The sequence below is a fragment of the Rhodococcus cercidiphylli genome, assembly GCF_033042225.1.
Lineage (GTDB): Bacteria > Actinomycetota > Actinomycetes > Mycobacteriales > Mycobacteriaceae > Rhodococcoides.
In genome coordinates this window covers 749,730-792,985 of record NZ_JAWLKE010000001.1, presented here as the reverse complement: position 1 = coordinate 792,985, position 43,256 = coordinate 749,730, and the positions used below count along the sequence as shown (strand labels likewise).

37 protein-coding genes (1 of these 37 only partly in view) are annotated in these 43,256 nt (G+C 65.7%); 10 read left to right on the top strand and 27 right to left on the bottom strand.

The features are described from left to right. From R3P95_RS03740 to R3P95_RS03715, 6 genes are all read right to left on the bottom strand, one after another. On the bottom strand, positions 1-2,139 hold a 2,139-nt coding region (locus R3P95_RS03740), incomplete at its 3' end, for a condensation domain-containing protein (protein ID WP_317547306.1). 658 nt (positions 2,140-2,797) lie between these two features. Beyond that, the gene (gene lnt / locus R3P95_RS03735; RefSeq protein ID WP_317547305.1) at positions 2,798-4,321 is read right to left on the bottom strand and encodes an apolipoprotein N-acyltransferase; all 1,524 of its coding nucleotides are present in this window, start codon (positions 4,319-4,321) and stop codon (positions 2,798-2,800) included. A gap of 58 nt (positions 4,322-4,379) precedes the next feature. Beyond that, positions 4,380-5,933 (bottom strand): amidohydrolase, encoded by a 1,554-nt coding sequence (locus R3P95_RS03730; RefSeq protein WP_394855384.1) that lies wholly within the window; start codon positions 5,931-5,933, stop codon positions 4,380-4,382. Between the two features lie 59 nt (positions 5,934-5,992). Further along, complete coding sequence (locus R3P95_RS03725) at positions 5,993-6,529, bottom strand: FxsA family protein (protein WP_149405762.1); 537 nt, start codon at positions 6,527-6,529, stop codon at positions 5,993-5,995. Between the two features lie 81 nt (positions 6,530-6,610). Further along, a complete protein-coding gene (locus R3P95_RS03720) occupies positions 6,611-7,267 on the bottom strand; it encodes a response regulator (RefSeq protein WP_094641786.1) in 657 nt (218 codons plus the stop codon). A gap of 16 nt (positions 7,268-7,283) precedes the next feature. Further along, a complete protein-coding gene (locus tag R3P95_RS03715; protein ID WP_094641788.1) occupies positions 7,284-8,441 on the bottom strand; it encodes a sensor histidine kinase in 1,158 nt (385 codons plus the stop codon). A gap of 17 nt (positions 8,442-8,458) precedes the next feature. On the opposite strand from R3P95_RS03715, the gene R3P95_RS03710 reads away from it, so the two are divergent. From R3P95_RS03710 to R3P95_RS03700, 3 genes are read left to right on the top strand one after another with little or no spacing between them, the layout of a single operon-like run. Next, entirely contained in the window at positions 8,459-9,226 is a 768-nt protein-coding gene (locus R3P95_RS03710) for a TSUP family transporter (RefSeq protein WP_094641790.1), read from the top strand. Between the two features lie 11 nt (positions 9,227-9,237). Further along, on the top strand, positions 9,238-10,764 hold the full coding sequence (locus R3P95_RS03705) for a TldD/PmbA family protein (RefSeq protein ID WP_317547302.1): 1,527 nt from the start codon (positions 9,238-9,240) through the stop codon (positions 10,762-10,764). Continuing rightward, on the top strand, positions 10,761-12,128 hold the full coding sequence (locus R3P95_RS03700) for a metallopeptidase TldD-related protein (protein WP_317547301.1): 1,368 nt from the start codon (positions 10,761-10,763) through the stop codon (positions 12,126-12,128). The genes R3P95_RS03705 and R3P95_RS03700 overlap by 4 nt, the downstream gene beginning before the upstream one ends. 43 nt (positions 12,129-12,171) lie before the next feature. Here the strand turns inward: R3P95_RS03700 and R3P95_RS03695 are convergent, their stop codons facing one another. From R3P95_RS03695 to cobN, 3 genes are all read right to left on the bottom strand, one after another. Next, positions 12,172-12,597 (bottom strand): VOC family protein, encoded by a 426-nt coding sequence (locus tag R3P95_RS03695; protein WP_149405767.1) that lies wholly within the window; start codon positions 12,595-12,597, stop codon positions 12,172-12,174. A gap of 82 nt (positions 12,598-12,679) precedes the next feature. Next, positions 12,680-13,063 carry a PPOX class F420-dependent oxidoreductase gene (locus R3P95_RS03690; RefSeq protein WP_317547300.1) on the bottom strand — a complete coding sequence of 128 codons (384 nt, stop codon included), beginning with the start codon at positions 13,061-13,063 and terminating at the stop codon, positions 12,680-12,682. Positions 13,064-13,081: 18 nt separating this feature from the next. Beyond that, positions 13,082-16,687 (bottom strand): cobaltochelatase subunit CobN, encoded by a 3,606-nt coding sequence (gene cobN / locus R3P95_RS03685; protein WP_317547299.1) that lies wholly within the window; start codon positions 16,685-16,687, stop codon positions 13,082-13,084. A 247-nt stretch (positions 16,688-16,934) separates the two neighbouring features. On the opposite strand from cobN, the gene cobG reads away from it, so the two are divergent. Genes cobG through cobJ form a run of 3 tightly spaced genes read left to right on the top strand, consistent with a single transcriptional unit; the run spans position 16,935 to position 20,236 of the window. After that, on the top strand, positions 16,935-18,065 hold the full coding sequence (cobG, locus tag R3P95_RS03680; protein ID WP_317547298.1) for a precorrin-3B synthase: 1,131 nt from the start codon (positions 16,935-16,937) through the stop codon (positions 18,063-18,065). 54 nt (positions 18,066-18,119) lie between these two features. Beyond that, positions 18,120-18,746: a precorrin-8X methylmutase gene (locus R3P95_RS03675; RefSeq protein ID WP_317547297.1), complete on the top strand. Its 627-nt coding sequence runs from the start codon at positions 18,120-18,122 to the stop codon at positions 18,744-18,746. After that, entirely contained in the window at positions 18,743-20,236 is a 1,494-nt protein-coding gene (cobJ, locus tag R3P95_RS03670; RefSeq protein ID WP_317547296.1) for a precorrin-3B C(17)-methyltransferase, read from the top strand. Before R3P95_RS03675 ends, cobJ begins: the two co-directional genes overlap by 4 nt. On the opposite strand, the gene R3P95_RS03665 is transcribed toward cobJ, so the two are convergent. Genes R3P95_RS03665 through R3P95_RS03655 form a run of 3 tightly spaced genes read right to left on the bottom strand, consistent with a single transcriptional unit; the run spans position 20,233 to position 22,942 of the window. Further along, entirely contained in the window at positions 20,233-20,982 is a 750-nt protein-coding gene (locus R3P95_RS03665; RefSeq protein ID WP_149405772.1) for a cobalt-precorrin-6A reductase, read from the bottom strand. The two genes, cobJ and R3P95_RS03665, sit on opposite strands and share 4 nt — an antisense overlap. Next, positions 20,961-22,184, bottom strand: coding sequence for a precorrin-6y C5,15-methyltransferase (decarboxylating) subunit CbiE (gene cbiE, locus R3P95_RS03660; RefSeq protein ID WP_317547335.1), 1,224 nt, complete (start codon positions 22,182-22,184; stop codon positions 20,961-20,963). The genes R3P95_RS03665 and cbiE overlap by 22 nt, the downstream gene beginning before the upstream one ends. Beyond that, positions 22,184-22,942 (bottom strand): SDR family NAD(P)-dependent oxidoreductase, encoded by a 759-nt coding sequence (locus R3P95_RS03655; RefSeq protein ID WP_149405773.1) that lies wholly within the window; start codon positions 22,940-22,942, stop codon positions 22,184-22,186. The genes cbiE and R3P95_RS03655 overlap by 1 nt, the downstream gene beginning before the upstream one ends. Positions 22,943-22,987: 45 nt before the next feature. Between R3P95_RS03655 and R3P95_RS03650 the strand changes: the two genes are divergently transcribed. Continuing rightward, the gene (locus tag R3P95_RS03650) at positions 22,988-23,401 is read left to right on the top strand and encodes a TIGR03618 family F420-dependent PPOX class oxidoreductase (RefSeq protein WP_317533137.1); all 414 of its coding nucleotides are present in this window, start codon (positions 22,988-22,990) and stop codon (positions 23,399-23,401) included. Here R3P95_RS03650 and R3P95_RS03645 read toward each other — a convergent pair. Further along, positions 23,398-23,994 carry a nucleotidyltransferase family protein gene (locus tag R3P95_RS03645; RefSeq protein WP_317547295.1) on the bottom strand — a complete coding sequence of 199 codons (597 nt, stop codon included), beginning with the start codon at positions 23,992-23,994 and terminating at the stop codon, positions 23,398-23,400. The genes R3P95_RS03650 and R3P95_RS03645 overlap by 4 nt on opposite strands. After that, a complete protein-coding gene (locus tag R3P95_RS03640) occupies positions 23,991-25,133 on the bottom strand; it encodes a M24 family metallopeptidase (protein WP_317547294.1) in 1,143 nt (380 codons plus the stop codon). Before R3P95_RS03640 ends, R3P95_RS03645 begins: the two co-directional genes overlap by 4 nt. 27 nt (positions 25,134-25,160) lie before the next feature. Between R3P95_RS03640 and R3P95_RS03635 the strand changes: the two genes are divergently transcribed. Continuing rightward, positions 25,161-26,138, top strand: coding sequence for a 5'-3' exonuclease (locus tag R3P95_RS03635; RefSeq protein WP_317547293.1), 978 nt, complete (start codon positions 25,161-25,163; stop codon positions 26,136-26,138). 19 nt (positions 26,139-26,157) lie between these two features. Here R3P95_RS03635 and R3P95_RS03630 read toward each other — a convergent pair whose 3' ends face one another. The 7 genes from R3P95_RS03630 to pafA form a co-directional block, all read right to left on the bottom strand. Continuing rightward, positions 26,158-27,099 carry a DUF4333 domain-containing protein gene (locus R3P95_RS03630; protein ID WP_317547292.1) on the bottom strand — a complete coding sequence of 314 codons (942 nt, stop codon included), beginning with the start codon at positions 27,097-27,099 and terminating at the stop codon, positions 26,158-26,160. Positions 27,100-27,193: 94 nt separating this feature from the next. Next, a complete protein-coding gene (locus R3P95_RS03625) occupies positions 27,194-29,968 on the bottom strand; it encodes a DEAD/DEAH box helicase (RefSeq protein WP_317547291.1) in 2,775 nt (924 codons plus the stop codon). A gap of 27 nt (positions 29,969-29,995) precedes the next feature. Continuing rightward, positions 29,996-30,967, bottom strand: a complete 972-nt coding sequence (tatC, locus tag R3P95_RS03620; RefSeq protein WP_068050772.1) for a twin-arginine translocase subunit TatC — start codon at positions 30,965-30,967, stop codon at positions 29,996-29,998. A gap of 111 nt (positions 30,968-31,078) precedes the next feature. Beyond that, positions 31,079-31,345: a Sec-independent protein translocase subunit TatA gene (gene tatA, locus R3P95_RS03615; RefSeq protein ID WP_068050773.1), complete on the bottom strand. Its 267-nt coding sequence runs from the start codon at positions 31,343-31,345 to the stop codon at positions 31,079-31,081. Positions 31,346-31,431: 86 nt separating this feature from the next. After that, entirely contained in the window at positions 31,432-32,427 is a 996-nt protein-coding gene (locus tag R3P95_RS03610) for a helix-turn-helix transcriptional regulator (protein WP_269594109.1), read from the bottom strand. After that, positions 32,424-33,416 carry a helix-turn-helix transcriptional regulator gene (locus R3P95_RS03605; RefSeq protein WP_149405780.1) on the bottom strand — a complete coding sequence of 331 codons (993 nt, stop codon included), beginning with the start codon at positions 33,414-33,416 and terminating at the stop codon, positions 32,424-32,426. Before R3P95_RS03605 ends, R3P95_RS03610 begins: the two co-directional genes overlap by 4 nt. A 69-nt stretch (positions 33,417-33,485) precedes the next feature. Next, positions 33,486-34,844 carry a Pup--protein ligase gene (pafA, locus tag R3P95_RS03600; RefSeq protein WP_170944814.1) on the bottom strand — a complete coding sequence of 453 codons (1,359 nt, stop codon included), beginning with the start codon at positions 34,842-34,844 and terminating at the stop codon, positions 33,486-33,488. Positions 34,845-34,942: 98 nt separating this feature from the next. Between pafA and R3P95_RS03595 the strand changes: the two genes are divergently transcribed. After that, positions 34,943-36,355 carry a bifunctional phosphatase PAP2/diacylglycerol kinase family protein gene (locus R3P95_RS03595; protein WP_317547289.1) on the top strand — a complete coding sequence of 471 codons (1,413 nt, stop codon included), beginning with the start codon at positions 34,943-34,945 and terminating at the stop codon, positions 36,353-36,355. Positions 36,356-36,445: 90 nt separating this feature from the next. Here the strand turns inward: R3P95_RS03595 and prcA are convergent, their stop codons facing one another. The 5 genes from prcA to arc form a co-directional block, all read right to left on the bottom strand. After that, positions 36,446-37,219, bottom strand: coding sequence for a proteasome subunit alpha (prcA, locus tag R3P95_RS03590; RefSeq protein ID WP_068050778.1), 774 nt, complete (start codon positions 37,217-37,219; stop codon positions 36,446-36,448). Beyond that, positions 37,216-38,157, bottom strand: coding sequence for a proteasome subunit beta (prcB, locus tag R3P95_RS03585; RefSeq protein WP_317547287.1), 942 nt, complete (start codon positions 38,155-38,157; stop codon positions 37,216-37,218). Before prcB ends, prcA begins: the two co-directional genes overlap by 4 nt. Further along, on the bottom strand, positions 38,154-38,348 hold the full coding sequence (locus R3P95_RS03580) for a ubiquitin-like protein Pup (RefSeq protein ID WP_008716348.1): 195 nt from the start codon (positions 38,346-38,348) through the stop codon (positions 38,154-38,156). The genes prcB and R3P95_RS03580 overlap by 4 nt, the downstream gene beginning before the upstream one ends. 194 nt (positions 38,349-38,542) lie before the next feature. Beyond that, on the bottom strand, positions 38,543-40,042 hold the full coding sequence (gene dop / locus R3P95_RS03575; protein WP_317547285.1) for a depupylase/deamidase Dop: 1,500 nt from the start codon (positions 40,040-40,042) through the stop codon (positions 38,543-38,545). 82 nt (positions 40,043-40,124) lie between these two features. Continuing rightward, positions 40,125-41,888 (bottom strand): proteasome ATPase, encoded by a 1,764-nt coding sequence (gene arc, locus R3P95_RS03570; protein WP_068050781.1) that lies wholly within the window; start codon positions 41,886-41,888, stop codon positions 40,125-40,127. 185 nt (positions 41,889-42,073) lie between these two features. Between arc and R3P95_RS03565 the strand changes: the two genes are divergently transcribed. Continuing rightward, positions 42,074-42,559: a hypothetical protein gene (locus R3P95_RS03565; RefSeq protein ID WP_317547284.1), complete on the top strand. Its 486-nt coding sequence runs from the start codon at positions 42,074-42,076 to the stop codon at positions 42,557-42,559. Positions 42,560-42,593: 34 nt separating this feature from the next. On the opposite strand, the gene R3P95_RS03560 is transcribed toward R3P95_RS03565, so the two are convergent. Then, positions 42,594-43,256: the 3' portion of a tRNA (adenine-N1)-methyltransferase gene (locus R3P95_RS03560; protein WP_149406013.1), read on the bottom strand. 204 nt of this gene lie beyond the right edge of the window; 663 of the gene's 867 nt are visible here — the last part of the coding sequence; its start codon lies off the right edge, out of view; it ends in the stop codon at positions 42,594-42,596.

The window sequence follows — 43,256 nt, the reverse complement described above, 5'->3', positions numbered from 1 at the left end:
AGCAACACCCACCGCACCAGCCAACAACTCCGGCAACACCACACCCACCACAGACCGCGGACCACGAACCGGAGCCAGGCGCGCGCGCTCGGCGGTGGACAGCAGATCCACGTCGCCTATCGGCAGATCGGGCTCGTTGGTCGATGTGTCGAGAACGCGGACGAGGCGACGGGCGAGTTGAGCCGTGCTCGCGGCATCGAACAGTTCTGTGGCGTAATCGAAAACGACGGTGACAGAATCGGACTCGTCGACGGTCACGACCAGATCCATGCCGACTCCGTCACGCGGCAGTGCGGACGGACCGAACCGGAGCGCAACCTGAGCGAGGGGGCTGTGCGATTCCGTTCGAGGCAGATTCAAGGCCTGAACGACGTCGTCGAACGACGTGTCACCGTGTGCCATCGCCGCATCGAAGTCGGCTGCGGACGCATCGACGAATTCGGTGAACGACTGCCGAACGTCGGGTCGGCTTCGTAGCGCGACGGTGTTTCCGTGACCCGCGGGTACGGCTATCACCAGGTCGTCGGTGTTCGCCAGTCGCGAAAGCAACACGGCGAGAGCAGATTCGAGGACCACGAACGGCGTCGTGGAACGTTCTGCCGCCAATCGAGTCACTCCGGACCACGTTTCGGATCCGATCGTCACCTCGTGGGATGCGCGAACGTGACCGATGTGCGAGGCGCGCGAGCGGTCGGTCGGAAGATCGAGGAGATCGGGGGCATCGGCGAGCCGGTCGGTCCAGTAGGCGAGCTGGGTTGCAGCGCGCCGCCGGCGCTGGCCCTCGCGTGCGCTGACCGGATGGACGTCCAGAACAGCAGTCTCGGGCCCGGCCGCGATGAAGGCTTCCACCATGTCGACGAAGCTCGAGTGGTGCGCGGTGAGGTCGTCGTCGTCGTACCGGTTGGGGTTGGCCCTGAAATCGACGAACGTCCGGGCCGGAGATCCGCTTTGATAAACGTTGACCAGGAGGTCCTCGACCGGACCCGAGGTCACGATGTTGAACTCGCCGACGATCGACCCGAGTTCGATCTGCTGATGGAACAGCATCATGTTGACCATCGGGCCGGACAGCTGCTTGTCACTACCCGAGGCCGCCAGCTCGCGCCGAATGTCCTCGATGCTGAAGCGCTGGTGCCGCAGCGCTCCCATCAGTTCGAGCTGCACCTGCTGAACCAGCTCGCCGACGGTCGCGTCCTGGGGCACGTGGATCGAAATGGGGGCGACGTTGACGAGCATTCCACCGGATCGGCGAAGCAACGCGGTGGTGCGCGCGGACACCGGGATGTTGACCGAGACGTCTTCTCGCCCGGTCATTCGCGAGAGGTAGCAGCCGAAAGCGGCGATGAACACCGCAGCCGCGGTTCCACCCTTGGTCGCGTCGGACGCCTCGAGCTCGGCGACGACGTCCTCCGGGAGAGCGACGCTGCGCAACTTGCTGGCAGCAATCGTGCGACCGGCCGTGTTGGACAGAGAAGCTCCGTCCTGGATATCCGCGGCGCGAGCAGTCCAGTACGCCTTGTCGGACTCGAAGCGCGACGACGTCCGGTATTCCTGATCGAGCTCGTAGAGTCGGCGAAGCTCGGCCGCCTTGTTGGGAGCAGGCTCGACGTGTTCGACGGCCGCTGTGTACAGCGCGGCGGTCCGGTTGACGAGAGTCATGGCACCGTAGCCGTCGAGTGCGACGTGGTGAATCTTGCTGTACCAGAGGTTGCGATCGTCCTCGACCTGAATGATCCAACTGTCGACGAGGGGATCGTGTTCCATGTCGACGGGCTTGACGTAGTTCTCGTCGATCCACCTCAGCGCCGACGCCATCGGGTCCTCGGCATCACGCAGATCGAGGTAGTGCACCGACTGGTCGATGGAGTGATCGACCAGCTGTACGGGTTCGCCGTCCACCTCGGCCAGTCGGAGATATGCGGACTGGAACTCGTGTCCGGCCTGAGCCGAGGCCTCTTGCAGAACGCCGATGTCGAGGTTGCCGCGAAGGTCGACATATTGTGCGATACAGACCGGGACGTCAGGGGCAAGCTGCTGAGCGAACCACATGCCGCGCTGAGCGGACGACAGCGGGAAACCGTTCTCGAAGCCGGGGCCGGACGGGGGCGTCTGAGACCCACCGGAAATTGCTGCGCGCATTCACTTGCCCTTCGACGGCACGGTCACGATGGCCGACATCGGGTCGGTGGACCCGGAGACCTCGGTTCGGTTCGGACTGTCGAGCCGCGGCGGCCTGTGCGCGCGATTGAGCAATTCTGGCTTCCGTTCTGGTCTGCGTTCGTGTCGATTCACACACGTTCGGTGGTGATATGCCGTCGTATCGATTCGTCGCGCACGGCCCACTGGATTGAAACAGGGAAATGGTTCGGTTCTACCGAGGAGAACCAACCTCGAGTTCGCGAACCGAGTGTGTGGTGACTCTCGAATTCGACGTCCTGTCCGACATGAACTCCCCTCCCCACCAGGCGTACGACACGTTCGACCACGTCGGCGTTCGTGCTGCACTCACATGCACACGCGAGACCGTTGGCCAACCGCCGAAAGCCGACCCGAAATTCCGCGTCGAGCATCCCAGCGGCTTACAAAGATACAACATCGGCAGGATTCTTTTGTGCGGTAATCATAAGAACCATCGATCGCCGACTTCAGCCTGTTACAGAAGTGACCCCGAGTGCTACCCGAACAGGCGCTATTCGGTCGAACGAATGACTGCCCACGCCGCGTCGCACAGCATTGTCCGACCCGTATCGGACCTGTTGTTCTGATCGACCCGCCGTTTACCGACTCGACGATTGTTTCAGGAGGCGGAGCGGCGGCGCCCGACCACGAGCGTCGCGCCGAGGGCTGCGACTGCTGCCAGACACAACACCAGTTCCGATCCGAAGCCGATTCGTGTCGCGACGGTGAGGGATTGTCGCAGTACAACACTGGAAACCAGCACGTCGGGAGTGAAGAGTGGCGAATCCTGCAGAACCTCTCCGTCCGGTGCCACGATCGCGCTCACACCACTCGTGGCGGCCACCACGACAGTTCTTCCGTGCTCGACGGCGCGCACCCTGGACATCGCGAGTTGTTGGTAGGTCATTTCGGTGTCGCCGAAGGTCGCGTTGTTGGTTGGAATTGCGATGAACTCCGCGCCCGATCGGACCGATTCCTCGAGGGCACGGTCGAATGCGACTTCGTAGCAGGTCGCTATTCCGGCTGCTATTCCCCCGGTGCGGACGACTCCGTTTCCGTTACCGGGAACGAAATAACCCGCTCGGTCGGCATATTCCGAGAACAATCGAAAAAAACTTCGGAATGGCAAGTATTCGCCGAACGGTTGAATTATCTTCTTGTCGTGCCGCTCACCGGGCCCGTCCGTACCGTTCCACGCAATCACCGAATTCGTGTTCGTGCCATCGGCATTGACGAGTACGGTCCCGACGAGAATCGGAGCCCCCACAGCCACGGACGCCTGTGTGATGAGAGTTGCGGCATCGGCATTTCTCAATGGATCTATGTCGGACGCATTCTCGGGCCACACGACGAGATCCGGGGCAGGTTGCCTGCCTGCCTCGACGTCGGCGGCCAAACTCATCGTTTCACGGACGTGATTGTCCAGCACCGCTCGCCGCTGTGCGTTGAAGTCCAGACCCAGACGCGGAACGCTTCCTTGGACGGCTGCGATCGTCACGGTCCGTTCGTCGCCTTCCGGTGCGTCGTTGCTGTGCAGCGTGGGTAGCAGCGCCACGGCCGCTATGGACGCGACCGTCGTGGCGGCGACCGGTCCGAGGAACGAACGCACTCCGTCGCGCCGACTGCTCGCGACCAGCAGCGCGGCCGTTCCGGTTCCGGTCAGTGCCACACCGAAACCGAGCAACGGTGCACCCCCGATGCTCGCCAAGGGAAGCAGCCAGCCCTCGGGTTGTCCGAACGCCAACCGGCCCCACGGGAAACCGCCGAAGGGAACACTGGACCGAAGCCACTCGGTCAGGCTCCAGGCCAATGCCATCGACACGGGCCACCAGGCACTCCGTGCTGCGACCACACCGAGCACTCCGAACAAGCCGACGAAGACGGACTCGGCGGCGGCGAGCGCCAGCCAGGGCATCGGTCCCACGTAGACACCGATCCACGGGAGCAGTGGAACGAAGAATCCGAGTCCGGCGGCACAGCCGTAGCCGAATCCCGCTTTCAGCGACAACGGACGTCGGCCGCCGAAGCCGGTCAGGACGAGGGCCAGCAGCGCGATCCCGAGCGGTGCCAGAAACCACAGGGTTCGAGGAGGAAAGCTCGCGAATATCAGGGCACCACCGGCAACGGAGAGTGCAGTGGACATCGAGGCTCGTCGTAGTCGCCCCGCCGACGAGGCCCCGGCCCCGACACCCGAGGCGGACTCACTTCTCATGGATGACCTGCCCACGATGGACGGTCATCGAGCACTGTGGGCTCGTGGACGACGGGTCGAGACCCGGCAACGGAGATACCCCCGCACGGGGGTCCGTCGACCAGCGTTGCACGCTGTCCTTGGGCGCTCGGACGACGAGTTCGTCGACCTCCCACACCGCGAAGGACGCGGGCGCTCCCGGCACCAACGTTCCCGCCAATCCGTCTCGGACTCCGCCCGCACGCCACGCTCCGCGGGTACTGGCAGAGAAAGCGGCCCGAGGCGAGATGGCACTGCCCGGCGTGCGGTGGTTGACCGCGGCTCTGATCGTCGCCCACGGATCGAGTCGGGTGACCGGCGCATCCGAACCGAATGCGAGCGCCACCCCCGCCGACGCCAGGCGCGCGAACGGATGGAGCGCCGACGCACGATCTGCGCCGAGTCGCGCCGAGTACAGCCCGTCCGAACCACCCCACAGGGCATCGAACATCGGTTGCATGCTGGCTATGACGCCCCACGAGGCCAATTTGTCGGCCTGTTCGGGTGCGACCATCGCCAGATGTTCGAGCCGATGCCCGCACGCGGCGACGGCAGGAGTTCCGAGCTCGGCCACCACCCGCTCGAACGCTGTGACGGCAGCCGACACAGCCGCGTCGCCGATGACGTGGAAACCCGCCTGTGTCCCGGCGGTCGTGCACGCCGAGATGTGTGCGGCAATCGCATCGACGTCCTCGTACTGGACGCCCGATCCGGAGCCGTCGGCATAGGGCGACGACACCCACGCGGTCCGCGACCCCAGCGAGCCGTCGACGAAGATGTCGCCGGCCAGTCCGTGGGCACCGGTGTCGCCGAGCAGCTGCCGCGCCTGCTCGGCCGTCTCGACCAGCTCGCCCCAGTATCCGCGAACCTCCACCCCGTGTTCGGTGGCCATCAGTTCACGGAAGTCGTCGATACCCGACACGATCGGACCGGCACATTCGTGGACTGCGACGATTCCCTGCGCCGCAGCACTGTCGAGCGCAGCCGTTCGTGCCCGATTTCGGGTGTCGGGCGTGATCATCGACCGCGCTGTCTGCCGCGCGAGGTGATGCGCGGCAGCGGTGAGCGGGGACTGCTCCGAGAAGCCGGTGACGGATTCGATACCGGCTGCGGCGACGCGCAACGGCGTCGAGACGGCGGCCGAATGCGAGTCGATGCGAGTGAGATACACCGGACGACCAGGAGCTGCAGCATCGAGGTCGGCTGTGGACGGTGCACGATGTTCGGGCCACCCGGTTTCGTCCCAGCCGTGTCCCCAGATCAGTGCGTCCGCGGACGACGATGTGTGTTCGGCGAGCACCCGCATGCAGTGTTCGAGCGAAGTGCAGCCGGACAGATCGAGTCCGATCAGCGACAGACCCAGATCGGTGACGTGCACGTGAGTGTCGACGAACGCCGGTGCCACGAAGGAGCCCGCCAAGTCGGTGATGCGGACTCCTGGATGGAGCGCTCGCCCGGTGCGGTCCTCACCGATCCAGCTGACGATTCCATCGGTCACGGCCATGGCGGTGGCGTCGGAGGCCATCGGACTGTAGATCCGTCCGCCGCAGAACAATTCGGTGGTCACGAACGACCAGTCTGCCCCTACCGGTGTGGCTTCCGGAAATCCCCGGCTGCGGGATCGAAGCGGTCGGCCTCGATCACCTGTCCCTCGAGTATCGGCGCAGAACCGGATGCGCTCGATGCTCGCGCGGAGTCGTCGACGCGATCGTCGAGGATCTCACCGTCGATGACGGTGGGGCGCATGCGCCGGGTGGCGGTAGCGACCTGTGGCAACCAGCGCGCGGCGGCCCACATCACCGCTGGGCGCAGTAGCCACCTGGTCGGCGGGATCAACAGCAGCAACCCGATCACCGTGGTCACCAGGCCGGGCACGAACATCGCGACCGACCCTGCGGCGAAGAGAGCGCCGTCGGCCACGGCACCGCCGGCCGATCGCTCGCCTCGCGATGCCCGCTGCAGACCGTCCAACACACGTCTGCCCTGCGATCGCACGAGGAGTGACCCGACCAGCGATCCACCGATCAGCAGCACGACGGTCCAGAGCACGCCGAGCGCGCTTCCTACGGCGACCAGCGCTGCGACCTCGACCACGACATAGAGTACGAACAGAGCGAGCATGACGGTCCTTTCTTCGCTTCACCGGTACAACGCGCGGGGCATCGAAATAGCTCCCGACTTGCCGTGTTTGTCGGCAGATTCTCAGGAACCCGGCCGGACGAGGCCGGTTTCGTACGCCACGACGACGGCCTGGACTCGATCGCGGACGTCCAACTTCGTCAGAATTCGGCCGATGTGAGTCTTGATCGTCGCCTCGGACAGATGCAGGGCGGCCGCAATCTCGGCGTTGGACAAGCCGGTAGCCAAGTGCACCAGCACCTCGCGCTCGCGTCCGGTGAGAGCATCGAGAACGGCGGCATCGGTGGTCGACACGGACTGCTCGACGAACCTCGACAGCAAACGCTTGGTGACCTTCGGCGAGACGACGGCATCGCCTGCGGCCACGCTGCGAATCGCGGAGACCAGGTCCTCGGGTGGAGTGTCCTTGAGCAGGAATCCACTGGCCCCTGCCCGGAGTGCCCCGAGGACGTGTTCGTCGAGATCGAAGGTCGTCATCACCAAAACCTTGGCGTCCGAACCCGATTCGGTGATGCTGCGGGTGGCGGCGACGCCGTCGATGCCGGGCATGCGGACGTCCATCAGCACTACCGCCGGTGCCAGTCTGGCGACGGCCTCGACGGCACCCGCCCCGTCCGAGGCCTCCCCCACCACCTCGATGTCGTCCTGCGCCTCGAGCACCATGTTCAATCCCATGCGCATGAGTTCCTGGTCGTCCACGACGACAACGGTGATCGGCACCGACCCAACCTAGCCCTCACTCGATCGGCAGCGTTGCCCGCACGAGCCAATTGCCGTGCGGCGTCCGCCCGGCGTGCAGGGTGCCTCGAAGCACCGCTACTCGCTCGCGCATTCCGAGAAGTCCGTGTCCACCACCGTCCTCGGACGGTGGTGCGCCGGAGCCGTTGTCGGATATCTCGACAGTGACCGCATCTTCTCCGCGAACCACCTTGACGACAGCGCGTGGCGCGTGACCGGCGTGGCGGAGGACGTTGGTCAGCGATTCCTGCACCAACCGGTGCACTCCCAGGCTGATCGCCGGACTGATGTCGTCCAGGTTTCCGGTCTGTTCGAGCTCGACGTTCAATCCGGCGCGACCCATCATCTCCACGACACGGGCCAGACCGGCGGTGCCGTACTGGGGCATGTCGTCCGAGTCGGGCGAGGTCCGCAGCAACGCGACCGTTCGACGCAGCTCGGCCAATGCCGAACGGCCCGTTGCGGAGATGTTGGCCACGGCCTGCTCTGCGCGATCGGGATTGCGCCTGATGGCGTACGAGGCGCCGTCGGCCTGCACCACCATGACACTGACGCTGTGGGCGATGACGTCGTGCAGTTCGCGTGCAATGCGAGTGCGCTCGGTGAGCACGGCCTCTTCGGCGCGTCGGTCCCTGTCGTACTCGGCCACGACGAGCCGGGCCTGAGTCGCTTCGTCGTACGCCCGGCGGGCACCGAGAAATTCCGCCGCAACCCACGACAGGGCGTACATCAGCGCGCTGAACAGCAGCGTCGTGAACACCGGTTGGGCGAACAGAAGCAGGTTCGCGGCGGTGTACACGGCGAGTGCGGCGGCATAGACGCCGCCCTGAACTCGACCGACGTAGGCGACCAGCGTGTAGAGCATGATCGGCAGAGCGAGCGCTGCCGGGTGACCGTTGTACGCATCGCCCACCAGGCTGCCCGCTATGTCGGAGCTGAGCGTGGTGACGAGAGTCAGCGCTGCGATCGTGCGGGGCAGACGCCGCCGCCACGCGACGGGAATCGTCAGCACGACCGAGAAGACCAGGAACAACGGCCCGTTCAGACCGTCGACCGAGCTGACGAACACCAGAATGTCGACGACGAACAGCCCGACGGCCAGCAGGGCATCGGCCACGAACGGCTGCCCACGGAGCCACAGACTGAATCGACGCATGTGATTGAGTTTGCCGTATGACTGCCGCCGACTGGGGATTGCTGATGGTCGCGGCCACGGCCGCCGGTTGGGTCGACGCAGTGGTGGGCGGAGGTGGCCTCATCCTGTTGCCGGCGATTCTTCTCGTGGCACCTCAGCTGACGCAGCAGGCAGCGCTGGCGACGAACAAGGCGACTGCAGTGTTCGGTACCGTCGCCGCCGTCGTGACCTTCGCACGGAAGGTTTCGCTGAATTGGGCGGTGCTCGTTCCGGCCGGCGTCCTCGCCGCCGTGACCTCGGCGGCCGGCGCTGCTGCGGTGTCGTTGATCGATCGCGAGCTGTTCATCCCGATCATCATGGTGGTTCTCGTGGGTGTGGCAGTACTGGTCACCTGCCGTCCGACCATCGGCCTGACCGCGGCGCCGTCGCCGCCGACCCATCGCAAGGTTCTGATCGTCATCGGTTGTGCAGCTGCCGGAATCGGCTTCTACGACGGCATTCTCGGGCCCGGCACCGGAACGTTCCTCATCATCGTCTTCGCCACCATGCTCGGCACCGAGTTCGTGCGCAGCGCCGCGATGGCCAAGGTGATCAACGTCGGGTCCAATGTCGGTGCCCTCGCCTTTTTCGCCGTCACCGGCAGCGTCTACTGGCAACTCGGAGCAGTCATGGCGGTGTGCAACGTGTTCGGTGCCGTCCTCGGGTCAAGAACGGCGGTCGCCCGCGGTGCCGGATTCGTGAGAATCGTCCTGCTGGTCGTGGTCGTGGGGATGGTCGTTCGACTCGGCTGGCAACAATTCGGCTAGCGTCTTCAGACGTGACGAGACAATCGGATCGGTCGGTCGACGCCGACTTCCTGGCTCTGCCCCTGCAGGCCCTCGCGGACGCCGCCCTGAGCACGGCTCGATCCGCCGGGGCAACGCATGCCGATGTTCGCGTGCAGCGCTTGACGACTCAGTCGATCTCGCTGCGCGACGGCTCGGTTCAATCCGCAATCGACGCCGGGGAGATCGGCCTCGCCGTGCGGGTCGTGGTCGACGGCACCTGGGGTTTCGCATCGCACGCCGAACTCGGTACCGACGCAGCCGCAGCTACGGCCCGTAGTGCTGTCGAGGTGGCCACCGCACTACGGGCACTCAATCGCGAACGCGTCGAACTCGCCGCCGAGCCGGTGTACTCGAACGTGACGTGGACGTCGGAGTACGACATCGATCCGTTCGAGGTACCCATCACCGAGAAGGTGGCACTACTGGCGGAGTACTCCTCCCGGCTGGCGGCGTCGGACGGCGTCGATCACGTGACCGCCTCGGTTCTGCAGGTCAAGGAGCAGTCGTTCTACGCGGATCTGGCCGGCAGCAGCATCACTCAGCAGCGGGTGCGACTGCATCCACAATTCGAGGCCACCACGGTGGATCGATCTGCCGGTGCGTTCGAGACCATGCGCACCCTCGCTCCACCCGTCGGACGAGGCTGGGAGTACCTGGGTGAGCACAGCACGTGGGACTGGGCCGACGAGCTGGCCCGGATCCCGGACTGGTTGGCCGAGAAGGTGAAGGCGCCGTCCGTCGTGGCAGGACCTACCGATCTCGTCATCGATCCGACCAACCTGTGGCTCACCATTCACGAGTCGATCGGGCACGCAACGGAATACGACCGTGCCATCGGCTACGAGGCCGCCTACGCCGGCACTTCGTTCGCGACCCCGGACCAGTTGGGGACGTTGCGCTACGGATCGCCCATCATGCACGTCACCGCCGACCGTACCGAGATCAACGGCCTTGCCAGCATCGGCTGGGACGACGACGGAGTCGCGTCGCAGAGATGGGACCTGGTCCGCGACGGCACACTGGTCGGCTACCAACTCGATCGAGTGTTCGCCCCCAAACTCGGTCTCGAGCGGTCCAACGGATGTTCGTACGCCGATTCTCCGCATCATGTTCCGATCCAGCGGATGGCGAACGTATCGCTGCAGCCCGACCCCGATGTCGATCGATCCACCGCCGACGTCATCGGCGAGGTGGAGGACGGCATCTACGTCGTCGGAGACAAATCCTGGTCGATCGACATGCAACGCTACAACTTTCAGTTCACCGGCCAACGCTTCTACCGAATCCGCAACGGCGTGCTCGACGGCCAGGTGCGTGACGTGGCGTACCAGGCGACGACCACCGAATTCTGGGGCTCGATGGAACTGCTCGGCGGACCGTCCACGTGGCGACTCGGCGGCGCATTCAACTGCGGCAAGGCCCAACCCGGGCAGGTGGCAGCCGTCAGCCACGGGTGCCCCGTCGCGTTGTTCCGCGGCGTCAACGTCCTCAACACCCGATCGGAGGCAGGTCGATGATCGCGCCGCAGCTCGTGATCGAACGTGCACTCGCCTGCGCGAGTGTCGACGACACCATCGTGATCGTCACCGACTCCAGCGATGCAACACTGCGGTGGGCCGGAAACTCCATGACCACCAACGGAATTGCCACCTCCAGGCGCTGGGAAGTGATCTCGATCGTGCGAGAGGCCGACGTCGTTCGAGTCGGCACCGTGTCGTCGACGAGTGTCGATCCGGAGGACATCGAGGCAGTGGTTCGGGCGAGCGAGGCGGCGGCGCGATCGGCAGAGCCCGCCGAGGACGCGATGCCCTTGCTGCCTCGCGCGTCGGTCTCGGACCCGCACGACTGGGACCGCCGAGCACAACATACGTCGATCGACGTGTTCGGCTCGCTGGCAACGGAATTGAACGTCGGATTCGATGGTGAGGACGCGCTGTACGGATTCGCGCAGCACACCGTCGACAACGTCTGGCTCGGAACCTCGACCGGTGTGCGTCGTACTTTCACACAGCCCACCGGATCGGTCGAGATCAACGGAAAGCGATCCGGGGCGAGCGCCTGGGTGGGGACCGGAACCACCGACTTCCAGAACGTGTCGGCCGAGACGATGTTGGCGGAGCTGTCCACCCGACTCGGGTGGGCCCGAAACACCGTCGAACTGCCCGCCGGTCGCTATCAGACTGTGCTGCCCCCGTCGGCGGTGGCCGACCTGATGATCTACCTGATGTGGACCATGGAAGGCCGCGGAGCGCAGGAGGGTCGCACCGCACTCTCGCGGGCAGGTGGAACGCGAGTCGGTGAGAAACTCACCGACCTGCCGCTCACCCTGTACTCCGATCCACACGCATCCGGACTCGAGTACGCACCGTTCGTGGTGGCCGGGTCGTCGAGTGATTCGGTGTCGGTGTTCGACAACGGCATGGACATCGAGCGCGTCGACTGGATCCGCGACGGATCGGTCTCCGCCCTGGCCTACCCACGTGCAGCGGCGCAGAAGTTCGGAGCTCCCGTCGCGGTCCCGGGCGAGAACCTCGTTCTGACGGGCGGAACGGACGTCGGTCTGGACAAGATGGTTGCCGACACCGAACGCGGGTTGCTCCTGACGACGCTCTGGTACATCCGTGAGGTCGATCCGACCTCGCTGCTGCTGACCGGACTGACCAGAGACGGCGTCTATGCCATCGAGAACGGTCGAATCACCGGTGCGGTGAACAACTTTCGCTTCAACGAGAGCCCGCTGGATCTGCTGCGACGCGTCACCGAGGCGGGCGCAACCGAGGCGACACTGCCGCGCGAGTGGAAGGACTGGTTCACTCGCACGGCGATGCCACCGCTACGCGTTCCCGACTTTCACATGTCGTCGGTCAGCGCGGCACAGTAGGGCCGGATTCTGGTCGTTCCTGCAGGCTCCACTCCTGCCCGGCCTACTTGTCGGGACCGGTCAGCTCGAGGGCGATGTTGTCGGGATCTCGGAACTCCACGATGGACATGCCGGGGCCCGCGTCCTTGATGCCCTCGTGCGCAATGCCCAACTCGTCGAGGGTCTTCACGGCATCCTCGAGTGCGGCTCGGGTGTCGACGGTGAAGCTGAGATGATCCAGTCCGCACCGGTCCTCGCCGAAGGTGTCGTCTTTCGGTGCGACCGGGCGCAGCCCGAGCAGCCCGCCGCCGAATTTGTAGATGACGCCGCCGAAGAGAAACCACAGGGCCTTCTTGGTCTCTTCGTCCGCGTCGGGATCCCAGGCGTAGGCGACGTCGAAGCCGAACACCGAGTCGTAGAACGACCGGGACCGGTCGATGTCACTGACGGTGAGGCGAACATGGTTGTAATCGGTCACTGCGATAGGCACGTGGTGCTCCATTCCGGCAGCAGGGGAAGCTGCCTCACGAAGCATTCGGAACTGCGCATACGAGCGATGGTGCCGACTTTCGCTACCTGGCGGCGGTGATCGCCAGTCCGACGGAGCCGCTCTTGCCCCGGCGCAGCACACTGGCCTTGACGGTGAGCCACCCGAGAATTCCGTACTTCGAAGCGATCGCTGCCCGGGCCTTCTCGGTTCCGTCGGCATCGAGGATCTCGGCGGTGGCGTCGATCGCCTCGCCCTGAGGATTGCCGCGCATGTCGCACGGTGCCAGGGTGACTGCGGAGTTGCGGCGAATCCGTTTGACCTTCCACGAATCGGATACCGTCCAGACCAGCAGCCGATCACCGTCGAGGGCACCCCACAGCGGGGTCGGTACCCCGGTGCCGTCCTTCTTGAACGTCGTCAGCAGTACGTACTTGCCCTTGGCAATGTCTTCGAAGGTGGCAGCCATACCGCTCAGAGTACGTCGCTACTCCCCTTCGAGCTCGCCCTCGGTTTCCAGATACACCTGGCGCAAGCCGTCGAGAACCTGCTTGTTCGGCTCGGCCCACATCTTTCGCTCCGCGGCCTCGAGCAGTCGCTCCGCGATACCGTGCAGGGCCCACGGATTGGACTGTTGCATGAACTTCTTGTTCTGCTCGTCGAGCACGTACGTCTCGGCCAGCTTCTCGTACATCCAGTCCTGAACCACGTCGGTCGTCGCGTCGTAGCCGAACAGGTAGTCCACGGTCGCCGCCATCTCGAACGCGCCCTTGTAGCCGTGCCTGCGCATGGCGTCGAGCCACTTGGGGTTCACCACCCGGGCGCGGAAGACTCGTGCGGTTTCCTCCGACAGTGTCCGCGTACGAACCGATTCCGGCCGTGTGCTGTCACCTATGTACGCCTCGGGCGACTTTCCGGTCAACGCGCGCACGGTCGCGACCATGCCGCCGTGGTACTGGAAGTAGTCGTCGGAATCGGCGATGTCGTGCTCACGCGTGTCGGTGTTCTTGGCGGCGACGGCAATGCGCTTGTAGGCGGTGCGCATGTCGTCCGAGGCCGGAACGCCGTCGAGACCGCGGCCGTACGCGAAGCCACCCCAGGTGGTGTAGACCTGCGCCAGGTCGTCGTTGCTGCGCCAGGTCTTGCTGTCGATCAGCTGGAGCAACCCGGCACCGTAGGTGCCCGGCTTCGATCCGAAAATGCGCGTCGTGGAACGTCGTTCGTCGCCGTGCTCGGCCAGATCGGCCTGCGCATGGGCTCGCACGTAGTTCTGCTCGGCCGGCTCGTCCAACGCGGCGACCATCCGGACCGCATCGTCGAGCAACGCGAGAACGTGGGGAAACGCGTCCCGGAAGAAGCCGCTGATCCGGACCGTCACGTCGATGCGGGGACGGCCGAGCTCGACGAGGTCGATCACCTCGAGCCGCGTCACCCTGCGCGATGCCTCGTCCCACACCGGCGAGACCCCCAGCAAGGCGAACACTTCTGCGATGTCGTCGCCGGAGGTGCGCATGGCCGAGGTTCCCCACACCGACAGTCCGACGGATTTCGGCCACTCGCCGTGATCCTGGCGGTAGCGAGCGAGAAGTGATTCCGCCATCGCCTGCCCGGTCTCCCATGCCAACTTCGAGGGCACGGCCTTCGGGTCGACGGAGTAGAAATTGCGGCCGGTGGGGAGAACGTTGATCAGCCCGCGCAGCGGGGAACCGCTCGGCCCGGCCGCGATGAACCCGCCGTCGAGAGCGTGCAGTACCTGGGCGATCTCGCGTGAGGTCCCGCGCAGACGCGGAACGACCTCGGCTGCGGCGAACTCGAGAATCTGGGTGACCACGCCTCCGTGCTCGCCCGCGACCCGTGCAGCAGCTGCGGGATCCCACTGCGCTGCCTGCATCGCCGCGACCAACCCGTGGGCCACGGCCTCGATGCTGTCGACGCGGGTACGGTCCTCGTCGCCGTCCTCGCTGAGCCCCAGTGCTTCTCGCAGACCGGGAACCGTCTGCTCTCCACCCCACATCTGCCGAGCTCGGAGCATCGCGAGCACCAGTTCGACCTCGGCGTCTCCGACGGGTTCCTGGCCCAGGATGTGCAGTCCGTCGCGGATCTGTACGTCCTTGATCTCGCACAGCCACCCGTCGACGTTCAGCAGCATGTCGTCGAACACTTCTTCGTCGGGGCGCTCCTCGAGCCCGAGGTCCTTGTGCATCTGCGCCGCTGTCATCAGGGTCCAGATCTGCTGGCGGATGGCGGGCAGCTTGGCCGGGTCGAGGGCCGAGATGTTCGCGTGCTCGTCGAGCAGTTGCTCGAGGCGGGAGATGTCGCCGTAGCTCTCCGCGCGCGCCATCGGCGGAATCAGGTGATCGACGAGGGTGGCGTGCGCTCGACGCTTGGCCTGCGTGCCCTCCCCCGGATCGTTGACGAGGAACGGGTAGATCAACGGCAGGTCTCCCAGGGCCGCATCGGTTCCGCAGGAAGCGGACATACCGAGTGTCTTGCCCGGAAGCCATTCCAGGTTCCCGTGCTTGCCCAGGTGCACCATGGCGTCGGCACCGAAGCCGCCATCGGCCTGCGTGGCCGAGATCCACCGGTAGGCCGCCAGATAGTGATGGCTCGGCGGCAGGTCCGGGTCGTGATAGATCGCAACCGGCTTCTCGCCGAATCCGCGCGGCGGTTGCACCATGATCACCACGTTGCCGAATTGCATTGCAGCGATGACAATCTCACCGTCCGGATCGGCAGATCGATCAACGTAGAGATCACCCGGTGCCGGGCCCCAGTGCTCGACGACGCCGTCGCGCAGATCCGCGGGAAGCTTCTCGAACCACCGGCCGTACTGCGCGGCCGAGATACGAATGGGATTGCCCTCGAGCTGGGCATCGGTGAGCCAGTTGGGATCCTGGCCGCCGCGGGCGATCAGCGCATGGATGAGGGCGTCACCGTCGCGGGCAGCCAGACCAGGCACCGAATCCGGGCCGTCGAGCGGACCGAGGTCGTAGCCGGCGGTGCGCATTTCGGACATCAACGCGATTGCGCTGGCCGGAGTGTCGAGGCCGACGGCGTTACCGATCCGCGCATGCTTGGTGGGATAGGCCGAGAACATCAGGGCGATACGGCGATCGGCGGCCGGAATGTGCCGCAGCCGCGCGTGCCGTACTGCGATGCCTGCTACTCGAGCGGCCCGCTCGTGGTCCGGGACGTACGTGGTCAAGCCATCGTCGTCGATCTCCTTGAACGAGAACGGGACCGTGATGAGGCGGCCGTCGAACTCCGGAACGGCGACCTGCGTGGCGACGTCCAGAGGGGAGAGTCCGTCGTCGTTCTCGGCCCACGTCGCGCGAGAACTCGTCAGGCACAGTCCTTGCAGAATCGGCACATCGAGCGCGGCGAGCTCGGCGACGTCCCAGGCCTCGTCGTCGCCGCCGGCAGACGCGCCGGCAGGTTTGGTGCCACCGGCCGCGAGCACGGTCACGATCAGGGCGTCCGCCGACTTCAGGGTCTCGAGCAGATCGGCTTCCGCGGTGCGCAGGGAGGCGCAGTAGATCGGAAGCGCGGTGGCCCCGGCGTTCTCCACAGCCGTGGCGAGAGCATCGATGTACGTGGTGTTTCCGGCCAGATGCTGGGCGCGGTAGTACAGGATCGCGACCGTCGGCCCCGCGGACTGCGGAGCGGAGACTCGTTCGAGGTGGCCCCACGTCGGCAGGTGCCGTGGTGCATCGAAACCGTGCCCGGTCAGCAGCACCGTGTCGGAGAGAAAGTTGTACAGCTGACGAAGATTGTCCGATCCGCCCTCGGCCAGATAGTTGTGTGCCTGCGCCGCGACGTTGGCAGGCACCGTCGAAATCTCCATCAGATCGGCGTCGGGTGCCTGTTCACCGCCGAGCACGACGACCGGCAGTCCGGTGGCCAGAACCGCGTCGATGCCCGACTCCCACGATCGCCTCGACCCCAGGATGCGCACGATGATCAACTCCGCCGATTCGGCCATCGCCGGAATGTCCGCGGCGAGCAGCCGGGAAGGGTTGCCCCAGGTGAAGTCTGCTCCGCTGGCGCGGGCGCTGAGCAGATCGGTGTCCGACGTGGACAGCAACAAGAACACGGGTAACGCCCTCCTCGGGGGTTTCGCGCCCCTGACTTCGGTGGTTCGAATGATCGGTGAAAACTGCTCTTCGACTCGTCGGAGAGAGGGTCTGACTCCAGCCCCGACCCGAAGGATCGAAGGCCGTCACAGTGGCGCGACCGTACCGGATTCTCGCCGGTTTCCTCTCGGCCGGAGCCGTGGACATCGAATGCTACCGGGGCGAGCGGGGAATCGGGCCACCCGTTGCGCTTGTAGCCTGGTGACCATGAGTTCGCCAGAGAGGTCGGTGCCCGACGGCTGCCCAGGGGCGCTGACGACCCATCTGGCGGCGGACGGGCCGCTGGCACGAATCCGGCTGCCGGGGGGCGTCGTGTTGCCGGGGCAGATGCAGGTGTTGGCGCAGGCCGCTGCCGCGCTGGGCGACGGCACGTTGGAGTTGACCTCGCGGGGCAATATGCAGGTGCGGGCGGTGTCGGACCCGGACGACTTGGCGCGCAGGTTGGCCGACGCCGGGCTGCTTCCGTCCTCGACGCACGAGCGTGTACGCAATATCCTCGCCTCTCCCCTCTCGGGCCGGGCGGGAGGTCTCACCGACGTGCGCGCGCTGGTCGGTGCGCTGGACGAGGGCCTGTGTGCACGACCCGATCTGGCACACCTGCCGGGTAGGACGCTGTTCGCGCTCGACGACGGTCGGGGCGACCTGTGCGGACTCGAACCGGATTTCGGCGCCTACGCCCAATCCGACGGGTCGTACGCACTGCTGTTGGCAGGCCGGGACAGTGGCGTGCGCGTGGACCGCGACAGTGTCGTGTCGATGCTGCTGAACTGCGCGGGCGCCTTCGTGGAACTTCGGCAGTCCCAGTGGCGGGTAGCCGAAATGGACGACGGCCCGGCCCGGATCCTCGACCGACTCGGTCTCGCGGCCGGCCCTGTCCTGCCGATGCCCGCACCCGTGGAGGTGCCACCGATCGGTTGGCTCGATCAGGACGACGGCCTGGTGGCGCTGGCGGCGGGACTGGCCAACGGTGTTCTCGGGGCGCGGCTCGCGGAGTTCCTCGCGGCGATCGACCGCCCGCTGATCATGACCCCGTGGCGATCGCTGATCGTGTGTGATCTGGACGAGGAACCGGCCGAACAGGTCGTCCGCGTGCTCGCCCCGATGGGACTGATCTTCGACGCGGCATCGCCGTGGATTCGAGTGAGCGCATGCACCGGATCGCCGGGGTGCGAGAAGTCGTTGGCCGACGTACGAGCCGACCTCTCCGCCGCGGTCGATGCCCGGATGACCCCGCGCGACGAACGGCAACACTGGTCCGGGTGCGAGCGGCGCTGTGGGCGACCCAAGGGCGAGGTCACCGACGTCATCGCCACGGGAATCGGCTACCGGGTCTCCTGAGCACAACGATACCGGCTTCCGACTGAGGGGTCCCTCTCCCCTATCGTGACACGCATGCACGACTACGTCCGCGACGGCGCGGAGATCTACCGACAATCGTTCGCGACCATCCGAGCCGAAGCAGATCTGTCTCGATTCGCACCGGACGTCGCACAGGTCGTCGTGCGCATGATTCACGCGGTCGGAGAGATCGATCTGACCGAGACCATCGGCTACACCCCAGCAGTCGTGACCTCCGCTCGCGCGGCACTGAACTCGGGCGCGCCGATTCTGTGCGACGCCAACATGGTCGCCGCCGGCATCACTCGTCGCCGTCTTCCGGCCGACAACCAGGTGCTGTGCACCCTGTCCGATCCTCGGGTACCGGATTTGGCTCGAAGTATGAACACCACGAGAACCGCTGCCGCACTGGAGTTGTGGGGCGACAAGCTCGGCGGTGCCGTCGTCGCCATCGGAAACGCTCCGACCGCTCTGTTCCACCTGATGGAGATGCTGGAGGCAGGGGCACCGAAACCCGCAGCGATCGTCGGCGGCCCGGTCGGATTCATCGGGGCGGCGGAGTCGAAGGAAGATCTGATCGCCGCGGGCCTCGGCGTCGAGTACCTGGTGGTCCGCGGTAGGCGTGGTGGCAGCCCCATCACCGTCGCCGCCGTCAATGCCATTGCGAGCGAACAAGAATGACCGGCACCGGAAAGCTGTGGGGAGTCGGAGTCGGTCCCGGCGATCCGGAGTTGTTGACCGTCAAGGCCGCTCGCGTGATCGCCGAGGCCGATGTGGTTGCCTTCCACAGTGCACAGCACGGTCGTAGCATCTCCCGCGGGCTGGCAGCCGGGTACATGCGGGACGGGCAGCTCGAGGAACATCTGGTCTACCCGGTGACCACCGAGACCACGGCGCACCCCGGTGGATATCAGGGTGCGATCGACGAGTTCTACGAGTCCGCCGCGTCGCGGTTGGCGGCTCATCTGGACGCGGGACGCTCCGTAGTGCTTCTCGCCGAGGGTGATCCGCTGTTCTACAGCTCTTACATGCACATGCACAAGCGGTTGGCCGACCGCTTCGAGGTCGAGATCGTGCCGGGCGTGACCTCGGTCAGTGCCGCCTCGGCTGCGCTGGCCACCCCGCTCGTGGAGCGCGACGAGGTGTTCACCGTGTTGCCCGGCACGCTGCCGGCAGACGAGCTCACTCGGCGACTGCGCGGCACCGACGCGGCCGTCATCATGAAACTGGGCCGGACCTACCCGACGGTGCTCGAGGCCCTGGAACGTTCCGGTCGGCTGGGTGAAGCGCGCTACGTGGAACGGGCCAGCACACCCGAGCAGCGGGTGCTCGACGCCGTCGACGCAGACAACGTTCCATACTTCTCGATGATCGTCGTACCGAGTCCCTCGAATCGAACCGAAACACCTACTTGCGCCGGTGAAGTGGTGGTCGTCGGCCTCGGACCCGGGGACGATGCATGGACGACGGACGAAGTGCGCGCCGAACTCGCCGCCGCCACCGATCTGGTCGGCTATGTCACCTACATCGATCGGGTACCGCAGCGCCCCGGTCAGATCCGGCACGCGAGCGACAACAAGGTCGAGTCGGAACGTGCGGCGTTCGCTCTCGATCTCGCCAAACAGGGTCGCCGCGTCGCCGTGATCTCCTCGGGTGATCCCGGTGTGTTCGCGATGGCAACCGCGGTCATCGAGGTCGCGGCCGAGGAGCAGTGGAGCTCGGTCCCGGTGCGGGTGGTGCCCGGGATGACGGCAGCCAACGCCGTCGCCAGTCGGGTGGGCGCACCGCTCGGACACGACTACGCCGTCATCTCTCTGTCCGACCGCCTCAAGCCCTGGAACGTCGTGGCAGCGCGGCTCTCGGCGGTCGCCGGAGCCGATATGGCGATCGCGATCTACAACCCCGCGTCGAAGTCACGGACCTGGCAGGTTGCGGCAACGAAAGAGATTCTGCTCGAGCATCGTTCGCCACAGACACCCGTGGTCATCGGACGCGCGGTGGGCAGCCCGCAGGAATCCGTTCGCACCGTGGCGCTGGGCGAACTCGACCCCGAGTCGATCGACATGCGATGCCTGCTCATCATCGGATCGTCGATGACGACGGTGGTCGAGACGGGAAGCGGGCCGAAGGTGTTCACCTCCAGGCGTTATCCGTCGGCAGGCAGTTCTTAGCGATCCGTCAACCGGTCCACGGCGGCTGCGACGTCGAACACCGTCGGTGTCGAGCCGGTTCGCGTGGGACGGTCGACCATGAGAACCGGAATCGATGCCGCTCGGGCGGCATCGAGCTTGGCTCGCGTCATGTCGCCGCCGCTGTTCTTGGTGATCAGCAGGTCTATTCGGTTCTCTGCCAGCATCATCGACTCGTGGTCGACGTCGAAGGGGCCACGGCTCAGTTGCAGTGTCATGTGCGGCGGCACCGCACCGGTCGGAGGGTCGATCGCCCGGACCAGAAACCACGAGTGATCGACACTCGAGAAATGGTGAACACCCTGCCTGCCTGTCGTGAGGAACACCCGGCTGCCGGGGGTGATCGCCGACGCCGCGTCGGGCAGTGAGGCAACCGAGGTCCATCGATCACCCTCGCCCGCGGTCCACGGTGGCCGCGTCAGCACCAGGAGCGCGACCGACGTTGCCCGAGTGGCCTGCTCGGCGTGTGCGGCGATGGTGGAGGCGAACGGGTGCGTCGCGTCCACCACCACGTCGATTGCGTTGTCTCGCAGCCACACTGCAAGGGCATCCGGACCTCCGAATCCGCCGATGCGAGTCTCGCCGACGGGCAATTTCGGCTCGGCGACCCGGCCGGCCAGTGAGGTGACGGTCTCGATCCCCTGCACCGTGTCCAGAGCGGCCGCGAGTGCCCTCGACTCCGTCGTACCACCGAGAATCAGGACCTTCACCGTTTGGTCGCACTCCATTGTGTGACCGGCAGCTGCGGTCTCCACGTCGTGAACGTGCCGAGCGGTTCGCCGCGATAGATCTGGAACCTGCGGAGCTCGCCGCCGTACTTCGCCGCGGCGGTCAGCAACAACGAATCCGATTCGGCCGTCACCGAATTCGCGACCACTCGCCCACCGTTCCGCACCGCGTCCCAGCAGGCCTCGAGCATGTCGGTACCGGTCAACCCGCCACCGATGAACACTGCATCGGGTACGGCGTCCGAGACCGCCGCGAAACTTTCCGGGGCGCCGCCGTGGACGACGAGGCCCGGAACTCCCAGAAGCCGTGCATTGGTCTCGATCTGCTCACGGCGCGCATGCGAACTCTCGAACGTCACTGCACGACAGGATTCGTCGGTCCGCATCCATTCGATGGCAATGGTTCCCGATCCGCCCCCGATGTCCCACAACAGCTCTCCTGGCACCGGTGCCAACGCGCTGAGCGTCAGTGCTCGAACCTCCCGCTTGGTCATCTGACCGTCTCCGGTGTACGCGGAATCGGCCAGGCCGGGAATGCGGGTGTGGCGGGCAGCGTCGGGATCCCGGACGCACAGCAGAGCAACGACATTGAGTGGATCGACGCCTTCGAACGTCGACTCTCCGGCGATCCCGCGGGCGACCCGCTCGGCCGGTCCGCCGAGCTGCTCGAGGACCGTCATCTCGCTCGCCCCGAAACCGTTGGCGGACAACATCACCGCGATCTCACCAGGAGTGCTGCTGCCCCGGCTCAACACCAGTATCCGACGACCGTCGGCCAACTCGGGCAACACCGTCTCGGCCGGGCTGTTCACCAGCGACACCGTCGTGGTGTGGTGGAGCGCCCAGCCCAAGCGAGCGCATGCCAACGACACCGAAGACGGGGCCGGGTACACCCGCAAGCGATCGGCACCGAACTCCCGCGCCAACGTCACTCCGATGCCGTGGAACATCGGATCCCCGCTGGCCAGCACGCACACGCGAGAACCCGTGCAGGCGTCGATCATCGGCCGCAGATTCGGCACCAACGGACTGGGCCATGTCCTGGTCTCGCTGCAGTGCTCCTGTACTCCAGCGACCTGGCGCGCGGAGCCGAACACCACATCTGCTTGCTCGACGGCCCTGCGCGACGCGAGAGGCAGTCCGTCCCAGCCGTCCGCACCGATTCCCACGACCACGATCGGAGTGGGCACGGGTGCCACCATCAGCGCGGCATCCTGCGCCAGAGCCACTGCGGCAGTAGACGCATGGCGAAGAACACCGGTCGCAGCGTGCCGGGGATCCACACGGTGGCCCGACGCGTGCGTAGCGCAGCGACGACGCCGTCGGCCACCTGATCCGGCGTACTCGACATGGGTGCCGGGGTCATCCCCTCGGTCATCGAACCGATGACGAATCCGGGACGAACGAGCAGGAGGTGCACTCCGCTACCGTGCAGTGCGTCGCTCAGTCCGCTGGCGAAGCCGTCGAGACCGGCCTTCGCGGATCCGTACACGTAGTTGGCGCGTCGCACTCGAACCCCCGCGACCGACGAGAACACGACCAGGTCGCCACTCCCCTGTGCTCGGAGGATCTTCGATGCGTGCGTCAGCACCGAAACCTGAGCCAGGAAGTCGGTGGTGATGACGTCGAGAGCGTGCTGCGCGTCGTCCTCGGCGCGTGCTTGATCCCCGAGGATCCCGAACGCCAGCACCACGATCCCGATCGGGCCGTATCGCTCGGCCACCCGGCTCAGAAGCTCGGCGTGAGTGTCCATCTCGTTCGCGTCGAACTCGACGGTGTGAACGGCGTCCGCGCCTGCCTGCTCCACTCGTCGTTGCTGAGCATCGAGGTCGGTACTGCGCCGAGCTGCCAGTACGACGGTTCGCCCCGAGGCGAGTCGGGTGGCGACCTCGAGTCCGATCTCGCTGCGCCCGCCCAACAGCAACAGCGTTCCGGCCGCGGGTTCTGCTCGTCTGCTCACGACGACCAGTCTTGCCGATGAAATCGCATTCACTACAGTCGGGGCATGGCCGCCATCCCCGCAGACGCGACTGCCCTCGCCGACGACGCATTCGAGTTCCTTGCCGAGCGGCACCTCGCCACTCTGACGACACTGCGACCCGACGGAACCCCGCACGTCGTCGCCGTCGGCTTCACCTACGACGCCGAGGCCCGGTGTGCTCGGGTCATCACCAACGATGTGTCGCAGAAGGCGATCAACGCCGGTCGCGGTGCCTACGCCGCTGTCACTCAGATCGACGGTGCCCGCTGGCTGACGTTGGAAGGGCCCGCGTCGGTCCGAGACGACCGTGAATCGGTCGTCGATGCGGAGAACCGCTATGCGCAGCGCTACCGCGTACCCAGAGAGAACCCCACCCGAGTCGTCATCGAGATACAGGTGCAGCGTGTATTGGGTAGCCGTTCTCTGCTGAACCGCTAGCGCGTCGTCGGCTCCGTCGGCCACGGCAGAACCGTCAGGTTCGGCCACTCCGTCGTCCACCGGGCAGCCTTGGCCTCGTACACGTGTCGCATCGGCAGCCGCGGGTTCGGCCGCACGATTCCCCCGAAGAGATCGTCGAATCCGCGCGGTGCGTACACGACATCGGTTCCGCCCTGGTCGGTGGTGATGCCGAAGCAGCACGTGGTGGACACGAAATGATCGATCGCATCCTCGGTACTTCGGTAGGGCGCGATCGGAGTGCCGAAATGCTGTTCGTACCACAGGTGTACGCGCGCCTCGTTGCGCACTTCGACGTCCACCCCGAGGTCGTCGAACACCGAGGCCGCGCGCTCGATCACCTCGTTCTCCGCGTCGTAGGACAGGTCGGAGTCGTCGAAGTAGAAGAAGTCGTAGTCCCGGATGCCGGCACCAAGGTCCCGGCCGTCCAGGTGGTTCCAGACCGTCTGGAAGAGGCCACCTGCCGTCAGATACCACCCGGGAAGCCCGAGTTGCGGCGCGCGCCCCAGTATTTCGGCGACGGCCGGATTGGACCTGACGACCGAGACGAACTCGTCCTCGCCCGGACGCGTCACACCGGCAGGACAGCCAGAGCGTGAGGCCTGAGGTTGACCGACTCGCACCCGTCTGCGGTGACCACGACGATGTCCTCGATGCGTGCACCCCACTGCCCGCGGAAATAGATTCCCGGCTCGATGCTGAACGCCATCCCCTCGGTCAGCGTGATGTCGTTTCCCGCAACGATGTACGGCTCCTCGTGCACCGACAGGCCGATCCCGTGACCGGTGCGGTGCAGGAACGCCTCGCCGAGACCGGCGTCGACCAGGACGTCGCGAGCCGCCGCGTCGATGGACTGCGCCGTGACACCGGGCACCACCGCGTCGACAGCCGCCTGCTGCGCCCGCTCGAGTACCGCGTACTGCTCGGCGATCTCCGCCGACGGTTCGCCGAGACTGTAGGTACGGGTCGAGTCGGAGTTGTATCCCGGTGCGACGGGTCCGCCGATGTCGATCACCACGATGTCTCCTGCCTCGACGACTCGATCGGATACCTCGTGGTGTGGATCGGCACCGTGCGGCCCGGAGCCGACGATGATGAATTCCGGTGCAGTGTGGCCTTCTTCGACGATCGCGGCAGCGATGTCCGCGGCGATCTGCGCTTCCGTTCGGCCCACCCGAAGCCATTCGCCCATCCGGGCGTGCACGCGGTCGATGGCATATCCGGCTCGCCGCAACGCGTCGATCTCGGCCGCATCCTTGACCATTCGGAGTTCGCGAAGCACGTCGGTGGCCAGAACCGGGACCGTGCCGAAGACACCCGCAAGCGGCACGAAATGCAGGGCGGGCATGGCGTCGGCAACGGCTGTTCTCGTTCCGCCGGGAACTGCCGCTGCCACCAGTGCGTACGGATCCACACCGTCGACCCAGTCGACGAGAGCCAGAGACAGTTCCTGCGCTGCGGAATCGCCCAGTGCGGCGAGCTCGAGCCGCGGAACGACGACCGTGGGGGTGCTGCCGTCCGCTGGAACGACCAGCGCGATGAGCCGCTCGAACGAGCTGGCCTTCGATCCGAGCAGGTACTGCAGATCCGGCCCCGGGGTGATCAGCAGGGCATCCAGGCCTGCATCCGACGTCAGGCGAGCCGCGCGGGCGAGCCTGGATGCGTAGACATCGCTGGAGAAACGTGAGGAACTGACCGAAGAATCGACACTCATACCTCCAGGCTAGTGCCGTACGGCAAGATGAGCCCCATGACCGCCCCCGGAAAGTCGCCGCTGCTGCTCCTCGACGGCGCGAGCCTGTGGTTCAGGGCCTACTACGCACTGCCCGAGTCGATTACGGCCCCCGACGGTCGACCCGTCAATGCCGTTCGCGGCTTCCTCGACATGATCTCGGCGTTGATCACGCGCACCGAACCCGGCCGACTGGCGGTCTGCCTCGATCTCGACTGGCGGCCACAGTTTCGCGTCGACCTCGTGCCGTCCTACAAGGCGCATCGTGTTGCCGAGGCCGCGCCGGAGGTCGCCGAGAGCGAAGAGGTGCCGGAGACACTGACACCACAGGTGGACATGATCATGGATGTGCTCGCCGCGTTGGGGATCGCGACCGCAGGCGCAGACGGTCTGGAAGCCGACGACGTACTGGGAACCCTGGCCGCGCGCGAGCGTCAGGACCCCGTGGTCGTGGTCAGCGGAGACAGAGACCTGCTTCAAGTTGCCGCCGACGAGCCGAACGAGGTGCGCGTTCTGTACGTGGGACGCGGCCTGGCGAAAGCCGAACTGTTCGATCCCGCAATGGTTTCCGAGCGTTACGGGGTGCCGCTCCATCGTGCGGGTGCGGCGTACGCGGAACTCGCCTTGCTGCGCGGCGATGCCTCGGACGGTCTGCCCGGAGTGAAGGGCATCGGGGAGAAGACAGCGTCGACGCTGATGCTGCAGTACGAATCCGTGGAAGCGTTGCGCGCTGCTGCACTCGACCCGTCGTCGGACATGGCCAAGGGCATCCGGGCGAAGCTGGCCAATGCGAGCGACTACCTGGACGCGGCGCTACCGGTTGTCCGAGTCGTCACCGACGCCGATGTCGTCCTGTCGAAGTCCGACGAGATTCCCGCCGAGCCCGCCGACGTCGATGCGCTGAACTCGCTCGCCGAGACTCTCGGCATCGAGAACGCCGTGGCCCGCCTCGTCGCTGCGATGGCGGCCACGGCGTCGACGACCTGATCGTGTGACCTGAGCGGGTCTACTCGGGCAGGGAGACTTCGTAGTTGGCGTCGTCGTCGAGGAAGGTCAGAGTCACGGTCTTGAACGCACCGTCGACGGTCAGGGTGCACTCGACACTGGTCTGGGCCACGACCTCGATGTCCTGGGGACAGGACACACCGGAGACGTCGGACGCACCGTAGGACTCGGTGACGACCGTGCGAACACCCTCCTCGGCCGCCGCAGTATCGAGGGTGGTCGTTCGACCGAAAGCGAAGAACGACACCACAGCGATCACGGCGAGCACTGCGACCACGGCACCCGCGATGATCAGGGGCTTCTTCGATCGAGCCCCGGCCTGCCCTGGCCCCTGCTGATTCGGATACTGCTGGTTCGGATACTGCTGGTTGGGATACTGCTGGTTGGGATACTGCTGGTTGGGACTCCACGGCTGCTGTGGTTGCTGGCCGGACGGACCCGGCCCGTATTGCCCACCACCGAATTGCGGTGGTGCGTATGGATTCTGGTACGCCGCATCGCCCGATGCAGGCGCGCCGTACTGCTGACCGGCGGGGTAGTGCGCGGTGGGGTTCTGTCCCTGGGGGTAGCCGCCCTGTGCATTCGGGGCCGGGGGGTACTGCCCCTGCGGATAGCCGGCAGGTGGGTACTGACCTTGGGGGTACTGGCCCTGAGGATACTGACCTTGGGGGTACTGACCCTGCGGATATTGACCATGAGCGTATTGCCCCTGCGGGTACTGGCCGCCGGGTTGTTGCGGGTTCTGCCCGTAGCTCTGACCGGGTTCGCCGTACGGCGTGGCCTGCGGCTGTCCGTACTGACCCCACGCCGACGGCGTCGGAGTCTGTGACTCGGCGGAAGGAGCAGGCTGCGTGTCCGGTGTGTCGTTCGCGGCGCCGTCCTGCTGATCGGGCGTGCGCGACCAGCTGTTGTCCGGATCGGTCGGACCGTATGGGCCGCTCATCTCGCCTCCACTGAAAATTCGGATTCGTCGGGGGTACAGTAACCCGCCCGTACGACTATCCGCTGTACCGACCCGGCAGTCCGATTCGGTGCTGTCATGCGGCATCTACGGCGACCACGCCGCGGCGCAAGGCCGCGATCGCGCGCGCCGCAGTTCGCGACAGTTCCGGCTCCGGGGCCGCGAGCCGAACCTGGTCCAACAGGTCGATCACCTGCCGACACCAGCGCACGAAGTCTCCACCCGAGAGTGCTTTGCCGTTGTCACCCGCGGTGACGAGCGCATCGACCAACGAATGGTTCGACGCCCACTTGTAGATCGCCTTCACGAAGCCCATGTCGGGTTCTCTCGTCGGCGGCAGCTTGTGTCGCACCTCGTCGGACCGCAGCTCGTGCCACACCCGGACGGTCTCGGTCAGCGCGTGCCGAATCGGACCCGTCGGTCCGTGCGGGGTGATGTCACCCTCCGATCTGGACTCGTAGACCACCGCCGAGACCACCGCCGCCAACTCTGCCGGAGAAAGCCCCTGCCACAGGCCGCCGCGCAAGCATTCGGCAACCAGCAGATCGGACTCGGAATAGATTCGGCTCAGCCTGGCACCGTCCTCGGTGACCTTCGGATCCTTGCCTGCCGTCACGTAACCGCGGTCGGCGAGCAAAGCCAGGATGCGGTCGAACGTTCGGGCGAGCGAGTTCGTCGTGGCCGACACCTTCTGGCGCATCGTTTCGGTCTCTCGCGCCAACCGGTTGTAGCGTTCACCGGTGCGACCGAGCTCGTCGCGGTCGGGACGAGCGTGCACCGGATGCGAGCGGATTGCTCGCCGAAGGGTGGCGAGCTCCTTGTCGTCCGCTGCCGTCGACTTGCGTCGGATACGGTCCGACGGCTGCGATATTCCGCGGGTGACCAGGGCGGCCGCGAGATCGCGTCGGGTCTTCGCGGTGCGGTGGTCGACGAATCGCGGCAGTCGCATCGTTCCCAGAGACGTTGCGGGCGATGGGAAGTCCGCTGCCGAGAGCCGGCCGGCCCACTTGTCCTCGGTCAGCACCAGCGGACGCGGATCAGCCCGGTCGTCATCGGGCTCGAGAACCACGGCAAGGCCGCTGCGGCGACCGGTCGGCACCGAGATCACGTCGCCGCGGCGCAGGGCACGCAGCGAATCGACGGCCTTGTCCCGCCGATCGGACCTGCTCTGGCGTTCGAGGGTCTTCTCCCGATCCTTCAGTCGCTCGCGCAGCCGCGCATACTCGAAGTACTCGCCCTCGGGGCCACCGAGGCGTGCACCGAGTGCCTCCAACGTCTGCATGTTCTTCTCGATACCGCGAACCATCCCGACGACGGAGCGGTCCGCCTGGAACTGTGCGAAGGATCGTTCGAGCAGCAGACGCGAATCGGCCGCACCGAACTGTTCGATGAGGTTGATCGACATGTTGTATGCCGGCGCGAACGAACTGCGCAGCGGGAACGTACGCGTCGACGCCAGCCCCGCGACCTCGGTCGGCTCCGTGCCGGGCTGCCACAGCACGACGGCATGCCCTTCGACGTCGATGCCGCGGCGTCCGGCCCGGCCGGTCAGCTGGGTGTACTCCCCCGGTGTCAATTCGGCGTGTGTCTCACCGTTGAACTTGACCAACTTCTCCAACACGACGGTTCGGGCCGGCATGTTGATCCCGAGAGCCAAGGTCTCCGTGGCGAACACCGCTCGGACCAGACCCTTGACGAACAACTCCTCGACGGTGTGCCGGAAGACCGGCAACATCCCGGCGTGGTGGGCGGCGAATCCCCGTTCCAGTGCGTCGCGCCACTCCCAGAAGCCCAGGACTTCGAGGTCCTCGCGCGGCAGCTCCGAGGTGTGTTTCTCGACGATGTACCGGATCTCCTCGGCCTGCTCGGGCGTGGTCAACACCAGCCGCGAACGCATGCACTGGGTCAGCGCGCCGTCGCACCCGGCACGGCTGAAGATGAATGTGATGGCCGGGAGCAGACCCTCTTCGTCGAGCTTGGCGATCACATCGGGTCTGGCCAGTGGTCTGTTGTTGGCACCGCTGCCCTGACCGCCACCGCGACCTCCGCCACCCGAACGTCCGCCGCGGCCCCTGCTGTGTGGCGCGTGCCAGCGGTCCATCGAGTCGAGGGACTGGCGTTGTTTGACGTGTCGGACGAGTTCTCGGTCGACGACGATCTTCTGACTGCCGTCGGCCGACTGGGCTCGCGTGTCGAACAGATCGAACAGTCGGCGACCGACCATGATGTGCTGCGAAAGGGGCACCGGACGGTTCTCGTCCACCACGACCGCGGTGTCACCGCGAACCGTGCTCATCCAGGCACCGAACTCCTCGGCGTTGCTCACCGTTGCCGACAGGCTGACCAGTCGAACGTCGTCGGACAGGTGCAGAATGACTTCTTCCCACACCGCCCCGCGGAAACGGTCGGCGAGATAGTGCACCTCGTCCATGACGACGTGCGACAGTCCTCGCAATGCATCCGAGGATGCATACAGCATGTTGCGCAGCACTTCGGTCGTCATGATGACGATGGGCGCGTCGGGGTTGATCGACGAATCTCCGGTCAGCAGCCCGACCGTGTCGCGCCCGTACCGTGCGGTCAGCTCCGCGAACTTCTGGTTACTCAGCGCCTTGATCGGGGTGGTGTAGAAGCACTTACGTCCCGCGGCGAGCGCCAGGTGCACCGCGAACTCGCCGATGACCGTCTTGCCCGCACCGGTGGGGGCACAGACCAGTACCCCGTGACCGTTCTCCAGGGCTGTGCAGGCATCCACCTGGAACCGGTCGAGGGGAAAGCCGAGCTCGGCGGAGAATCGTTGCAGCTGGGTGGGTCGGGGGCTCGTCCCCGTATCGAGAACCGTCTCGGTCATGCTTTCGACCCTACGGGCCGGTCGATGTCAGATCGTGTCGTCGTACTGCGCCTGTACTCGGGTCGCGGTACCGAGACCGCTGGACGGCGGTGTCGGAGCGACAGCATCCGGTGATTCGATCGAACTTGCGCCGTCGATGCGCGTTGCTTCGTCATCTGACACATCACCCCATTCGTCTCTTCTCTTGCGCAACTTACGCTTGTCGTGAATTCGCGCAATCTGCACTGCCATCTCGAAGAGCACCGTCAACGCCAAGGCCAAGGCCAGCATGGAGAACGGGTCCTGGCCAGGAGTTGCGATGGCCGCGAAGACGAACAATCCGAAGATGAGACCTCGACGCCACGCCTTGAGTCGCTCGTAGGTGAGTACGCCGACGAAATTCAAGGCAACGACCAGCAACGGAATCTCGAAGCTGACGCCGAAGATGATGAGGAGGTTGATCAGGAATCCGAAGTACTGATCACCGCTCAGAGCGGTGATCTGCACGTTGTCGCCGATGGAGAGCAGGAAGTGCAGGCCTTTGGCGACCACGAAGTAGGCCAGGACGGCTCCGGCGACGAACAGCGCAGCCGCTCCGGAGACGAACGAGACTGCATGTCTCCGTTCGTTGGCGTACAGGCCCGGGGTGATGAAAGCCCAGATCTGATACAGCCAGATGGGGCAGGCCAGTACGACACCGGCGGTGAACGCGACCTTGAATCGCAGTAGGAACTGATCGAACGGTCCGGTCGCGAGCAGACGACACTGATCGTCGTTGCTCAGATTCGCGCGCAGACTCGGGTCGAGCGTGCAGTAGGGACCCCGTAGGAGGTCGCCGAGGCTCTCGACGCCGAAGATGGTGTGCGAGTACCAGAAGAACCCGAAGGCAGTCGTCACTGCGACTGCTACCAGCGACCACAGGAGCCGGGTTCGCAGCTCGTACAGATGATCGACCAACGACATGGTGCCGTCGGGATTGATTCGGCGCTTGCTTCGCCGCGGATCGAACGGAATGCGCATGGTGTTCTACGGTCAGCCTTCGTCGGTCGGACGACAGCGAGAAGCCGTCACCGACAGCAGTGAACCTTCGGTGCCGAACTGGCACCGAAGGTGTGCTGAGCGGCCGTGCGCTCAGGCAGACTTCGCGTCGTGCTGGGTCTCGGTGTTCGGCTGCGCGACCGGGGCGGGAGAGGGCAGCTGAGCGGGAGCGACGGGCTGCTGAGCGGGAGCGGTGTCGGTGTCGGACTTGCCGTCGTTCTGCATCTCCTTCACCTCGCTCTTGAAGATGCGCAACGACCGGCCGAGTCCGCGAGCAGCCTCGGGCAGCTTCTTGGAACCGAACAGAATGATGACGACCACCGCAACGATGGCCCAGTGCCAGGGACTGGTGAATCCCATGTGAACCTCCTACAGATCAGATGAATCGAGCGTACCCGACCACGGGTGCCGACTTCGGCAGCGGCGGGTCCGGGTTTGCCCGGTGTTCATGTGGCGACGGGACCGTCCGCGCTGGTGGCGTCGAACTCTGCGTACGCGTCCAGGGCCGAACGTGCTCGGTCGCGGACGGAGTTCACCAAGGATTCAGGTGCCAGTACCGTGACTCCGCCGCCGAAGCCCAACGTCAACCGTGTCATCCACTGCAGCGTGGCGAATCGCATCGTGACCACGATCGACCCGTCCGCATCCGCCGCGACCTGTGTCATCGGGTAGTAGTCCAGGATCCAGGTGAATGCAGGTGAGACCTTCAGCCGCGCCTGCGACAGCGAGGGATCGTCGTTGAAGATCTCGAAGGCGTCCTCGTCCTGCACCGATTCCGGCGGCGCGGCCGGTTCGTCGAGTTCGGTGGCCGAGTCGATGCGGTCGAACCGGAAAAGCCGAACACCCTCGGCGCTTCGGCACCACGCCTGGACATAGCTGTTGTCGTCGACGACCACCGTCCTGATCGGGTCCACGGTCCGCTCGGTCAGGACGTCCCGCGACGCGGAGTAATAGGTCAGTTCCAGAGCGTGCCGGTGCCGCAATGCGGATCGGACGGTGGCAGGGACCGGCCCCTCCTCCGTATCCGTGCCGTCGTGATCGGACGAGAGTGGCACGTTGGCCGCCGCCGATCCTGCCGCGGTCTCGATCTTCGCGATCGCGCGCTGAGCGGCGGACGGGTCGACCATCCCTGGCATCGACGTCAGAGATCGAAGCGCAACCAACAGGGCCGTCGCCTCGGTCGACGTCAGGCGCAGCGGTCGATCGATGCCGGCCGAGAACGTCACGTCGATGCTCTCCTCGGAGAACGACAGATCGATGAGATCACCCGGGCCGTAGCCGGGCAGACCGCACATCCAGAGCTGATTGAGATCGGCCATCAGCGTCGCCGTCGACACCCCCAGCTCCCGGGCGGCCTCCTCAGCGCTCAACCCGGGATTGGCCATGAAGAACGGCACCATGTTGAGCAACCTGGCCAGCCGAACCGACAGTCGCGCGCTCATCGCTCGTTCTCCACATCGGCCGCTGTCCGCAGTGTCGAGATCACGTCGGCGCGCAGTTCGGCGGGTTCGAGTACCACCGCATCCGCGCCGTGACCTGCTATCAACCGCGAGATCCAGTCCCAGGACCGCACGGGAACCTCCACGACGGTGCCGCTGCGGGCACCGAGACTCTGCACACCCACCGCCGTTCCCATCCTGCGTAATTCCAGCGCCTTGCCGTCGTGCAGCCATACCCGGGCCGTGCCCGCCACCGAGGACGTGCCCGCCACTCGGCGGACGATGTCCTGCAGGTCGATGCCATCGGGCTTGCGCACGCTCTGCGCGGTGCCGAACGGTTTGACGTCGTCGCCGATTCGGGAGAGGCGGAACGTGCGGGTGTCGTTGCGATCCACGTCGTGTCCCACCAGATACCAGCGGCCGCGAAATGTCACGACACCCCACGGCTGGACGGTTCTGGTGGTGAACGGCTCGGTCAGCGAGGGTCGGTGTTGGAAACGTACCGATCTACCGTCGTCGATCGCGGCCAGCAAGGCACCCAGCGCAGGTTCCGAGCCCCTGGTGCGTGCGGGAACCGCGGTCACCGCCGCAGCGGACTCGTTCTGGTCGACCTGGATTCCCGCCGCTCGAAGTTTGAGCAGCGCGCTCTGCGCCGCGGAGGTGAGCTCCGGTGATTCCCACAGTTTGACGGCGACCGCGACGGCGGCCGATTCCGCGCTGGTGAGGTCGATGTCGGGCAGTTCGTATGCGTCGCGGTTGATGCGATAGCCCTCGACGCCCCCGAACCTGGTGGCAGTGCCGGTCTCCAACGGGACTCCGAGATCGCGCAGTTCGTTCTTGTCCCGCTCGAACATCCGGCTGAACGCCTCGTGGCTGGTGGAGTCGTCGTATCCGGCAACGCTCTCGCGGATCCACTCCGCGGTCAGGAACTGACGTGTCGACAACAGACAGATGACCAGGTTCATCAGGCGTTCGACTTTGGTGGTGGCCACGACAGTCGAGCCTAGTTGCTCATCGGAGGACCGAGCGGTAGCGACCCGAGCTACCGGAGGTCCACCTGGCTACATCGACGCGATCAACCGCTCGACCCGCTCGTCGACCGAGCGGAACGGGTCCTTGCAGAGCACGGTTCGCTGAGCCTGATCGTTAAGTTTGAGGTGCACCCAGTCGACCGTGAAGTCGCGACCTGCCTCCTGGGCGGCCGTGATGAATTCTCCGCGCAGCTTGGCTCGGGTGGTCTGAGGCGGTAGATCGACGGCCTCGTCGATCTGTTCGTCCTCGGTGACTCTCTTCGCAAGACCCTTGCGCTGCAACAGGTCGAAGACCCCCCGGCCACGCTTGATGTCGTGGTACGCCAGGTCCAACTGTGCGATCTTGGGATCGGACAGCTCCATCGAGTACCGGTCCTGGTAACGCTGAAACAGCTTGCGCTTGATGACCCAGTCGATCTCGGTGTCGACCTTCGCGAAATCCTGTGTCTCGATTGCGTCGAGCGTGCGTCCCCACAGATCGACGACCTGCTCCACCTGAGTGTTCGGCTCGCGCGTCTTGAGATGCTCGACGGCTCGCGCGTAGTACTCGCGCTGAATGTCGAGGGCGCTGGCCTGTCGTCCCCCGGCGAGTCGAACGGGACGGCGTCCGGTGAGATCGTGGCTGACCTCTCGGATGGCGCGAATCGGATTGTCCAGTGCGAAGTCTCGGAAGGACACGCCCGCCTCGATCATCTCGAGAACGAGGGCTGCCGTTCCGACCTTGAGCATCGTCGAGGTCTCGGCCATGTTCGAGTCGCCCACGATGACGTGCAGCCGGCGGTACTTCTCGGCGTCGGCGTGCGGCTCGTCGCGAGTGTTGATGATCGGCCGCGAACGGGTGGTGGCCGAGGAGACGCCCTCCCAGATGTGCTCGGCGCGCTGCGACAGGCAGAACGTCGCCGCCTTCGGCGTCTGCAGTACCTTGCCTGCGCCGCAGATCAACTGACGCGTGACCAGGAACGGCAGCAGAACGTCCGAGATTCGGGAGAACTCCCCCGCCCGCTGAACCAGGAAATTCTCGTGGCAGCCGTAGGAGTTGCCGGCCGAGTCGGTGTTGTTCTTGAACAGGTAGATATCGCCGCCGATGCCCTCCTCTGCCAGGCGCTGCTCGGCATCGATCAGCAGATCTTCCAGTACCCGTTCGCCGGCGCGGTCGTGGGTGACCAACTGCAGCAGACTGTCGCACTCGGCGGTGGCGTACTCGGGGTGCGAGCCCACATCGAGGTACAGGCGGGCACCGTTGCGAAGGAACACATTCGAGCTGCGACCCCACGAGACGACTCGACGGAACAGATAGCGAGCCACTTCGTCCGGACTCAGGCGTCGATGTCCGTGGAAAGTACATGTGACACCGAACTCTGTCTCGATGCCCATAATTCGTCGCTGCACACTTCGACACTACAACGCAACCCTGGAAACGATGTGTCGGAGCGCCCCGATGTCGTCCGTCGGTGAGGATGCTGTCGCACGTGCTTAGGCTGGGCGTCATGACTTCCACGCGCACCTCGATCTCGACGGCCGTTCACGCGTGGGATCTGTCCCTGGTGGCACGAAGTGCTGCTCTGCGGCAGAGCCGAGCGGACGGCGGCCTGCGCGCGCTGAGCAACGCCGCCGATCACGGTCGTCTGTGGCTCGGCGCGGCTGCGCTTCTCGTCGCTGCAGGTGGCCCGGCCCGACGCGGGGGCGTTCGGGGTCTCGTCGCTCTGGCGGGTGCGAGCTCGGTCGCGAACGGCCTGCTCAAACCGTTGTTTCCGCGAACTCGTCCGGACTCCGAGTCGGTTCCCGTCCTGCGTCAGGTGCTGGCTCCACCGGTGTCGTCGTCGTTCCCGTCCGGTCATTCGGCGTCCGCGGCTGCGTTCGTCACGGCGGTGGCGATCGAATCCCCGGTAGCGGGTGTGCTGCTGGCGCCCGTTGCGGCTGCGGTGTGTTACTCGCGGGTCCACGTCGGGGTGCACTGGCCGACAGACGTCATCGCCGGTGCCGCTCTCGGCTCGGCCATCGCGTTGTCCACCCGTCGCTGGTGGGCCGTGCGGTCGGGCAAGCCCGCCGATCTGGGCTCGCCGGTCGACGTCGAGCCGCTGCCGGGCGGCCGGGGGCTGCTGGTGCTCGTCAATCCGGGTTCGGGCGACGACTCGGAAGCCGTGCCCGACTCGATCCGTCGAGCACTTCCCGAGGCAGATCTGTTCGTACCTGATCCCGACCGGGACTTCAACGAGCAACTCGAGCAGCGAATTCGGAGCACCTCCCCGCGTGCGCTCGGTGTCTGCGGCGGCGACGGAACTGTGGTCAGTGTCGCCGCGTCGGCGGTACGCAACGGGTTGCCGCTCGCAGCATTTCCGGGCGGCACCCTCAACCACTTCGCTCGCGACACCGGGCTGACCGTCGTGGAGGACACCGCTGCGGCCGTGGAAGCGGGCACCGCCGAACTGGTCGACATCGCCGAGGTGTCCGTCGACGGCCGCAGCGTGTCGTTCGTCAACACCGCTACCTTCGGTGGTTACCCCGACTCTGTGCGGCTGCGTCAGAAGTTGCAGCGCCGAATCGGCAAATGGCCGGCCGCCGCCATTGCGATGACGAGGGTGCTGGCGGCTGCGGAACCACTGAACATCGGGCTCGACGGCACCAGGCATTCGGTCTGGATGTTGTTCGTGGGCAACGGCAACTACGTACCGGCAGATCAAGTTCCCATGTCTCGCAGCAGTATTCACACCGGAACCCTCGATGTCAGGTTTCTACCGTCGGAGCCGAAGGCATCGAGAACCAGACTGCTGTGGGCAACGTTGACCGGCACCCTCGGCTCGTCACCCGCCTACGTCCGTCGAGCGGTGAAGAAACTGACCGTCGAGGTGGAGGGCGCCCCGGTTGCGGGGGGGGCCGTGGGGGTTGTGGGGGGCGAGTGATGGTGTTTCGTGTCCCCCAGTCACATTCCGGGCCTCGCGCTCTATGGGACGCGATAGAGCGCGAGACCGTGGGAAAATCGGGGCCACCGATCAGGAGGGCGGTGCCGCTTCGGTATCGGTCACTGCCTCGGCCGCCGCAGACGGCGTCGGCAACATGTCCTCGAGCGCAGCTCCGGCTATGCGTCGGAACGCTCGCCTCGGCCGACCCTGGTCCAGCACCGCAACCTCGAGCGCCGACACCTCGAGAACCTTCTTCTCCGGCTCACCGCCCGCCGCAGGCGGCGTCGCCGGACCTGCCGTGAGTGCGTCGACGGCGACACGGACCGCGTCGGCCAGATCGAGTCCGGACCGGTACGTGTCCTTGAGCGCAGCCACGATCGGCTCGGTCGTTCCGCCCATGACGACGAAATCCTGCTCGTCGACGATGGATCCGTCGTAGGTGATGCGGTAGAGCTGGGTCGCGATCGGCTCGTCCTGATGCGAGACCTCCGCGACACAGATCTCGACCTCGTACGGCTTGAGCTGCTCGGTGAAGATCGTGCCGAGTGCCTGGGCGTACGTCTTGGCGAGCGAACGACCGGTCACGTCACGCCGATCGTAGGTGTATCCCTTGATGTCGGCGTGCTGAATTCCGGCCTTGCGCAGGTTCTCGAACTCGTTGTACTTGCCAACGGCCGCGAAGCCGATCCGGTCGTACAGTTCGCTCACCTTGTGCAACGCGGTCGAACGGTTCTCGGCCACGAAGAGCACCCCGTCCGCGTACGTCAGCACGATGACGCTGCGGCCGCGGCCGATTCCCTTGCGCGCCAACTCCGAACGATCGCGCATGATCTGTTCGGCAGATGCGTAGTACGGCATCGTCATGGTGCGCTACCCCCTTCGCTCACTTGCTGACCGGCCCGGGTGTGATGCTCGGCACCGCCGGAATGTGCGGCGCTCTCGGTCCGCTCCGCGAGGACGGACCGAGCCGCAGCCGAAATCCTGTCGTGCGCAACATCGTCCGCACCGACGCTGGTGATGGCGACAGCCGTCGGGTAGATCCCGCGGGTGACGTCAGGACCACCGGTGGCCGAGTCGTCGTCGGCGGCGTCGTACAGCGATTCCACCGCTGCGCGAATCGCCTCCTCCTCGGTCATTCCGGGGCGATAGAGCTTCTTGAGCGCGGACTTGGCGAACAGCGAGCCCGATCCCACCGCGTGGTAGCCCGAACGCTCCTCGTATCGCCCGCCGACCACGTCGTAGGACACGATTCGTCCGGCACGATCCGGATCCGAGATGTCGATGTCGAACCCGACCAACAGCGGGACCGCGGCGAGCCCTTGCATCGCGGCACCGAGATTGCTTCGGACCATCGACGACAGCTTGTTGGCCTTGCCGTTGAACGTGAGCGGCACGCCCTCGATCTTCTCGTAGTGCTCGAGTTCGACGGCGAAGAGCCGCACCAGTTCGATCGCTATGCCGGCAGTTCCGGCGATACCCGCTGCGGAGTAATCGTCGGTGACGTAGACCTTCTGCATGTCGCGATTGGCGATCAGATTGCCCTGCGTGGCTCGCCGGTCACCCGCGATCAGAACGCCGCCCGCGTAGGTCAGCGCGACGATCGTCGTCCCGTGCGGGGCGATACCGGACTTGTCCGACCCGCCGTTCGCGGTGTGGGACGCCAGGTCCGCTGCGATAGCGCTCTCGGGCAACAGATGGGGGGCGTGCTGACGAAGATAATCGGAGAACGACGAGCTGCTCGACCCGAACGGAATCGCCGTTCCGTCGCCGGCCGACCGTGGGTCCGAACGATCCACCGTCACTGGCCGCCCTTCTGAACGTAGGCGCGCACGAAGTCCTCGGCGTTTTCCTCGAGCACGTCGTCGATCTCGTCGAGAAGGTCGTCGGTCTCCTCGGCCAGCTTCTCGCGTCGTTCCTGACCACCGGCTCCGGTGTCGCCTGGAACCTCATCGTCGTCGCCGCCGCCAGAGCGCCGTGTCTGCTCCTGTGCCATAGTCGCCGACCTCCTCCGTATATCGAGAAAACAGATCTACTGCACTCTCACCGGTCGATCCGAGGTGCACCGTCGTGGATGTGCAAGTGCAACCGAACGTTCCGCCGAAAGTGCACGGACCTTTACCCTACCGACAGACCGACTCCGTCGGTCGGCAAGACACCGCGAATAGTCGGTACCGGTCTTCGGGCGCGTCAGTTGGTGAGCTGATCGACGAGTTCGGCGGCACTGTCGACCGACTCGAGCAGCGCACCGACGTGCGATTTCGTGCCTCGAAGCGGCTCGAGGGTCGGGATGCGGACAAGGGAGTCGCCGCCGAGATCGAAGATGACCGAGTCCCAGCTCGCGGCGGCGATGTCGGCACCGAACTTGCGCAGGCACTCACCGCGGAAGTACGCCCTCGTATCATTCGGCGGCGTGCCGACGGCATCGAGCACCTGCTGCTCGGTGACCAGTCGATCCATCGACCCACGAGCAACCAGCCGGTTGTACAGGCCTTTGTCCAGGCGAACATCGGAATACTGCAGGTCCACCAGATGCAGCCGAGGAGCCGACCACCCGAGCCCCTCCCGCTGGCGGAACCCTTCGAGCAGGCGCAATTTCGCGGGCCAGTCCAACAGATGGGCGCACTCCATCGGATCCCGTTCGAGAAGGTCGAGGACCATCGCCCACTTGTCGAGCACATCCAGAGCGCGCGCGTCGTCGCTGCCCTCGGCGGCCACGAACTTCGCTGCACGCTGGTGGTAGATCCGCTGCAGCGCAAGCCCGGTCAGCTCGCGGCCGTCGGCGAGCGCGACGGCCTTGCGCAGCGTCGGATCGTGGCTGATCTGATGGACTGCGGTCACCGGCCTGGCCAGCTGCAGATCGGACAGATCGACCCCTGCTTCGATGAGGTCGAGCACGAGTGCGGTGGTGCCGACCTTGAGGTAGGTCGACATCTCGGCGAGATTGGCGTCGCCGATGATGCAATGCAGGCGGCGGTACTTGTCCGCGTCCGCGTGTGGTTCGTCGCGCGTGTTGATGATGCCGCGCTTCAGGGTGGTCTCGAGGCCCACCTCCACTTCGATGTAATCCGCCCGCTGCGAGAGTTGGAAGCCCGCTTCGTCACCGGACTGGCCGATTCCGACGCGTCCCGATCCGGTGATGACCTGCCTGGAGGCGAAGAACGGAGACAGACCGGCGATGACCGCCGAGAACGGCGTCTCGCGCGACATCAGGTAGTTCTCATGGGTGCCGTACGACGCGCCCTTACCGTCGACGTTGTTCTTGTAGAGCTGCAGGCGCGGGGCACCGGGCACACTCGAGGCGTGGCGAGCGGCGGCCTCCATGACGCGCTCGCCTGCCTTGTCCCAGATCACTGCGTCCAACGGATCGCGTACCTCCGGGGCGGAGTACTCGGGGTGCGCGTGGTCGACGTACAGGCGGGCACCGTTGGTGAGAATCATGTTGGCCGCGCCGATCTCGTCGGCGTCGATCACCGGTGCCGGACCACTGAAGCGCCCGAGGTCGAATCCGCGGGCATCACGCAGCGGCGACTCGACCTCGTAGTCCCAGCGTGTGCGCTTGGCCCGGGGTACCCCGGCAGCTGCCGCGTAGGCGAGCACTGCCTGGGTCGATGTCAGGATCGGGTTGGCGGTGGGTTCGGTGGGCGAAGATATGCCGTACTCGACCTCGATACCGATGATGCGCTGCATATGTCGAGCCTAGACGTCGGCTACAGACCGCATTCGGGGCGCGCCCTGTGCGGACGCGCCCCGAAAGTGGTGTTCGACGAAGCTACAGGTACTGACCGGTGTTGGCCTCGGTGTCGATCGCCCGGCTCGCGCTGGCGTTCTTGCCGGTGACCAGCGTGCGGATGTAGACGATCCGCTCGCCCTTCTTGCCGGAGATTCGAGCCCAGTCGTCCGGGTTCGTGGTGTTCGGTAGGTCCTCGTTCTCGGCGAACTCGTCGACGATGGAGTCGAACAGGTGTTGAATGCGCAGCCCGCCGTTACCGGTCTCGAGTACCGACTTGATGGCGTACTTCTTGGCGCGGTCGACGATGTTCTGGATCATGGCACCGGAATTGAAGTCCTTGAAGTACAGAACTTCCTTGTCTCCGTTGGCGTACGTCACCTCGAGGAAGCGGTTGTCGTCGCTTTCGGCGTACATACGCTCGACAACGCGGTCGATCATCCCTCGGATGCAGGCAGCGCGGTCTCCGCCGAACTCTGCGACATCGTCGGCGTTGACCGGCAGCGAGTCGGTCAGGTACTTGGAGAAGATGTCCTGTGCCGATTCGGCGTCCGGCCGCTCGATCTTGATCTTCACGTCCAGGCGACCGGGCCGCAGGATCGCGGGGTCGATCATGTCCTCACGGTTGGAGGCACCGATCACGATGACGTTCTCCAAGCCCTCCACGCCGTCGATCTCGGCGAGCAGCTGCGGGACCACCGTCGTCTCGACGTCGGACGAGACGCCCGAACCACGGGTGCGGAAGATCGAGTCCATCTCGTCGAAGAACACGATGACCGGGGTGCCCTCGGACGCCTTCTCCCGTGCACGCTGGAAGATCATGCGGATGTGGCGCTCGGTCTCGCCGACGAACTTGTTGAGCAGCTCGGGGCCCTTGATGTTGAGGAAGAACGACTTCGCTTCCTTGGCGTCCTGGCCGCGGGCCTCGGCGATCTTCTTGGCCAACGAGTTGGCAACCGCCTTGGCGATCAACGTCTTTCCGCAGCCGGGAGGGCCGTAGAGCAGCACGCCCTTGGGCGGACGCAGGGAGTACTCGCGAAACAGATCCTTGTGCAGGAACGGGAGTTCGACGGCGTCGCGAATCTGCTCGATCTGCCGACCGAGACCACCGATGTCCTCGTATCCGACGTCGGGCACCTCTTCGAGGACCAGGTCCTCGACCTCGGCCTTGGGGACACGCTCGAAGGCGTAGCCGGCCTTGGTGTCGACGAGCAGGGAGTCGCCGGGACGGAGTTTGCGGGACGGTTCGTCCGGGTCGATGGGGCCCTCGTCGTTGACCATGTCGATCAACGGCTTGGCCAGCCACACCACTCGCTCCTCGTCGGCGTGACCGACGACGAGTGCTCGGGATCCGTCGCCCAGAAGCTCACGCAGAGTGCTGATTTCGCCGACCTGGTCGAAGGTGCAGGCCTCGACGATGGTGAGCGCTTCGTTCAGGCGCACCGTCTGTCCCGGTGCCAGTGAGTCCGCCTCGATGTTGGGTGAACACGTCAGCCTCATCTTGCGTCCGGAGGTGAACACGTCCACCGTGCCGTCGTCGAAGACGCTCAGCAGAACGCCGTAGCCGCTCGGCGGTTGGCCGAGGCGGTCCACTTCCTCGCGAAGTGCGATGAGTTGTTGCCTGGCCTCTTTCAGGGTGTCCATCAACTTCGCGTTGCGCAGCGACAGAGAATCGACGCGTCCTTCGAGTTCGCGTACCTGTTCGGGGGACTCCCCCAGTTGACGGCGCAGTGAAGCAGCTTCGGCTCGCACGGCGTCCAGTTCGGCTCTGGCCGCGGCCACATCCGGATTGTCTGTTGAGCTCATGAGCGACTCCTCCCAGTGACGATCTATCAACGCTACCGGCACCGGCCCGAATGTGCGGACCGACACCACGATCGGGACGGAGAAGCAGTGTGTCTCGACCGCACCCGAGCGTCGGTCGAGTTCATGTTAGCCTCACCTGACCAAGCAGCGGACCGACCATGGGATCAGGGGCTTCACCAGTGAAGATGCGCATATTCTCGGCAGGTGTCGCGCTCGCGGCAGCGATGATTTCGGTGGCCGGCTGCAGTTCGAGCGACGATTCCGATCACACCGATCACAATTCGACGGCAGCCGCCGAAATCAGCGATCCCGCAACCGATGCACCCACCGTCGCAGCACCTACCGCGGCTGAACTCGAAGCATCTCTGCTGCAACTGGTGGCACCGGATGTCGACGCGGCGAGGAAGGCGACTTCGGTCGAGAACGGGCAGGCACGCCTGAGCAACCTCGAAGCGATGACCGCGGCTCTGGCGAACTACGGCGCTATCACGTTCGAGGTTGCCGAACCGACGGTCGAGGGCGAGACGTCCACCGCCGACGTCGCGATCGCCACTCCGCGGGGAACGGCAGCGCCGTCCCCGCAGACCTGGGTGCTGATCGACGGCGACTGGAAGCTCTCAGATGCCAGTACGTGCCAGATTCTCGCCATGGGGCAGGCACCCTGCGCCTAGAGGCCGGGAATCCTCGGCGACGCCGCTGGGATCGTCAGCCCTTGCCGGACCGACGCTGCGGCTTCGGCGTGACGGTGCCCTCGGCGAGGCGTCGGACACTGACGAGGAATGCTGTGTGCCCCTGCATCCGATGCTCGGGGCGAACGGCCAGTCCGACGACGTGCCACCCGCGCACCATCGACTCCCACGAGCGGGGTTCGGTCCAGCACTCCTGCGCGCGAAGGGCTTCGACGACCTTGGACAACTGTGTCACCGTTGCGACGTAGACCAGCAGCACGCCGCCGGGAACGAGAGCCTTCGATACGGCAGGCAGTGCGTCCCAGGGCGCGAGCATGTCGAGGACGACGCGATCTACCTGCTCACCGGGACGATCGACACCGAACTGGTCCACGTCCGCCACCGTCAGGTGCCAGTTGGCCGGCCGCTCGCCGAAGAACGTCTCGACGTTCTTGATCGCGTAGTCGGCGTGGTCCTGGCGAATCTCGTAGGAGATGACCGTCCCTGCGGTACCGACGGCACGCAGCAGCGAGCACGTCAGAGCGCCCGATCCGGCACCGGCCTCCAGCACGCGCGCACCGGGGAACATGTCGCCCTCGTGCACGATCTGGGCTGCGTCCTTGGGGTAGATGACCTGCGCGCCGCGCGGCATCGACAGCACGTAGTCGGTCAGCAGCGGCCGAAGCGCGAGGTAGGGGGT

Bases quoted from the DNA above. Each gene is read 5' to 3' on its own strand.
- lnt (WP_317547305.1), bottom strand. From the start codon at position 4,321: ATGTCCACTGCACTCTCCGTTGCCGGTGGTGCCCTGATATTCGCGAGC.
- R3P95_RS03730 (WP_394855384.1), bottom strand. From the start codon at position 5,933: ATGGCCTCCGACGCCACCGCCATGGCCGTGACCGATGGAATCGTCAGC.
- R3P95_RS03725 (WP_149405762.1), bottom strand. From the start codon at position 6,529: ATGCTCGCTCTGTTCGTACTCTATGTCGTGGTCGAGGTCGCAGCGCTG.
- R3P95_RS03715 (WP_094641788.1), bottom strand. From the start codon at position 8,441: ATGCGTCGATTCAGTCTGTGGCTCCGTGGGCAGCCGTTCGTGGCCGAT.
- R3P95_RS03710 (WP_094641790.1), top strand. From the start codon at position 8,459: ATGACTGCCGCCGACTGGGGATTGCTGATGGTCGCGGCCACGGCCGCC.
- R3P95_RS03700 (WP_317547301.1), top strand. From the start codon at position 10,761: ATGATCGCGCCGCAGCTCGTGATCGAACGTGCACTCGCCTGCGCGAGT.
- R3P95_RS03690 (WP_317547300.1), bottom strand. From the start codon at position 13,063: ATGGCTGCCACCTTCGAAGACATTGCCAAGGGCAAGTACGTACTGCTG.
- cobG (WP_317547298.1), top strand. From the start codon at position 16,935: ATGAGTTCGCCAGAGAGGTCGGTGCCCGACGGCTGCCCAGGGGCGCTG.
- R3P95_RS03675 (WP_317547297.1), top strand. From the start codon at position 18,120: ATGCACGACTACGTCCGCGACGGCGCGGAGATCTACCGACAATCGTTC.
- cobJ (WP_317547296.1), top strand. From the start codon at position 18,743: ATGACCGGCACCGGAAAGCTGTGGGGAGTCGGAGTCGGTCCCGGCGAT.
- R3P95_RS03665 (WP_149405772.1), bottom strand. From the start codon at position 20,982: ATGGAGTGCGACCAAACGGTGAAGGTCCTGATTCTCGGTGGTACGACG.
- cbiE (WP_317547335.1), bottom strand. From the start codon at position 22,184: ATGGTGGCACCCGTGCCCACTCCGATCGTGGTCGTGGGAATCGGTGCG.
- R3P95_RS03650 (WP_317533137.1), top strand. From the start codon at position 22,988: ATGGCCGCCATCCCCGCAGACGCGACTGCCCTCGCCGACGACGCATTC.
- R3P95_RS03640 (WP_317547294.1), bottom strand. From the start codon at position 25,133: ATGAGTGTCGATTCTTCGGTCAGTTCCTCACGTTTCTCCAGCGATGTC.
- R3P95_RS03635 (WP_317547293.1), top strand. From the start codon at position 25,161: ATGAGCCCCATGACCGCCCCCGGAAAGTCGCCGCTGCTGCTCCTCGAC.
- R3P95_RS03630 (WP_317547292.1), bottom strand. From the start codon at position 27,099: ATGAGCGGCCCATACGGTCCGACCGATCCGGACAACAGCTGGTCGCGC.
- R3P95_RS03625 (WP_317547291.1), bottom strand. From the start codon at position 29,968: ATGACCGAGACGGTTCTCGATACGGGGACGAGCCCCCGACCCACCCAG.
- tatC (WP_068050772.1), bottom strand. From the start codon at position 30,967: ATGCGCATTCCGTTCGATCCGCGGCGAAGCAAGCGCCGAATCAATCCC.
- tatA (WP_068050773.1), bottom strand. From the start codon at position 31,345: ATGGGATTCACCAGTCCCTGGCACTGGGCCATCGTTGCGGTGGTCGTC.
- R3P95_RS03610 (WP_269594109.1), bottom strand. From the start codon at position 32,427: ATGAGCGCGCGACTGTCGGTTCGGCTGGCCAGGTTGCTCAACATGGTG.
- R3P95_RS03595 (WP_317547289.1), top strand. From the start codon at position 34,943: ATGACTTCCACGCGCACCTCGATCTCGACGGCCGTTCACGCGTGGGAT.
- prcA (WP_068050778.1), bottom strand. From the start codon at position 37,219: ATGACGATGCCGTACTACGCATCTGCCGAACAGATCATGCGCGATCGT.
- R3P95_RS03580 (WP_008716348.1), bottom strand. From the start codon at position 38,348: ATGGCACAGGAGCAGACACGGCGCTCTGGCGGCGGCGACGACGATGAG.
- dop (WP_317547285.1), bottom strand. From the start codon at position 40,042: ATGCAGCGCATCATCGGTATCGAGGTCGAGTACGGCATATCTTCGCCC.
- arc (WP_068050781.1), bottom strand. From the start codon at position 41,888: ATGAGCTCAACAGACAATCCGGATGTGGCCGCGGCCAGAGCCGAACTG.
- R3P95_RS03565 (WP_317547284.1), top strand. From the start codon at position 42,074: ATGCGCATATTCTCGGCAGGTGTCGCGCTCGCGGCAGCGATGATTTCG.